The organism is Achromobacter sp. ACM03 (genome assembly GCF_014851665.1).
In the GTDB taxonomy this organism is placed as follows: Bacteria; Pseudomonadota; Gammaproteobacteria; order Burkholderiales; family Burkholderiaceae_B; genus Achromobacter; species Achromobacter aegrifaciens.
Genome location: NZ_JACVAD010000010.1, coordinates 111,106 through 168,776 on the forward strand (window position 1 = coordinate 111,106; position 57,671 = coordinate 168,776).

Sequence of the window (57,671 nt, forward strand, 5' to 3'; positions counted from 1 at the left end):
AGCACGCCGGCCACGCCGCCCAGGGCAGCCGCGGCGAACGAGGTGGTGACGAACAGTTTTTCGACGTTGATGCCCAGCAGCCACGCGGCCTTGGGCGATTCGGCGATGGCGCGCAGGGCGCGGCCGAACTGCGTGCGGCGCATGACGTACATCAGCACGGCCATCAGCGCGAAGGACAGGAAGATGATGCCCAGTTCAATGACGGTCAGGTGCAGGCCGGCGACCTCGATCACTTCCTCGGGCACGGTGCCGTGCGGGAAACGCAGGTTGCTTGCGCCGAAGATGCCCTGGGCGGTGTTGTTCAGGATGATGCCCACGCCGATGGTGGCGATCATGGGGATCAGGTGGGGCGCGTTGCGCTTGCGCAGCGGCTTGAGCACCAGGTAGTCGATGATGACTCCGGTGAAGCCGGCGACGAAGAACGCTGCCATCAGTCCCGCCCAAAGGGGCAGGCTGAATTGCTGCACGACGAACAGTGCCGCGTAGGCGCCAACCATGAAGACGGCGCCATGCGCCAGGTTGATCACCCCGAGCACGCCGAAGATCAGCGTGAAGCCCAGCGCGAACAGTGCATACACACAGCCCAGCGACAAGGCATTGACGAATTGTTGTTCGAACATGATGGGACTTTCCAAAGCTGTGAGGGCCCCATGCAGCGCCCACTGCATGGCCTTGAGCCTCCCGGCGGGGAGGCATTTCTTTTAGGGTGACGGCCCTGCGATAAAAAGCGCCTTGCGAGCGGCCGCGCCGCCCGCAAGGCGCATCCCCCCGCGCGGGGATGCGCAGCGCTTACTTTTCGATGACGTACTTGCCGTCCTTCGTCACGCTGACGATGGGAGCCTGGTCGGCATCGTAGCCGGCGGGCTTGCCGGCGCGGTCGTTGGCCTGACGGAACTTGAACGGGCCAGTGGCGCCGGTCCAGGTGACCGCGGGCAGCGCGTCGCGCAGGGCTGCGCGATCCTTGGGCAGGTCGCCCGAGATCTTGACGTTCTTCAGCGCCTGGGCGGCGATGTACATGGCGTCATACGACTGGGCCGCGAACTGGTCCGGCGCGCCATTGAACTTGGCCTTGTAGGCGTCGATGAACTTGACGTTCTCGGGAGCCTTGTTCTCGATCGACCAGGGGCTGCCGATCCACAGATTGTTCGACGCGCCGCCAGGGGCCAGGTCGAAAATCTTGACCGAGTTCATGCCGTTGCCGCCGATGACGGGAACGTTCAGGCCCAGTTGGCGGGCCTGCACCATGATCGGGGCGCCTTCGGCCAGCAGTGCGGACAGCACGATGGCGTCGGGGTTGGTGCCCTTGATCTTGGTCAGCTGGGCCTTGAAGTCCACGTCGCCCTTGGCGAACGTTTCGGTCGTCGTGACCGGGATCTTCTGGTCTTCCAGGGCCTTCTTGAAGTTGTCGTAGCCGCTCTTGGTGAAGACGTCGTCGTTACCGTAGAGCACCGCCACGTTCTTCAGGCCGGTCTTGGCCTTGACGGTGGCGATGGTGGCCGGCAGCACGTCGGCTTCGGTGACCGAGTTGCGGAACACGTAGTTGCCGATGGAGGTGATGCCGTCAGCGGTATTGGAGGTGCCGAAGGCGACCGTCTTGGCGGCCTGGGCGATCGGGTCGGCGGCCTGGGCCGAGTTGGACAGCGTCGGGCCGAAGACCATCAGGACGTTGTCCTTGAAGATCAGCTTCTTGAAGACGTTGATCGCTTCTTCTTTCTTGCCTTGTTCGTCCTCGACCACGAGCACGATCTTGTTGCCGTTGATGCCGCCGGCGGCGTTGATTTCATCAGCGGCCAGCTGGAAACCGTTGCGGATCGACACGCCGTACTGGGCGGCGCCGCCCGACAGGGCTTCGGCCACGCCGATCTTGATGTCGGCTGCATGGGCAGCCGGGACGATACCGGCAGCGATCAGCGCGGCCAGCAGCTTCTTGGTCTTGGATTGCATGGTTGTTACCACCTTAAAGTCTGTCTCGGAATATTGGTAATCCGGGCTGATGTAATCCTGCCGGATTGACGTCGGATGCCGCCTAAAGGCGCCATGTTTGCGCGTCAAGACCCGGGATATTACTCCTTTGTATCAGGCGGCTACTCGAACGCCATTCAACAAAAGCCTACAAACCGCCCATTTTTTTGTAAAAAACGTGTGGTTACTAGCAAAAACCCTAACGCTGGCCGAATGTTATTCGGCAGGCGTAAGTGTCCTACGTTCTGGCCGATAACGCTACGCCCAGGTATTGGTCGTAGGCGCTTTCGGTCAGGCGGAACCATGGCATTTCGCTGTCGCGAAAACCCATGTAACTATCATGCATCGCCTTGAATCTGGGGTCTTTGGCGCCCAAGTCCTTGTAGAGTTGCTGCGTGGCCTCGAACGCCAGGTCCATGATGGACCGCGGGAATGTACGGATTTGCGCGCCGTTTGCCGTCAATTGGGCCAGAGCGGCCGCGTTGCGGGCATCGTAGCGGGCGATGGCGGCGGCATGCGCGGCCTGTGCGGCGGCATCCACCACGGCCTGGTAGTTCTTGGGCAGCGCGTTCCAGGCCTCGTCGTTGATATACAGCGACAGCTGCTCGCCGGGCGCCCACCAGCCGGGTGCGTAGTAATACTTAGCAACCTTATTAAGACCGAGCTTGTCGTCATCGTAGGGACCCGCGCCCGCCACCGCCTGCAGGCCGTCTTTCTCGAAGGCTTCGGCAAGCTTGGCGGGATCGGCCTGCTGCGGCGCCACGCCCAGCTTGGCCAGCACGTCGCCGGCCAGGCCGCCGACGCGCATTTTCAGGTCTTTCAGGTCGCCGGCGCGCTTGATTTCCTTGGTGTACCAGCCGCCCATCTGGGCGCCGGTGTTGCCCAGCGGAAAGTTGATGATTTTTTCAGGTTTGAAGAGTTCGCGGGTCAGCCTCAGGCCGCCGCCTTCGCTCATCCAGGCGTTCATCTGCCTGGCGTTCAGGCCGAAGGGCACGCCAGCGTCGAAGCAGAAGACGGGGTTCTTGGCGTAGTAGGCGCGGGACGAGGCATGGCCGCATTCCACCTTCTTGGTGGAGACCGCTTCCATCAGGTCCGCGGCGGGCACGATCTCGCCCTCGGGGAAATGGCGGATGTTGAACTTTCCGCCCGTGGCTTCGGAGACGAACTTGCAGAAGCTTTCGCCGGCGCCGATGCGCAGATCCAGGGCGCTGGGGAAGCCGGAAGACAGGCGCCAGCTCAATGAGGGCATGTCCTGCGCGAACGCGGGCGCGCTGACGGCGGCTCCGGTGGCGACAGCGCCGAGACCGGCGTGCTTCAAGAACGAACGTCGTTGCATCTCTTTGCTCCTTTACCGCAACACCTGGGACATCACGCAATACCCGCTGGATATTACACGCCGATATGGGCCGACATTAACAGGACAGCGGGTAAAGGTTTGCAAATAGAGGGTGACGCGGGTCCGCGAATGGGCAGCGCGCAGGGGCTGCAAAGCAGTGCAAGGACCGGGGGCCGTGCAAGTCCGCGGCGGCCATGATGTGGCCGCCGCTCTAGCGACGTCAGATTCCGGCGATCGCCATCTGCTCGATCAGGATCGAGCCAGTGGTCTTGGTGCCGCGCGAAATCGTGTCGGCGCCGACCGCCACGATCTGCTTGAACATGTCGGCGAGATTGCCGGCGATGGTGATTTCCTGCACCGCGTGCTGGATCTGGCCGTTTTCCACCCAGTAGCCGAACGCGCCGCGCGAGTAGTCGCCGGTGACGTAGTTCACGCCCTGGCCGATCAGTTCGGTGACGAGAAAGCCCGTGCCCATCTTCTTGAGCATGGCTTCGAAGTCGTCGCCGCGGCGGGTCTGGGTGGAACTGAACACCAGGTTATGCGAACCGCCGGCGTTGCCGGTGGTCGTCATGCCCAGTTTGCGGGCGGTGTAGGACGACAGGAAATAGCCTTCCAGCACCCCGGCCGACACCACGCTGCGGCGGCGCGTGCGCACGCCTTCGTCGTCGAAGGGCGAGCTGCCCATGGCGCCGCGGATGTGCGGGTCTTCGGTCAGGTTGATGTGCTCGGGGAAGACGGGCTTGCCCAGCGCGTCCAGCAGGAAGCTGGCCTTGCGGTACAGCGCGCCGCCATTGGCAGCCTGGGTCAAGGCGCCCACCAGCCCCAGCGCCAGGGGCGCTTCGAACAGGACGGGGAACTTGCCGGTGCGGATGCGGCGGGCCGACAGGCGCGACAACGTGCGCTCGGCGGCGTAGCGGCCAATGGCCTCCGGCGAGGCCAGCTTGGCCGGATCGCGTTCGGAGCTGTACCAGTAGTCGCGCTGCATGCCATTGCCGCGTCCGGCGATGGGCGCGACCGACAGGCTGTGGCGCGAGTACGGATAGCCGCCCAGAAAGCCGCGCGTGTTGCCCATCACGAACTGGCCTTCGTAGGTGCCCACGGTGGCGCCATCGGTATTGGTGATGCGCGGATCGACCTCGCGGGCGGCGCGCTCGGCGCGCAGCGCCAGCTCGGCGGCCTCTTCGGTGGACACGCCCCAGGCGCGGTGCAGGTCCAGGTCGGGGAATTCGGTGGCCAGCTGATCGGCGTCGGGCAGGCCGGCGGCCGGATCGGCGGCGGTGTGGCGCGCAATGTGCCAGGCGGCTTCGACTGTCTGGCGCAGCGCCGCTTCGGAAAAGTCGGAGGTGGAGGCCGAACCGCGGCTCTGGCCGGCGTAGACCGTCAGGTCCAGCGAACGGTCGCGGGTCTGTTCGACGGTTTCGATGTCGTTCTTGCGTACGGAGACCGACAGGCCCAGGCTTTCCGAGACTTCCGCCGCCGCGTCGGAGGCGCCGATCTGGCGCGCATAGGCGAGGGTTTGTTCGACGAGTTCAGAAAAACGCGCGTGATTCGCCGCCAGCGGCAAGGATGAGGAGGTTTTAACCATTGCTGTCCAATTTGCAGAGACGGTTATCATAGCCAAGTCTGTCATTGCGCAGTTTTCCATGAATTCCCATATTGAAGAAGAATCCGTCGACGACGGTTACGACGAGAACGGCTACGACCGTCCCAGCAAGTCGCAGGTCAAGCGCGAAATGCACGCCTTGCTGGACCTGGGCAAGCAGCTGATCGAACTGTCCCCCGAACGCCTCAAGCAATTGCCGCTGGCGGAGCGCCTCTATGAAGCGATCCGCACCGCGCAGCGCACCACCGGGCGCGAGGGCAAGCGGCGCCAGGTTCACTTCGTGGGCAAGCTGATGCGCGACGCGCCCGCCGACGAGATCCGCGCCCAGCTCGACGTCTGGGAAAACGGCTCGCGCGAGGAAACCGCCGCCATGCACCGGCTGGAGACCTTGCGCGACCGCCTGCTGGACGACGACGAGGCCCTGACCCGGCTGCTCAATAACAATCCGCAGGCCGACGTGCAACAGCTGCGCGCGCTGATCCGCGCCGCCCGCAAGGAAAAACTGGCCAACGCCGCCCTGCTGCAAGGCCAGGAGCCGCAGAAGAAGCACTACCGCGCGCTGTTCCAGGCCCTGAAGACCCTTACCCTCTGATTTTCACCGTCCGCCGTCCATGAACGCTCCGACCGACCTGCTCGATTGCATCGAGATCGAAACCGCCCCCAATCCCACGCACGCCGTGATCTGGCTGCACGGCCTGGGCGCCGACGGCAACGACTTCGCGCCCATCGTGCCGGAGCTGGACCTGCCGGCCGGCGCGTCGGTGCGCTTCGTATTCCCCAACGCGCCGGTGCAACGCGTGACGATCAATAACGGCATGGCGATGCGCTCCTGGTACGACATCCTGGTCATGGACCTGGTGCGCGTCGAGGACGCCAGCGGCATCCGCGCCTCCGAGGCTGCGATCCACAAGCTGATCGCGCGCGAAAACGCGCGCGGCATCCCGACCTCGAAGATCGTGCTGGCGGGCTTTTCGCAGGGCTGCGCCATGACCCTGCACACCGGCATCCGCCTGCCGGAAAAGCTGGCGGGCATGATGGGCCTGTCGGGCTATCTGCCGCTGCTGGACACGGCGGAGGCCGAACGCCACAGCGCCAATCACGACACGCCCATCTTCCTGGCCCACGGCCAGTACGACCCGGTGGTGTCGCTGCCGCGCGCCCAGGCCTCGCTGGCCGAACTGCAGCGCCTGGGTTACGACGTGCAATGGCACACCTACCCCATGCCGCACTCGGTCTGCGCCGAGGAAGTGGCGGATATCTCCAAGTTCCTGAATCAAGTCCTGGTCTGAGGACCATGCAGGGCCGCGCCCGGCGGCCCTGATCGCGGCAGATAGGCGCCCGGCGCCCCTGCCCGCCCACTCGCAGGCCCTGGCGGCCTGCGATTTCATTTTGTATACCAAGTGGTATCCCAGCCTGGAATTTTCATAGGCTGGCTTTCTTGCGTCCATAGAGAAAAACGCCAACTGCAAAAAGCTTGTCGCCTATTTGTATTGAATATAGTATTCGATCCAAGCCTTACCGGCCCGAGCAAGCAGTTCGGGCTTCCCTGTTGTTGTTGTCGATCCATCCCATTGGCCGTGTCGCGCCGGGTTTCGGCGTGGCATTCAAGACGCAGGAGAAAGTCCCGTGAAATCCTTGCCATCGCCCCGTCTGGCGGTTGCGGCGCTGCTCGCGCTGTTCGCCCCCCTGGCCGCCCAGGCCGAAGCCCTCAATCCCCCCGTGAAGGTCCGCTACGAAGAAGTCGTGCGGTCCATTCTTTACGTGCCCAAGTACGTGGCCTTGTCGCAGGGCTACTTCAAGGACGCCGGCCTGGACGTGTCCATGAAGACCTCGCAAGGCACCGACAAGGGCATGACCGCCCTGCTGTCCGGCAGCGCCGACATCGTGCTGATCGGGCCCGAAGCGTCCATCTACGTCCACAACAGCGAATCCCCGGTCAAGCCCAAGATCTTCGCCGGGCTGACCGCCACTGACGGCTTCTTCCTCTTGGCGCGCAAGCCGGTAGAGAAGTTCGACTGGTCCATGCTCAAGGGCAAGGAAGTGATCGGCTTTCGCCCCGGCTCCAATCCCATCGTGTTCCTGGAAACGGCGCTGCGCAAGCATGGCGTGGATCCGCAAAAGGACGTGAAGCTGCTGAACAATATCGGCATTCCCGCGCGCGCGGGCGCCTGGATGGCCGGCCAGGGCGAATACGGCATCTTTCTTGAACCCGAGGCCGGCGAACTGGTGCGCAACGGCAAGGGCTATATCGTCGCCTCGGTGGGCCACGAAGTCGGCCAGGTGGACTACACCGTTTTCACCGCCACCGACAAGTACATCCGCGACAACCCCAAGGTCATCCAGGCCTGGACCGACGTGGTGGCGCGCGCCGAAAAATACGTGAAGGACACGCCCGCGGCCACGCTGACGCCGCAGATCATGACTTACTTCCCCGGCATGGACCAGGCCGCGGTGACCGAGGCCATCGAGCGCTACAAGAAGTACCAGATCTGGAAGACCACGCCGCTGGTGACGGCCGAAGCCATGAACCAGTTGCAGGACATGCTGATCGCCAGCGCGGTCATGAAGGATAACGCCCGCGTGAAGTACGAGGACGTGGTGGTGACCGACTTCGCGAAGAAGGCCCAATGATGGGCGCCGTTATCCACAACCTGAAGCCGGACACCGCCACGGCGAAGATCGAACTGCGCGAGGTCTGTCTTTCCTATTTCACCCAGGAAGGCGAGACGGAGGCGCTGTCGAATGTGTCGTTCACGCTGGCGGCGGGCGAATTCGTCAGCCTGATCGGGCAAAGCGGCTGCGGCAAGAGCACCCTGCTATCGCTGATCGCCGGCCTGATTCCGCCGACCTCGGGCGCCGTGATGATAGACGGCCAGGCCGTGACCAAGCCCAATCCGCGCATCGGCTACATGCTGCAGCAGGACTACCTGTTCGAGTGGCGCACCATCCTGGACAACGTCATGCTGGGCGCGGAGATCCAGGGCCGGCGCGATGCGCGCAGCGAGGCGCGCGCCGTGCATCTGCTGGAGAAATGCGGACTGGGCGCGTTCCTGTCGCACACGCCGCGCCAGTTGTCGGGCGGCATGCGGCAGCGCGCCGCGCTGGCCCGCACCCTGGTCACCGAGCCGGACGTGATCCTGCTGGACGAGCCTTTCTCGGCGCTGGATTCGCAGACCCGGCTGGCAATCTCCGACGAAGTGGTGGACATCCTGAGGCGCGAAGGCAAGACCGTGGTGCTGGTCACCCACGACATCGGCGAAGCCATCGCCATGACCGACCGTGTGATCGTGCTGTCGCGCCGTCCCGGCCGCCTGAAGAGCCAGTACCGCATCCATTACGGCGACGGCCAGGCGCGGCCGACGCCATTCCAGGCGCGCTCGCGGCCGGAATTCAATACCTACTTCAAACAGCTGTGGGACGAGCTCGATGTCCACGTGGAGGGTTGACCCATGAACGCGCCCGTCGCCAACACCGTTCCGCTGCGCGCCGTGCGCGCGCCCAGCGAGAAGTACCTGAACTACCTCCGGCGCGACCGCGCCCGCCGCCGGCATATCCGCGTCGCGCAGGCGCTGCTCTTGGCCGTGTTCCTGTGCGCCTGGGAAATCCTGCCGCGCATGCACATTCTCAACCCGCTCCTGACCAGCTACCCCAGCGCGCTGTGGCCGACGTTCATCGAACTCTGGAACAACGGCAACCTGGGCAAGCACATCATGACCACGCTGAGCGCCACGCTGGTGGGCTTCGGCCTGAGCATGGCGATCGGCATCGTGGTGGCGGCGGCGCTGTGGTGGTCGGACTTCCTGTACAAGGTGCTGGACCCCTTCCTGGTGGTGGCCAATGCCATGCCCAAGATCGCCTTCGTGCCGATCTTCTACCTGTGGCTGGGGTCGGACTACGCGGTGTACGGCATGGCCGTGGCGATCGCGGTGTTCGTGACCATCATGGTGGTGTATGCGGGCTTTCGCGGCATCGACCTGAACAAGGTGAAGCTGGCCCACACCTTCGGCGCCAGCCGCTGGCAGGTGCTGACCAAGGTGGTGCTGCCGGGCAGCGTGCCCACGTTGATCGCGGCGGTGAAGATGAACATCGGCCTGGCGCTGGTTGGGGTGATCGTGGGCGAGTTCCAGTCGGCGGATTCCGGCCTGGGCTTTCTCATCATGAACGGCAGCCAGGTGTTCAAGCTGAATATCGTCATGACCGCCATCGCCATCCTGGCCGTGATCTCCAGCGTGATGTACCTGATCGTCTACCGCATCGAAGCCGCCATCGCGCGGCGCTACGGATAAGGAGCCGCCATGGAATTCCCGCAATGGGTGCAGGACCGCGTGATCGCCCGCCAGGGCCGCCTGCATCCCTATGACGAACTGCCCGCCGCGCGCCTCGCGGTGGTGGTGGTGGACATGCAGCAGTACTTCACGCTGCCCGGCTATCAGGGCGAATGCGCGCCGGCGCGCGAGATCATCGCCCCCATCAACCGCCTGTGCGACGCGGTGCGCGCCGCCGGCGGCACCATCGTGTGGGTGCAGACCGCTTCTGATAACGCCGACTCGTTCTGGTCGCACCATCACGGCGTGATGTTGACGCCGGAGCGCAGCGCCAGGCGCCTGGCAACACTGCGCCGCGATGCTCCCGGATATGCCTTGCATCAGGACCTGCATGCGCACGACGCCGACCTGCGCGTGACCAAGCGCTTCTACAGCGCGATGGCGCCGGGCTCTTCCGAACTGGAGCCGCTGTTGCGCGGGCGCGGCGTGGACACGCTGCTGATCGCTGGCACGGTCACCAACGTGTGCTGCGAATCCACCGCCCGCGACGCGATGATGCGGGACTTCCGCACCATCATGGTGGACGACGCGCTGGCCGCCGTCACGCCCGCCGAGCACGAGCATGCGCTGCACGGCTGGATGCTGTTCTTCGGCGACGTGCTGTCGGTGGACGAATCGATCGCGCGGCTCAAGCCCGCCCAGGCGGCCAGAAAGACCGCCTGAACGGGCCTGGGATCAGGACAGGTTCAACCAGACCCGGCGCATCGTCGGATCTTCCGGATCCGCGTCGTTGGTGAAGCCCAGGCTGGTCATCAGCGACAGCATGGGCCGGTTGGTCGACAACACCAGGCCGTCGATGTATTCCAACCCCTGTTCGCGCGCCGCGTCGATCAGCGCCGACATCAGCTGGCGGCCCAGACCGCGGCGTTGCCAGTCGTCGCCGATCACCAGCGCGTACTCCGCCCCCCTGCCGTCAGGATTGCGCAGGTAGTGCGCGAAGCCCACGAGGACCTCGCGCGGATGCCCGCGGTTGGCCGGGTTGGGCACCTGCGTGGCGGCCACGAGCGCCAGCTCGCGGTGGTAGTCCACCTGCGTGTAGCGCGACACCATGCGCGGGGTCAGCTCGCGCATCATGGACACGAAGCGCATGTAGCGCGAACGCTCCGACAGGCCGCGGATGAATTCCTGCAGCGGCTCGCCGTCCTCGGGACGGATGGGACGCAGCACCCAGGGAATGCCGTCGGCGAAGCGGCGCACCTGGACCAGCCGGGCCGGATACGGGTGGATCGCCATATGCGGATAGCCTGCGGTCTGCGGCGTTTCGCAGCCGGGCTTCTCGGTCAGCGTCATGCGCAATCCGCCGGCGCGCAGATGGGTTTCTCCGGCGTATAGCGGATCGATGTCCAGGGACTCGATATCCGGCAATTCCGACACCAGCTCGGACACCAGCACCACCGCCTGTTGCAGCGCCTCGGCGGCCATGTGGCCGATGCGCGGCGCCAGCACCCGGCGCCACAGCCGGCTGCGTTCGATCAGCTGGCGGGCCAGGAAGCCGTTGAGCGGCGGCAGGTCGACGCCGCGGTCGGATTGCGACAGCACCGCGTCCGGACCGCCCGCGCCGAAGCGGATGACGGGTCCGAACTGCGGATCGCGCCGCACCCGGATCGCCATGGGGCGGGATTCCGGCTCGGCCGCCGCCACGTCCATCGGCGTGTCGCGCAGCGGCACGTAGAACAGGGCCAGCAGGCTGCGGATTTCAGAGGTATTCAGTTCGCGCCGGCATTCCGCGCGCACGCGCGCCAGGATCTCGCGCGCGGCGCCCAGGTCCGGCACATGGCTGGCCGGCTCCGGCGGCTGTGTCTGCAGCAGCAGTTGCTGGTTGTAGTGATGGGTCGCCAGCACGCCGAAGGCATCGGCGGCCGATTCCGGCGTGCGGAAAGCCGAGGTGCCCGCGTCGTCCAGCATGCGCCGCAGCGGCCGCATGCCGGCATCGCCCATGAAACAGGTGACGACCGGCTTTTTCGCCTTGGGTGCGATCTGCGCCAGCTCGCGCGCCACCGCCGGCATGTCGGCCAGCGCGTCGGGTGCCAGCAGCACCAGCACGCCGTCCACGCCGGCATCGTCGAGCACCGCGTCCAGCATGGCGCGGATGCGTTCGGGCGTCAGCGGCGTGAAGGTGATGACGGGATTGGCGGTGGCCGCGTCCGGCTCCAGCATGGCCGCCAGCGTCCGCTGGGTCGCGGGCGCGAGTTCGGCGCGCAGCACGGCGGCGTCGGGGCCGATCAGGTCCATGGCCAGCTGGGGCGGCCCGCTGCCGTTGGAGATCAGCGCCACGCGCCGGCCCTTGGGACGGCGCGTGTAGCCCAGCACCTTGACGGCCGAGAACAGCTGCACGAAATAGCGTACCCGCACCGCGCCCGCGCGGCGCAGCGCGGCGTCGAAGATGGCATCGGCGCTGTCGGTGTCCGCGCGGCCGGCCTTCAGCACGATCACGGGCTTGATCGAAGCCGCGGCGCGCAAGGTGCTCATGAATTCGCGGGCAGGGCCCACGTCTTCCAGATAGAGCACGATGCTGTCCGTGCGCGGATCGCTGGCCAGGTAGTCCAGCACCTTGGACAGGCCCACCACCGCCTCGTCGCCCAGCGACACGGCGGTGGAAAAGCCGATGTGCACATCTTCAGCCCAGTCCATGACCGCGGCCATGATGGAGCGCGACTGCGCCAACAGCGCCACGCGGCCGGCGCGCGCCAGCACCGGGTGCTGGCTCAGGTTCAGGCCGGCGTGCGGCCGCTGGGCGCCGAAAGAGCGCGGACCCAGCAATTCGCAGCGGTTTTCCTCGGCCCAGGCGCGGCACAGCGCCAGCGTGCCGCGCGGATACGGGTCGGGCAGTTCATGCGGCAACAGGATCACCGAGCGCGGCGCCAGCGGCGACAGCCTGCGCAGCGTTTCCGGCAGGACGGCGGGCGAAACGCAAACCAGGGCCAGATCAGGCCGTTCGCCCTGGACCAGGCCCTGCAACGTGTCCGGCAGGTCCGGCGCGGCGCCGACTTCGCAAGCCACCACAGTGGTCTTGCCCTTGAGCGCGGGCGGCAACGAGGCCGCCGCCGGCAGCGGCCGGTCGGCGACGATCACCAGCGAGGCGGGCTCGAACATCGGAGCGAGAGCATGTCGCAACATGGTGTTAGCAGGCCCTAATCTAAAATACCCCTCATCGTAACAAGACAACCCCGCCCTACGTTTGACATGGGCCCAGCCTGACGCCGATTTGTGGCGCCGCAGCCGCTATCATTGCCACCTATGACTTCCAACGCCTCTACCCCCATTCGTACCCGTTTCGCGCCCTCGCCCACGGGTTTCCTGCATCTGGGCGGCGCCCGCACGGCGCTGTTCTCCTGGGCCTTCGCGCGCCACCACCAAGGCACCTTCGTGCTGCGCATCGAAGACACGGACGTCGAACGCTCCACGCCGGAAGCGGTGCAGGCCATCCTGGACAGCATGGACTGGCTGGGCATGCAGCCCGATGAAGGCCCCTTCTACCAGATGCAGCGCATGGACCGCTACCGCGAGGTGGTCGCGCAGATGCTGGCCGCCGGCACCGCATACCACTGCTACAGCTCGCCCGAGGAAGTGGAAGCCATGCGCGAAGCCGCCCGCGCCCGCGGCGACAAGCCGCGCTACGACGGCACCTGGCGTCCCGAACCCGGCAAGACCCTGCCGGCCATCCCGGAAGGCCGCAAGCCCGTGGTGCGCTTCAAGAACCCGCAGGAAGGCGCGACCTCCTGGAACGACATGGTCAAGGGCACGATCAGCTTCGACAACACCGAACTCGACGACCTGATCATCGCGCGCCCGGACGGCACGCCCACCTACAACTTCTGCGTCGTGGTCGACGACTGGGACATGGGCATCACCCACGTGCTGCGCGGCGACGACCACGTCAATAACACCCCGCGCCAGATCAACATCCTGCGCGCGCTGGGCGCCACGCTGCCCGAATACGGCCACGTGCCCATGATCCTGGGTCCGGACGGCGAAAAGCTGTCCAAGCGCCACGGCGCCGTCAACGTCATGGAGTACGACAACGAAGGCTATCTGCCGGAAGCCATGGTCAACTACCTGGCGCGCCTGGGCTGGAGCCACGGCGACGACGAACTCTTCTCGCGCGACCAGCTGGTGTCGTGGTTCGACACCAAGCACCTGTCCAAGTCGGCCTCGCAGTGGGATCCGAAGAAGCTGAACTGGGTCAACGCCCACTACATCAAGCAGATGGACAACGCCGAACTGGCCGAGCGCGTGGCGCCGCGCGTGGCGAACCGCGGCGGCCATCCGGAAAAGATCGACCTGCCGGGCGTCATGGGCCTCTTGAAGGACCGCGCTGAAACGCTGGAGCAACTGGCCGACGGCGCCATGCTGTTCTGCGCGGAGTTCAAGGGCGCGCCCGCCGAGCTGGCCGAACAACACCTGACCGCCCCCGCGCGCGAAGCGCTGGCCGACTTCGCCCAGCGCGCCCAGGACGCGGACTGGACCCGCGAAGCCCTGTCCGCCCTGATCAAGGCCGTGCTGGCCGATCGCGGCATGAAGATGCCGCAACTGGCCATTCCCCTGCGCGTCGCCGTCACCGGCCAGACCCAGACCCCGGCCGTGGACGCCGTGCTGGCCCTGCTGGGCAAGCAGACGGTGCTCAAGCGCCTGGCTGCGATCTAAGCGCCTGTCCCAAAAACACCGCGGGCCTTGCTCATCCTGGAATGAGCAAGGCCCGCGGTGTTTCAGCCGTTCCTTCAGGCTTGCTGGATGGCCGCGCGCGCCTTCAATGCGCGCGCGAAGAACGCGCCCAGCAAGGGCAACAGCGCCGCCGAGCCGCCAAACAACGCGGCAGGCCCGATCTCATCGACCACCGCGCCCGCCAAGGCCACGCCCGCCGCCTGGCCCATGAACAGGCAGGACGCGAACCACGCGACGGCCGTGCCGCGCGCCGACGGCACCATCTGCGTCGCATTCGTCTGCAACGTGGCATGCAGCAGGTAGTAGCCGAAACCCGCCAGCACGCTGGCCAGCAAGCTCCACATCCAAACCGGACCTAGCAAATACGACAGGAACGCCACGCCCAGCACCAGTCCGCCGGCGATCGCCAGCCCGCGTTCCCCCAGGCGTTTCAGGATGCGGCCGGCAACCACCGTATAAAGCAAGCCGCCGACGGCATACACGGCCACCAGCGCGCCCGCGGCGGTCAGAGAGATACCGAAGCGTTCATGCAGGTAGGAAGGCGCAAAGGCCAGGGCGCCGAACACCAGCAGGCCTTCGACGAATACCGTCGCCAGCACGATGCGCGCCCAGGGCGTACTCAACACCAGCCGCGCCTGCGCCACGAAGCCCTGGCGCGCCGCGCCGGGATCCACCTGGCCCAGGCCCGAGACCTGCTGGCGCCGCACTTCCAGCAACAGCAGCACGCCCACTATCAGGTAGCCGCAGACCAGCGCGGCGAACGCCCAGCGCCAGCCCACGGTGTCGGCAAACAGGCCGCCAGCCAGTTGGCCGGCCGACATGCCGAGGATGGTGCCGGTCAGGAAACGCGCCAGGGTGGCCTGGCGGCGTTCGTAGGGCACGTTGTCACCGATCCAGGCCATCGACAACGGCACGATGCCCGCCCCTGCGGCGCCCGAAAGGACGCGGCAGAACACCAGCACGTCCAGCGACCCGGCAACCACGGCGCCGGCGCTGCCCAGCGCGCAGGCAAAGGTCGCGATGCTGACGACGCGGTACTTGCCGTAGCGGTCGCCCAGGGGGCCGAAGAACATCTGCAACACGCCGTAGGCCACGGCGAACGCGGTCACGGCGCGCGCGGCCTGGCCTGTAGTGGTGCCGAATTCCGCCGCCAGCTGCGGCAACATGGGATCACAAATGCGGAAGGCGCTGGCGCTGACGAAAGCGGCCAGGGCAAGCAGCGCGATGGCGCGCGCTTCGGAGGACAAGGCAGGCATGGATGACCGGCTGCGGGCGATGGGTGAAGACCGCACCTTACCGCAGCCCGGCCATCTTGGCTTTGCCGCGGGGCGGAATGTCCGTCCCGCGCAACGCTCAATAAGGCAGGCGGTAGCCCGTGGGCATGCGGCGCGCGGTCATGACCTGGCCGCCGTTTTTCAGCTCGCGCATCGTCAGGCGGGTCTTCTCGACCTTTTCGACGCGGTAGCGGTTCAGGTAGATCGGATCGTTGGCGTCCACCAGTTCGCCAGCGGACTTGGTGGTCTGCATCGTGTAGATGCCGTCCGCCACGCTCCAGCAGCCGGTCTCGCGCAACGCGGGACGCGTCTTGCGGCCGATCTTCAGCAGGGATTCATAGGCCATGGTGCCATCGGCGGACAGCACGATCAGCGATTGCAGATCGCCGCTGACATCGCGCGGGCGGCTGTTCGACAGCCAGGTGCCTATCATGGGATCGCCGGCCTTGGCGGGCACGCAGGCCACCGGCTTGGGCGGTTCCGCGGGCTGGGCCTCGGTGATGGTGGCGGGCTTTCTGGCGGCGCAGCCGGCCAGGATCAGAACGGCGCAGGCGACGCCCGCCGTACGCAAATACACACTGCTCATGACTTCCTCAACACGTCTGTCGACGCGCCGCACCGAGCACCCCGGCGCGTCCCTCGCGCAGCAAACATCACGCACTCTAAAGAGCCGTTTGCGAAGAATCAACGGCGATCCGCGACCAGTGCAATTGCGCAACAGTAGGCCCCGGAATTGGCCTGTTTTATGGCCGCAAATCGCAAAAATGCGTTGGTTTCAAGCGACAGTGCGGCCGCGTTTCGCGGCCTTCGCGCGCAGCATTTCCTCCATGCGCGCGGCAGCCGGAGACAGGCTGCGGCCGGCCAGCCGGGTGATGCCCAGTTCACGCTCGATGCGCGGGGCGGATAGCGGCACGAAGGCGAGTCCGCGCGAGTCCGGCGGCACGCCCAGCCGCGCCAGCACCGTGACGCCGACGCCGCGTTCCAGCATGGCCAGAAGCGACATCATGTTGGACACGAAGACCTGCCGGTCCAGCATGAAGGCCGCCTGTGGATAGCCGGCAAGCTGGCGATGGGCGATGGTGCCGACCAGAGGCAGGTCCTCGATCTCGCGCCAGGTCACCGATTTGCGCCTGGCCAGCGGATGGCCGCGATGGCAGACCAGGCCGAAGGCGTCACGCAGCAAAGGCTCGAACGACAGTCGCCGGTCCTGCGACACCGGACTGCACACGCCCAGCTCCGCCTCCCCTGCCAGCACCATGCGCTCCACGCCTTCCGAGTTGTCGTCGAACAGGCGCAACGCCACCGCCGGATAGCGTTCGCGGTACGTCGCCACCAGTTCCGGCAACCAGTGCGTGGCCACGGTGGCAACGGACGCCATGGTCAAGGTGCCGGCCTCGTTGCTTGCCAGCCCCGACAGCGCGCCCGCCACGCGGTCGTGGTGCTGCACCAGTTCACGCGCCAGCGGCAGGCAATCCTGCCCGAATCGCGTAAGCGTGCCACGGTTGCCCGGCTCGAACAGCGGCTGCCCCAGGCGCTGCTCCATCTCGCGGATGGACAGCGACAACGCCGGCTGTGAGCGGAAGGCCCGCGCCGCGGCCGCGCGGAAGCTGCGCAGCTCGGCCACCAGCAGGAAGTGGCGGTAGTGCGTGATGGAAATCTCGGGCAAGGGGCGCATGGCTGGCCTCGATTAGTGAAACTTATCCAATCATATGAAAAATAAAGTTTTCTGATAGTTCGGCCGCACCTAAGATGGCCGCACCATGAATGCCGACTCGCTGCTCCCGCCTCTTTCCACCCGCGCCGACCCGCTGGATTTCAACCGCGTCGACCAATTGCCCGCGCATCCCGCCGGCCAGGGCCGCCTGATAGTCGGCGCCGATCCTCGGGACGACAGGCCAGGCCTGCTGTTCGTGCCCGGCGCTTACCACGGCGCCTGGTGCTATGCGCACTATCTGGATTTCTTCGCCCGCGCCGGCCTCGCCTGCGCGGCGCTGGATCTGCGCGGCCACGGCGCCCTGCCCCAGGACGCGGCGTTTGCGTCGGTTGGCATCGCCGACCTGGGCCAGGATGTCGTCAGCGCGCTGGACGCGCTGGCTCGTCCCACGGTCGTCATCGGCCACAGCATGGGCGCGCTGCCCGCGCTGCTGGGCGCCAGCCAGCGGACGGTGGCGGGCGTGGTCTTGCTGGCGCCGTCGCCGCCCGGCGACCTGCCCGGCGCGCAAGCGCTGCCCCCTGTCCCCGAAGGCCTGCCGCGCAGCGCGCCGAACGACGCCGAAATCCGCGCGCGCTTTCTGGCGACCTCGCCAGACCGCAACGTCGCCTCGGTATCGCGGCGCCTGTGCCCCGAAAGTCCGGAAGTGCTCAACGACCGTTATCTGCTGCGCGTGCCCGTCGACGCCGCCGCCATCCACGCTCCCGGCCTGTGCCTGGAAGCCGGCCTGGACACGCATGACCGCCATCCGCCAGGCCAGGATCTGGCGATCGCGCGCCGCTTCGGTTTTTCACACGCCGTGCTTGCCGGCCAACCGCATTGCATGATGTACGCGGACCAGTGGCAAGTCAGCGCCGCCGCCATCCTGGATTGGCACCGCAGCCAATTCGGCTGATCGCCCCCCCCAATACCAACGACAACAACGACAACGACGCGCAATCGCGCCATCAGGAGACAAGCATGTCCATTCCCCGTTCCCTCCGTCCGGCCCTGATCGGCGCCGGCCTGCTGCTGGCCGCGGCCTCGCACGCCGCCGGCTGGCCCGAGAAACCCGTGACCCTCATCGTGCCGTCCGCCGCCGGCGGCGCGGCCGACCTCACCGCGCGCACCCTGGCGCAATACCTGGGCGAAAAGACCGGCCAGACCGTGGTGGTCGAGGACCGTCCCGGCGCCGGCGGCATCGTCGGCACCAACGCCGCAAAGAACGCCGCGGCGGACGGCTATACCTTCCTGCTGTCCACCAACTCCACCCACTCGGCCAACCAGTTCCTCTACAAGAGCCTGCCCTACGACGCGCAGAAGGACTTCCGCCAGGTCGGCATGCTGGGCACCTTCGGCACGGTCGGCGTGGTGTCGCCCGACAGCCCGTACCGCACGGTGCCCGACCTGGTCGCCTATGCCAAGCAGCATCCCGGACAGGTCTTCTTCGGCTACTACAGCTCGTCCTCGCAAGTGCCGTCCGAACTGTTGAAGCAGCGCGCCGGCATCGAGATCACCGGCGCTGCCTACAAGAACATCACGCAGATCATCACCGACCTGCGCGGCAAGCAGATCAACTTCGCCTTCGTCGACTACCTGACCGCAATGGGCCAGATCGACGGCAAGGGGCTCATCCCCATTGCCGTCACCGGCGCCCAGCCGCATGCGGCCTGGCCCAGCGTGCCGACCATGGCCACCTACTATCCGGATTTCGTCGTTGCCGGCTGGCTCGGCCTGTCGGCCCCGGCAGGCACGCCGCAGGACATCGTGGAAAAGATGAACGCCCACATGCAGGCGGCGGTGAAGGACGAAGCGACTGCGAAGAAGCTGCGCGCCCTGGGCCTGACGCCGGAATCGATGGACGTGGCGCGCTTCGATGCCTTTGTGAAGGAAGACACCGCGCGCTGGAAGGAATGGATCCGGATCTCGGGCATCCAACCCCAATAAATTCGCGGCCCTCCCTATATCTATATAGAGAGGGCCCGTTTTATCTACAGCGGCAGGCGCTGCTCGTGCTTGATTTCGCGCAGCGCGACGATGGTGCGCGTCTGCCGTATGCCCGGCATGTTGAACAGGAACCGGTGCAGGAAACGGTCATAGGCCTCCGGGCTTTCGACCAGGATCTTCAGCAGGAAGTCCGAATCCCCCGTCACCGCGTAGCACTCCAGGATTTCGGGCGCGTCGCGCACCGAGCGCTCGAAGTTTTCGACCGTATTGGCGGAGTGCCGTTCCAGGCTGATCTGCGCGAACATGCAGCCCAGCCCCACCTTGCTGCGGTCCACCTGGGCGCTATAGCCCTGGATCACCCCGCTGGCCTCCATCGCCTTCACCCGCCGCCATACCGGCGCGGCCGACAGCCCCACCTTCTCTGAAAGCTGCTGCGCCGAGGCCCGGCCGTCCTCCTGCAAGGCCTTGAGGATGCCGATATCGGTCTTGTCCATCGCTTAGTCTCCTGGTTTTTATCGAACACGAAACGTTCATTGCGAATTATAGGGATAGCACGATCCAAAAACGCAATAAACCTGATGGCTCGCGAACCTATCATGGTGCCGAAACCAGGAGTATTCACCATGGACGGTACCCCCGCCGCCGAACCCCAGCTGGACCTCGAGTACCAGCTCGCCGACAACCTCACCCGCAGCTCCGGCCGCATCTTCATGACCGGCACCCAGGCGCTGGTGCGCATCATGCTCACCCAAGCCCGGATGGACCGCGAACGCGGCCTGAACACGGCCGGCTTCGTCTCGGGCTACCGCGGCTCGCCGCTGGGCGGCGTGGACATGGCCATGTGGAAGGCGCAAAAGGCGCTGGACGCCAACCAGATCACCTTCCTGCCCGCCATCAACGAAGACATGGCGGCCACCGCGGTCATGGGCACCCAGCAGGCCGGCGTGCGCGCCGACCGCAACGTCGATGGCGTCTATGCCATGTGGTACGGCAAGGGCCCCGGCGTGGATCGCGCCGGCGACGCGCTGCATCATGGCAACGCCGCGGGCGCATCGCGCAACGGCGGCGTGCTGGTGGTGGTGGGCGACGACCACACCGCCGTCTCGTCCTCCATCCCGCACTCCAGCGAGGCCTCGCTGATCGGCTGGCAGATGCCCATCGTGCATCCCGCCTCCATCGACGAATACGAAACCTTCGCGCTGTGGGGCTGGGCCCTGTCACGCTACTCGGGCACCTGGGTCGCCTTCAAGGCCGTGTCCGAAACCATCGAATGCGGGCATTCCTTCGTTCCCGCCCCTGCCCAGCGCTACGACATGCCGGCGGATCCGGACATGCCGCCCGAATCGCTGGAATATTCCGCGCGCGACTTCCTGTCGCTGGCGATCGAAACGCGCATGAACCTGCGCATGAAGGCCGTGGCCGCATTCGCGCGCCGCCACAGCATCGACCGCCTGACCTGTCCGGCGCCCAAGGCCACTGTCGGCATCGTCACGGTGGGCAAGGCGCACCTGGACACCATGGAAGCGCTGTCGCGCCTGGGCGTGGACACCGTCACCGCCAACGCGCCGGTGCGCATCTACAAGCCCGGCCTGACCTGGCCGCTGGATAGCGAACGTCTGCTGGAATTCGCGCGCGGCCTCTCGCACATCCTGGTGATCGAGGAAAAGGGCGCCGTGGTCGAAAGCCAGATCAAGGACCTGCTGTTCAACCTGCCGGACCGCCCCACCGTCATCGGCAAGAAAGGCTTCGACGGCGAAGCGCTGGTGCCCTCGGCCGGCCAGCTGCGCCCTTCCCTGCTGGCGCAGCCGCTGGCCAGCTGGCTCAGCCGCGCCGCCGGCCTGCCGCTGGCGGCGGACCTGTCCGCATTCGCGTGCCAGGCGCCGTTGTCCAACGATGCCGACGGCATGCGCCGCCGCCCCTATTTCTGTTCGGGCTGCCCGCACAGCACCTCGACCAAGGTGCCCGAAGGCAGCCAGGCCCTGTCGGGCGTGGGCTGCCACTACATGGCCGCCTGGATGGACCGCGACACCGGCGGCCTGACGCAGATGGGCGGCGAAGGCGTGGACTGGATCGGCCTGTCGCGCTACACCAAGATGCCGCACATCTTCCAGAACATGGGAGAAGGCACCTATTACCACTCCGGCTATCTCGCCATCCGCCAGGCCGTGGCCGCCAAGGCCAACATCACCTACAAGATCCTGTTCAACGACGCCACGGCCATGACGGGCGGCCAACCCATCGACGGCCCGATCTCGGTGCCCAGCATCTGCCAGCAACTGCGCGGCGAGAACGTGGCCCGCATCGTCGTCACCACCGACGAACCCGAAAAGTACCAAGGCGTGGACCTGGGCGCCGGCATCAAGGTGCACCACCGCCGCGAACTGGACGCGCTGCAGCGCGAGCTGCGCGAGATCCCCGGCGTGACCGTGCTGATCCATGACCAGACCTGCGCCGCTGAAAAGCGCCGCCGCCGCAAGAAGAACCAATTTCCCGACCCGGCGCGCCGCATGCTGATCAACAGCGCCGTCTGCGAAGGCTGCGGCGACTGCGGCGTGCAATCGAACTGCCTGTCGGTGGTGCCGCTGGAAACGCCCTATGGCCGCAAGCGCGCCATCGACCAGTCCAGCTGCAACAAGGACTATTCCTGCGCCGAAGGCTTCTGCCCCAGCTTCGTCTCCGTGATGGGCGGCAAGCCCAAGAAGAGCGCGGCGCCCAAGGCCGACCAGGAACGCCTGCAGAAATTGATCGCGCAATTGCCCCTGCCGGCCATGCCCGCGCTGGACCATCCCTATCGCCTGCTGGTCGCCGGCATGGGCGGCACCGGCGTCATCACCATCGGCGCCATCGTGTCGATGGCGGCGCATCTGGAAGGCCTGTCCGCCGCGGTGCTGGACCTGACCGGCCTGGCGCAGAAAGGCGGCACGGTCGTCAGCCACATCCGCCTGGCGCCTGCCGGCGCGCCTGCCGGCCCGGTACGCCTGGACTGGCAGCAGGCCGACGCCGCGATCCTGTGCGACCCGGTCGCCTCCGTGGCGCCGGACTCGCTGGGCGCGCTGCGCCGCGGCCACACCCAGGTCACGGTCAACAGCTACGTGGCCCCGGTCTCCGACTTCACCCGCAACCCGGACGCGGCCATGCGGCCCGAAGCGCTGCTGGCCAAGATCCGCCACGCCGCGGGCGAATCCAACACCGTCGCGATCGACGCGCACGAGGCCGCGCTGGCGCTGTTCGGCGACAGCATCCTGTCCAATATGTTCATGCTGGGCTATGCCTGGCAGCGCGGCGGCGTGCCGCTGTCGCAGGCCGCCATCAACCGCGCCATCGAACTCAACGGCGTGGCCGTGGCCGCCAACCGGGCTGCCTTCGACAGCGGCCGTCTGGCAGCGCACCAGCCCGACGCGCTGGAAGGCGCGTTGCGCCCGCGCGCCCAGGTCGTGCAACTGCACGTGCCCGAATCGTTCGAACGCGCCGTCGCCCGCCGCATCGAAGACCTGACCGCCTATCAAAACGCCGACTACGCCCGCCAGTTCCAGGACGTGGTCGAGGCCGTCGCGGCGCGCGAACGCGAATTGGCGCCCGACGCCAAGACGCCGCGCCTGGCGCTCGCTGTCGCGCGCGGCCTCTTCAAGCTCATGGCCTACAAGGACGAGTACGAAGTCGCGCGGCTCTACACGGGCGCCTCCTTCCAGGCGCAGTTGCAGGGCCAGTTCGAAGGCGACTACAGCCTGCGCTTTCACATGGCCCCGCCCATCTTCGCCCGCAAGGACCCGCGCACCGGCGTGCCGCGCAAGATGACGCTGGGCCCGCGCACCATGACCGCGCTGAAAATGCTGACGCGCCTGAAGGGCCTGCGCGGCACCTGGTTCGATCCCTTCGGCCACACCGCCGAACGCAAGATGGAACGGGCGCTGGTGCGCGAGTACCGCCAGACCATAGACCAGTTGCTCGCAGGGTTGACCCGCGACAAGCTGGCTCAAGCGGCTACAATCGCCGGCCTTGCAGAAACCATCCGCGGCTTCGGTCACGTGAAGGCTGCAAACGTCGAGAAGTATCGGACGGAGTTGGGCCGCTTGATGCAAACCTATACGGCGCCTGCCCCGCGCGATATGCCCCTGCGGAAGACCGCATAAACATTCGCTCCGAGCGGCACCTTCCTGGGCGCGCCTTGCTGGGCGCGCCTAGTGCATTTGGTAACAACCTTTTGTGAACTTCGTCTTATTTTTTTCTTGTCCCTGTCGTACTCGATCACTAGAATTAGTGTCCAACGAGGGGTGCTACACTATATGTTGTGGTCGCTTAAGAGCTGATTCCCGTCGGCCACGCCTTTTGGACTAAGCCGTCCTAGCGTTACGACCCCCTCAAAAGATCCGATTTTGTACCTGACATGACGCCGTCATGTCGCTATCTACGCGCTTTTCGCACAGGAGCTTCCATGCAGACTACGATCGCCTCTGTGACCCGGCCCTCGGCCGTGCCGCCCTCCCAAACCGATTCCCCTGCCGACCCCAATGGCGGGCAATGGGCCAGCTACAACATCATTCGCCGCAATGGCTCGGTGGTCGGGTTCGAACCCAACAAGATCGCCATCGCCATGACCAAGGCCTTCCTGGCCGTCAACGGCGGCCAGGGCGCGGCCTCCGCGCGCGTGCGTGAGCTGGTCGAGAACCTGACCGGCCAGGCCGTCAACGCGCTGGTGCGCAACCGCCCCAACGGCGGCACCTTCCATATTGAAGACATCCAGGACCAGGTCGAACTGGCCCTGATGCGCTCGGGCGAACACGACGTCGCCCGCGCCTACGTGCTGTACCGCGAAAAGCGCACGCAGGAACGCGCGGCCGCCGCTGCCGCCGCCGCCGACAACCAGGAAAAGGCCGCCGCCCCGCAGGAACACGTGTTGAACGTGACCGACGCCGGCGTGCGCCGCCCGCTGGATCTGGCTGAGCTGCGCGCCACCATCGAAGCCGCCGGCGAAGGCCTGGCCGAATTCATCGACACGGAAGCGATCCTGAAGGAAACGGTCAAGAACCTTTACGACGGCATCCCCGTCGACGAAGTGTTCAAGTCCGCCATCCTGTCCGCGCGCGCGCTGGTCGAAAAGGACCCGGCCTACAGCCAGGTCACCGCCCGTCTGCTGCTGCACACGATCCGCAAGGAAGTGCTGGGCGAAGAAGTCTCGCAGGACGGCATGGCCGCCCGCTACGCCGAATACTTCCCCACCTTCATCGCCCGCGGCATCGAAGGCGGCCTGCTGTCGCCCGATCTGGCCAGCTATGACCTGACCAAGCTGGGCCACGCCCTGAACGCCAAGCGCGACCTGCAATTCGGCTACCTCGGCCTGCAGACCCTGTACGACCGCTACTTCCTGCACATCCGCGGCACGCGCATCGAACTGCCGCAGGTGTTCTTCATGCGCGTGGCCATGGGCCTGGCGCTGCGCGAGACCGACCGCGAAGCCCGCGCCATCGAGTTCTACGAGATCCTGTCCTCGTTCGACTTCATGAGCTCGACGCCGACGCTGTTCAACTCGGGCACGCTGCACTCGCAGCTGTCGTCGTGCTACCTGACCACCGTCTCCGACGACCTGGAAGGCATCTACGACGCCATCAAGGAAAACGCGCTGCTGGCCAAGTACGCCGGCGGCCTGGGCAACGACTGGACCCCGGTGCGCGCGCTGCGCAGCCACATCAAGGGCACCAACGGCGAAAGCCAGGGCGTCGTGCCGTTCCTGAAGGTCGTCAACGACACCGCCGTCGCGGTCAACCAGGGCGGCAAGCGCAAGGGCGCTGTCTGCACGTACCTGGAATCGTGGCACCTGGACATCGAAGAATTCCTGGAACTGCGCAAGAACACCGGCGACGAGCGCCGCCGCACGCACGACATGAACACGGCGAACTGGATTCCCGACCTGTTCATGAAGCGCGTCATGGAAGGCGGCGAGTGGACGCTGTTCTCGCCGTCCGACTGCCCCGACCTGCACGACAAGTACGGCCGCGCCTTTGAAGAAGCCTACGTGGGCTACGAAGCGCGCGTCGCCAGCGGCGAGCTCAAGCTCTTCAAGAAGATGCCGGCGCTGAACCTGTGGCGCAAGATGCTGTCGATGCTGTTCGAAACCGGCCACCCCTGGATCACGTTCAAGGATCCTTGCAACATCCGTTCGCCGCAGCAGCACGTCGGCGTCGTGCACAGCTCGAACCTGTGCACCGAGATCACGCTGAACACCAACGAATCCGAAATCGCGGTGTGCAACCTGGGTTCTGTGAACCTGGTCGCGCACATGAAGCCGGCTGCCGGCGGCGGTTTCGAACTCGACCACGACAAGATCAAGCGCACGGTCAGCATCGCCATGCGCATGCTCGACAACGTGATCGACATCAACTACTACGCCGTCGACAAGGCCCGCAATTCCAACGCGCGTCATCGTCCGGTGGGCATGGGCATCATGGGCTTCCAGGACTGCCTGCAGATGATGCGCGTGCCTTACGCATCGCAGTCGGCCGTCGAATTCGCCGACCGTTCGATGGAAGCCGTGTGCTATCACGCGTACTGGGCCTCGAGCCTGCTCGCTGAAGAGCGCGGCCGTTATCAATCGTATGAAGGCTCGCTGTGGTCGCGTGGCATCTTGCCGCAAGACACGTTGAAGATGCTGCGCGATGAACGCGGTGGTCACGTTGAAGTTGATGAGTCGAGCACGCTCGATTGGGATACGTTGCGCGCGCGCATCAAACAACATGGCATGCGCAACTCCAATTGCATCGCAATCGCCCCAACCGCGACTATTTCCAATATCATTGGTGTATCTGCGTGCATCGAACCCACTTTCCAGAACTTGTACGTCAAATCGAATCTCTCCGGCGAGTTCACGGTCGTTAACGATTACCTCGTGCGTGACCTGAAGAAACTCGGTCTCTGGGACGAAGTCATGGTCGCCGACCTCAAGTACTTCGACGGCAGCCTGTCCCGCATCGATCGCGTACCTTCCGAACTCCGCGACCTCTACGCCACCGCGTTCGAAGTCGAACCGAGCTGGCTGGTTGAATGCGCGTCGCGCCGCCAGAAGTGGATCGATCAAGCACAGTCGCTGAACATCTACATGTCGGGCGCGTCGGGCAAGAAGCTGGACGACACCTACAAGCTGGCCTGGAAGCGCGGCCTGAAGACGACCTACTACCTGCGTACGCTTGGCGCCACCAGCGCCGAGAAGTCCACGGGACGCGGCGGCGAATTGAACGCCGTCTCGGCGGGCGCACCGTCCGCTGGTCCTGCTGTCGCTGCTGCACCTGTTTTGCCGGAACCCGAAGTTCTCGGGGCGGTTTGCACCATGCGGCCGGGCGACCCCGGCTTCGAAGAGTGCGAAGCCTGCCAATAACCGCCTCCGGAGAATGAATCATGATTAATTGGGAAGACGACACCATCGCCACGCAACCTGCACAATCGCCCGCACCCGCGGCGGGCGGGCAGGCTGCGCCCGCAGTCCGGGCGGCGACCGGTGTTTTCGGCGACACCGCCATGCCGACGCCTGCCGCGCCTGAACACGCGGCTGGCCTGGCCGCCAGCGGCTCCGCCACCTCGCAACGCGTGAAGGTTGCCGACAAGCGCATCATCAACGGCCAGACCGACGTCAATCAGCTCGTGCCCTTCAAGTACAAGTGGGCATGGGAGAAGTACCTGGCGACTTGCGCCAACCACTGGATGCCGCAAGAGATCAACATGTCGCGCGACATCGCCCTCTGGAAGAACCCGAACGGGCTCACCGAGGACGAGCGCCGCATCGTCAAGCGCAACCTGGGTTTCTTCGTCACCGCCGACTCGCTGGCCGCGAACAACATCGTGCTGGGCACCTACCGCCACATCACGGCGCCCGAGTGCCGCCAGTTCCTGCTGCGCCAGGCGTTTGAAGAAGCGATCCACACGCACGCCTATCAATACATCGTCGAAAGCCTGGACCTGGACGAAGCGGAGATCTTCAACGCTTACAACGAAGTGCCGTCCATCCGCGCCAAGGACGAGTTCCTGATCCCGTTCATCGACGCGATCGCGGACCCCAACTTCAAGACGGGCACCCCCGAAGCCGACCAGACGCTGCTGAAGTCGCTGATCGTCTTCGCTTGCCTGATGGAAGGCCTGTTCTTCTACGTTGGCTTCACGCAGATCCTGGCGCTGGGCCGCCAGAACAAGATGACCGGCGCCGCCGAGCAGTACATGTACATCCTGCGCGATGAATCCATGCACTGCAATTTCGGCATCGACCTGATCAACACCGTCAAACTGGAAAATCCGCATCTGTGGACGCCGGAATTCCGCGAAGAAATTCGAGAACTCTTCCGCAAAGCGGTCGAACTCGAATACGCTTACGCCGAAGACACGATGCCGCGCGGCGTGTTGGGCTTGAACGCACCTATGTTCAAATCCTACCTGCGCTTCATCGCCAACCGTCGTTGCCAGCAAATCGGTATCGAACCGCTGTACCCGCAGGAAGAAAATCCCTTCCCGTGGATGGCGGAAATGATCGATCTTAAAAAGGAACGCAACTTTTTTGAAACTCGCGTGATCGAATACCAAACCGGTGGCACGCTGAGCTGGGAGTAAAAGCAGTACGTCATCAGGCCCGGCGCGGGCACGCTCCAGATGCAAGGAGCGTCGCGTTCGCGACAGGCTTGATGATGTTCTCCCTGGTCAGGGTGTTTTGCCGCCGGGCCGCCCCAAGGCAAAACGCGCCCCCTCGGGGGGCAGCAAGCCGAAGGCGCGGCGTGGGGGCAATCGAACACACGTAGAACAAGCGGTCGGCGGCCTGTGATCAGGTCGTCTACCGGCGCCATTTGAAATGGCTCGCGCCAAAGGAGCGGGGGCCATATCAAATGGCTGTGCCGAATTCATTAGCGCAAACCGTAGTAGCTGTTGCTCGCACAGAACAGCGGCTTGCGCCGATGAATAGCCCGGGCACGATGCGCCTTGTTGGCGGATCGGGGCACGGGTTTAAGTTCTGGGACCCCTGAACCTAAGGAGCATGACCATGGCAACAGCCAAGAAAGCCGTAAAGAAAGCGGTGAAGAAGCCCGCCGCCAAGAAGGCAGTAGCGAAGAAGGCCGCACCGGCCAAGAAAGCTGCCGTCAAGAAGGTAGCCGTCAAGAAAGTCGCTGCCAAGAAGCCGGCAGTGAAGAAGGTTGCCGCCAAGAAGCCGGCAGTCAAGAAGGTCGCCGCCAAGAAAGCGGTAGCCAAGAAGGCCGTCGCCAAGAAGGCAGTCGCCAAGAAAGCGGTAGCCAAGAAGGTTGTCGCCAAGAAGGCCGTGGCCAAGAAAGCTGTCGCCAAGAAGGCGGTTGCCAAGAAAGCCGTAGCCAAGAAGGTCGTCGCCAAGAAGGCCGTCGCCAAGAAAGCGGTAGCCAAGAAGGCCGTCGCCAAAAAGGCTCCTGCTGCCAAGAAGGCGGTTGCCAAGAAGGCCGTAGCCAAGAAGGCGCCTGCCGCCAAGAAGGCTGTTGCCAAGAAGGCCCCCGCTGCCAAGAAGGCTCCTGCTGCAGCCAAGCCTGCTGCTGCCAAGAAGCCTGCTGCCGCCAAGAAGCCCGCTGCGAAGAAAGCCGCTCCGAAGAAGCCCGCAACGCCGCCGTCCACGGCTGCTGCTCCGGGCGCGAAGACCGCGCTGAACCCCGCCGCGTCGTGGCCGTTCCCGACGGGTGGCCGTCCTTAATCCGGACGGTTCGAAGCACTAGCTTCGCAGAGCCGCCTGGCTTAAGCCGGGCGGCTTTTTCGTGCCCGCGCGGCCCGGCATCGGCCAGCATCCTCCAGAACGGCGAGCGCGCGCGGCCTGCAGGCGATTTTTCGCCTGGGCATGCGACAATTGACTCCTCTTTTTCAGGGTGACCGTGTCCATGCTCGATGAAATCTTGCGTTTCCTTCTCGAAATCGTGTTCACGCTGTTTGGCGCGGCGCTGATTGCGCGCGCCTGGATGCACGCGATACGGCTGCACCCCTTCAACCCGTTGTCGCGCTTCATCTACCAAGTCACCAACTGGCTGGTGATGCCGCTGCGCAAGATCATTCCCGCCGGCAACAAGATCGACTGGACCAGCCTCGTCGCCGTGTGGTTGTCCGCGTTGGTCTATCTGGTGCTGATCTGGCTGGTGGTGATCGGTGCGCTGATTCCGCTGGATTACCTGCCCAGGGTCATGGGCTCGGCGCTGATCATGGCCGTCAAATGGGCGCTGAACCTGGTGGTATGGCTGACGCTGATCCAGGCCGTGCTGTCGTGGGTGAATCCGATGGCGCCCATGATGCCGCTGCTGCAGGCGCTGACCGCGCCCATGCTGGACCCCATCCGCCGCCTGCTGCCGCGCACCGCGATCGACTTTTCGCCGCTGGTGCTGCTGATCGTCGCACAGGTGCTGTTGATGGTGCTGTCCAACATCAGCCAGCGCATGGTGGGTCTGTAAAGCGGCGGGGCCACGCCCCGCCGGCCCTTACGCCGGAATGCCGGCGTAGATCTCGACCAGCTTCTTGCGGTCGATCTTATGATTGTTCGACATCGGTAGCGCCGCGCAGGCCACCAGCTCGGACGGCACCATGTAAGGCGGCAGGCGCTGCGCCAGCCGCTCTTTCCAGCCCGCCAGCGCCTCAGGCGCCAAAATGCGCGGCGCCTGCTCCTCCACCCCCGCCACGAATCCGATCAAGCGCACCGCCGTGCCGTCGGGCCTGCGCAGCACTGCGCAGGCGCCGCCCTCCACGCCCGGCAGGCCATGCAGCGCCTCGTCGATCTCGGCAAGCTCGATGCGATAGCCGTTCAACTTGATCTGGTCGTCCATGCGGCCGCGGCAGAACAGCAGGCCGTCGCTCTCCATCTGGCCCAGGTCGCCCGTGCGGAAGGCGCGGCGGCCGTCGGCGTAGGTGTAGAGCTTGGCTTCGTTCAGGTCCGGGCGATTCAGATAACCGCGCATGACGTGGTCGCCCACGATGCAGATCTCGCCTTCGTCCACGATCAGCACGCTATCCGGCTTGGCATGCCCCACGGGCAGCGGGTCGTGCGCGGCCAGGACGGCGTCCGTGACTTCGATCCAGGTGGTCGCCACGGTGGCTTCCGTGGGGCCGTAGGTATTGAGGATGACGGCGTCCGGGAAACGCTGGCGCAGCTTCTTGGCCAGCGCCGCGGGCAGCGGCTCGCCGCAAAACAGGAAGGTGCGCAACCCAGGCAATGCAGCCGGCGAGAAATCGCGGTTGGCCAGTTGCTGATGCGCGAACGACGGCGTGGACACCCAGACCGTCACACCGTGCTCCGCCAGGCGGGCCATCCAGGCAGCAGGCGCGGCAATCTGTTCGCGTGCATTCAGCACGCAGCAACCGCCCGCGGCCAAGGTGGCGAACACTTCGTACATGGACAGGTCAAAGCTGAATGGCGCCTGGTTCATGAACACGGGCGCTTCGCCCAGACCGAAGCTGCCCAGCATCCAGTCGCCCAGCAGGCCCACGCTTTCGCGGCCGATCTGCACGCCCTTCGGGTCACCCGTGCTGCCGGACGTGAACATGACGTAGGCCAGGCCGCGCTCGGCCAGCATGGCGCCCTCGCCCGACGTGAAGCTGCCGCTGGCGGCATCGAACACGGCGGCGGCGCGCACGATCTCGACGATGCGGCGCAAACGCTCTTGCGGATAGATGGTATCCACCGGCACGAACGGCGCCCCGATCAGCAAGGCGCCGACCATGGCGACGAAGAATGCAGCTTCCTTGTGACCATAGATGGCCACCGGCACGTCCGGCGCCACGCCCTGCCTGCGCGCCTCGTCGGCCCAGGCACCTGCCTCGGCGCGCAATTGCGACCAGCTCAGGCTGCGGTCGGCGGCGACGACCGCAGGCGCGTCGGGCGCATATCCGGTATCTGTGAACTGGAAAGACTTCAGATCGAAACGCATGCCGAAACTCCCGGCGTCAGATGGGACTGCGGCCGCTGAACACGTACAGCGCCAGCGCAGCAAGAATCAGGGTGAGCACGCGCCCGAGAAAGCGCATGACGGGCTGCGCCAGCGCAGCCTGCAAGGCCGGGCGGGTGCGCGCCGCGTTGATCAGCAGGTTGTGGCCCACCGAGTACGCGCCGAACATCAGGCCGCTGACGATGTAGTGCAGCGACAGGCCATTCCAGACGCCCATGGCCAGCAAGGTCGCGAAGATGCCGATGTTCTGCGCCGCCATGCGGTGGCGTCCAAAGAACTTGGTCTTGCTCAGCGCCTTGTAGATGGGCATGAACACCACGTCGCGCAACCACTCCGACAGGCTGATGTGCCAGCGGCGCCAGAAATCCTGCGGGTTCAGTGTGGCCAGCGGATTGCGGAAGTTGATCGGCAACGTGAATCCGAACAGCATGCCGATACCGATCGCCATGGTGGAATAGCCGGCGAAGTCGAAGAACAGATAGGCGCTGTAGAGCGTAGCGTTGAGCGCCACGCCAGTGAACGAATAGTCATGCGCGTCCAGCGTCGCAAGGCCGTAGCGCCAGATCAGTTCGGCCACGCCGAACTTCTGGATTACGCCCAGCATGATGAGCTCCAGGCCGCTGAGCCAGGTGTTCAGGTTCACGCCTTCGTAGCCGCGCTTCAGGTCCGCCTGGAAATTACGCCAGCGGTACATGGGACCGGCCAGCAACGTCAGCGGGAAAAACAGGTAGATGAAGTAGTCCAGCGGCGACACGCGTTCGTTGCGCTGCGCGAACAGCAGCACGTCGATGGCGCGGAACGTGGCGAAGGACAGCCCCAGCATGGCGCCCAGGTGCGACACGCCCGTCTTCACCAGCAGCAGCGGCGTCATGGTGATGATCACGGCCAGCCAGGTGGGGATGTAGTTGCGCCGCACCGCCCACAGCGCGGTGCCGGAAATGGCCAGCAAGGCGATGGGTTGATACGGACGCGCCCAGAACACCGCCATCCACACGCCCAGGCAGATCACGCCGATGATGTGGCGGTAGCCGATACGGAACGGCATGCCGAAGGAACGGTAGGCCAACAGGCCCAGGCCGCCGCACAAGGCGCCGCCGAAAAAGCTCAAGCTTGCGAACAATTCCATGGCGGGCTCAGAACTGTTGGTATTGGAATTCGACCTTGATCGGCCCGCCGCTGCCCGTGGTGGGCTGCGCCTGCAGCACGAACACCAGGATCACGCCGATATACAGGCATAGGTGCCAGAGAAATCGGCGGCCCCAGGCGACGGCCGCCTTGCGGGTTTCCTGCCCTTCAACAGCGCGGCCGGCCTCGGGCGCGGCCGCGGGAAGAATCTTGCTCATCGGGAAAAGTACTCCGCAATGCCTTGATCGGCCATGGCCCAGCCAAGTTCGGCGAGGTGCATGTCGTCGCGCAGCATGCCCGGTTCAAAGGGGATGCTGTAGAGATCCAGGCAGCCCATCTGGTAGCGCTCGCACATACCCGTGATGGCGGCCACCACCGGGTCGAAGCGTTCCACGTCCAGGATGAGCTTGGGATTGAAGGGCTGGATGACGAAGTAGGCGTGGACCTTGCGCTTCTGCAGCAAGGCCATCACGCGCGACAGGTCGCCGAGTTCCGTGCGGGTGATCGGATCGATGTCGGCGAACTCGTTGCGGGCTGGCGAATACAGCGCCGCCAGGTACTGCTTGTAGTAATCGTCGCGCACGTCGTAGGGGTTATGGCCGCCCAGGTCCTGTTCGACCACGCGCGCCTGATGCGTCAGCCGGCCCCACTGGCCCTGGTCCAGGCGTGCGGCCGACGGCCACGACACGTAGCGGTGCGCCGGCACGGATAGCTTGGTGCGCGGACGATCGGGTGCAGGTTCCTTGCGCGCATGCCACCACAGCGCCAGCTTGTCCTTCAGCTCGGCAACCTGGCCATTGGCGATGAGCCACAGCAGGCCCCAGTTGGCGTTGTCGCTGATCCAGTTCTGCATCTGTTCGCGCGTGTTGGGCTGGTCCCAGAGCCGGTCCCAGACCGGTCCCGTGACGTGCTCCGCGAACGCGCTGCGCGGCAACTGCCCGCCCGAGGCAAACCAGGCCGGCGACAGCATGATCACCAACCGTGTATTGGGCGTGAGCGAATCCGCCACCGACTCCAGCACGCTGACGATGCCATAGGACTGGAACATGGCGTGGCCATAGGCCAGCGTCGGCACTTTCAGCTCTTCGGGGAAGAAGCGGTAAGGCACGAAGCGCAAGTCGTGGCTGGACAGTTCGGACGAGCCGAGCACGACCAGCGTGCCATCGCTCAGGGCGTTGCCCAGGCGGTTCAGGTTGACGTGCTGCGTACCCCAGTCCGGCCCCAGGTTGGGCAGGTAGTTGCTCTTGGCGGAGCCCGCGGCCGAGGGCGCCGACATGGGATTCACGACGCGGCTGAGCAGATCGTCCGCGCCGCAATACGTACCCACCGCCAGAGCCACCGCCGTCGCGGCTGCCGCGACGTGAGACAACAGCCGGGTATTACGAAGTATGGGCAGCGACATAGCCGGCAAGCGTGCGGACCGACTGTAGGTGCTCCGCGATCTCGGGAGCCGGAATGCTGCAGCCGTACTCCGACTCGACCGCCAGCGTGATGTCCACGGCGGCGAGCGAATCGACCAGGCCTGTGGCAATCAACTGCGTATCGGGGGTGACTTTCTTCATGACGATCGACTCGACGATCTCGCCGATCTTGGTGTGGAGTTCTTGCTCGGTATGCATAGATAGTGCGGCGTTACAGGCCTGATCGGCCAACAATCCCCCGCCCCGGGATTCAGGACGACGAGATTACAGAGAAACTGCTGAAACCAGGCTGAATATCCAGCCCCCCGGCAATCGACGTTCCGATGCACTCAGTTACATGATTTTCGCAATGCGACGTCGATCGCAGGCGCAATCATGGCACCACGTTCGTCAAATCGCCATGACGCTTTTGGAGGAAATCGCGAGAAAACGCTGGCAAACGTAACGTTCGCGGGTAAGTCCCTGGGCGCCGCGTTGCGGCCGAGCGACAGATTTTTACGCTTATCCAGCTTTTGCCGCCTTGCCCCCCTTTTCGCCCCATGCGCCGGCAATAAAAAAGCCCCCTGACGGGGGCTTTTGCGTGGCCGCGCCGCAAGCGGCGCTGGACTGGTCATTACATCGGCGTAACGCGGGTCGGGCCGGAGCCGCTGATCACCTGCACGCGCTGTCCCACGCTGATGGGCACATCGGCTTCCTGCGCGACCACGCGGGTTTCGCCGTTGTCCAGGCGCACGGTGATTTCGTAGCCGGAATTCTTGCCGGTCTGGTTCTCGATGGCGTTACCCGCCAGCGCGCCCAGGATGACACCGCCCACAGTGGCGATGGTGCGGCCGGTGCCGCCGCCGATGGCGTTACCCGCCACGCCGCCCAGCGCGCCGCCGGCCACCATGCCGACGCCGCTGGACTTGTCGTTCTGGATCACGATAGGACGCACGCCGGTGACCGTGCCAGTACGGACGATCTGCTCGCGCTGCGCCTGGTCATAGCTGTAGACGCCGCTGGACGCGCTGCGGTTGGCGCAGCCGCCCAGGACCGCCATCGAGGTCACGACGGCGGCGATCGCCAACCAGCGCCCCGCGCGCGGCGTCACCAGGGAAAAAGTTTTGCTTTGATTCATTTGGACTCCTCGATCGGCCGTTGCCGACGATGTACTCATCATACCCTGGCCCCGAATTGGGGCCAGCGATGCTGCAACACACTGAAACGCACCGCCAGAAGCTGAAAAACACAGCCGCAAAAGACGCCGGAACACGGCGTCTTCAACCCTCGCCAACGCTTCGACCGCAGCGCAACTGCAGGGTTCCCGAGGGGTTTAGAGCGGCAGATGAATACCGTAGGTCGCGTGCAGCACGGCGTCGATCTCGGCGCGCGATGGCGCATGGTTTTGCGGGCCGCGCGAAGCGATCTTGATGGCGCCCATGACGTTGCCCAGACGGCAGCTGTCTTCCCAGTTCCAGCCGCTGGTCAGGCCGTAAAGCAGGCCGCCGCGCTGCGCGTCGCCGCAGCCGGTCGGGTCGACCACCTGGGCCGCGCGCACCGGCGGAATCTGGATGGTCTTGCCTTCGGTCAGCAACGTGGCGCCTTCCGCGCCGCGCGTCACCACCACGGCCTGCAAGCTGCGGGCGATGTCGTCCATGCTGCGGCCCGTGCGCTGTTCCACCACGCCGGCTTCATAGTCGTTCACCGTCAGCGCCTGCGCCAGCTTGAGCATGCGCTCCAGGTCCGCCCCGTCGAACAGCGGCATGGCCTGGCCCAGGTCGAAAATGAACGGAATGCCGCGCTTATGCAGGCGCTCGGCATGGGCGAACATGCCTTCCTTGGCGTCGGGCGCAACGATGGCCCAGGCCGCGTCGGCGTCGCTCAGATCATTTTCCGCCGCGTGCGACATGGCGCCCGGGTGGAAGGCAGTGATCTGGTTGTCGTCCAGATCGGTGGTGATGAAGCACTGCGCGGTGAACGTTTCCGGAATCACCTTCACGCGGCTGACGTCGATGCCCAGGCCAGCCATGCGCTCCATGTACTCGCCCGCGTCTTCACCCACGGTCGCGACAGGCACTGGCTTGCCGCCCAGGAGGTTCATGTTGTAGGCGATGTTGCCCGAGCAGCCGCCGTATTCCTTGCGCATGCTGGGCACCAGGAACGACACGCTCAGCGACTGGATGCGGTCGGCCAGAATGTGTTCCTTGAAACGTCCTTCAAACACCGCGATGGTGTCGAACGCCATCGAACCGCAAACCAGAACTGGGGTAGCCATGCGAGTCATCCCTTAAGGAAAGAATTTATTGATTTGAAAGCCATTGACCTGGACGCCAGTCACTTCAATCGGCACGGAAATCTTCAATTCGCCCTGAGGCGCGAAAGGACCGCGCAGTTGCTCGGGCGTCAGATAATCTTCGGGCTTGAGCGCGCGGCGCACCACCACCGTGTCCGACAGGTCGTTCAGGTCCAGCATCAGAGCGGGCCAGTGCTGCGGCTTGTCGTGACGGTTGCGCATCACCACCGTCAGCACCAGGCGGCTGCGGCCGTCATCGATCGCTGCCGCGCCGGTCGGCGGCTGCAGCGACGAGGAGGTGATGTGTATGAGTTCCAGGCGACGCGCGTACCCCACGGTGCAGCCCAGCGGCTGGCACGCCATCTCCAGCGCCGGCCGCAGAATGGGCACGGAATTGGCGATATCGGTGCGGTACACGTATGCCAGTTGCAGGCCCAGCGCGATCAGGCCGATCAGGCAGGCGTAGCCCCATAGCTTGCGCAGCAGGCCTTGCCGCTCCTCGCGGTCCTGGTCGAGGAATTCGGGCGGCGCGCGGCCCACGTCGGTGGCGCTGGAATAACGCGTGCGGGTGTCGCCCAGCACGGGCTCGCCAGCGTCTTCGCGATCGGGGCCGTGATCGTCGCGGTAGTGTTCCCGGTAATCGTCGGGGTCGTCGTCGCGATGCTCGTCGGCGTACTCGTTGTCGTACTCGTCGTCGCGCGCTTCGTCACGCACGTCGGCGCGAGCGCGCCCTATGGTGAAGGACGGCTCCGCATGCTGGCCGCGCACGGCCGTGTCGGCATGATGCCCCGCCCTCGAAGCCGCGGGCGCAGTCCAGCGCAGCGGATCCTCGTCATCGCCTACGTCGTCGTCGGCCAGGTCGTCCGATTCATGACGGCTTGCATCTTCCTCGCCTGGGATCGGTTCGGCGCGCCGGCGGATATCGTCGCGGCCGCGCAGCACGGCAGGCGGCACCGCGGGCGGACTGTAGGGCGCCGCCACGGGTGCGCGCGGCGGTTCGGGCTCGTCGTCCCAGGGCGCGATCTGTGAAAAATCCACCGCGGGCGCGGGACGCTCCGGCGGCGGTGCGGCGGGAGGCAGAGGCGCAATGGGGGCAACCGGCACCTGCGGCGCAACGGGCGTCGCCGGCGTCGCCAGGACTGGTGCGGCCTGGCTGGCGGCGGGCGTCACCGGCATCGGCGGTGCGGCCGGCGGCACGGATTGCGGCGCCGCGCCCGCGGCCGGCAGCAGGCAGGCGCGCCCGTCAAACACGGTCGAGCAGGCGCCGCAGCGCACCAGGCCATTACGGACCCGCAGCTGGTCAGGCACCACCTTGAAGGTGGTGCCGCACTGCGGGCAACGGGTGGTCAGGGCCATGGCGCGATCCAGCGGTGGCAGCGCTCAGGCCTTCTGGCCGTGCAAGCACACCCAGCCGTCGCGCGCGCGCCAGACCGACATGGCGATCCAGGGCGCGTAGGCGGCGGCCACTTCCTCGGCCTGCCGTTCCAGCACGCCGGACAAGACCAGATGGCCGCCCGCGGCAACGCGTCCGGCCAGCATGGGCGCCAGCACCTTCAGGGGGTTGGACAGGATGTTGGCAACCACCACTTCGAACGTGCCATCCGCCAGCCCGTCAGGCAGCATGGCCCGCAGCTCGACGTGGTTGACCTCGGCATTGAAGATGGTGCTCTGCACTGCCTGGGCGTCGATATCCACCGCCTGAGTCGGACCCGCGCCCAGCTTGCGCGCGGCGATCGCCAGGATGCCCGAGCCGCAGCCGTAGTCCAGCAGCGTGGCGGCGGCCGGCAACTCGGCTTCCAGCCAGGCCAGGCACAGATGCGTCGTGGGATGGCTGCCGGTGCCGAAGGCCAGGCCCGGATCCAGCTCGATGTGGATTGCGCCTTCCTGGGTGGCGGCGTCCGGCTCGAAGGCCGGCACATCGGGATTGTCGCGGTGCCAGCTGGGCACGATCCACAGGCGTTCGGCGATATGGATGGGGCCGAACTGCGACTGTGTCAGGCGCACCCAGTCGGCGTCGGGCACGTCACGCAGGCTCCAGCCCTCGAACACGGCGGGATCGAGTTCGCCCGCTGCGGCGGCTTCTTCCATGATCTGCGCGGGATCGGCTCCGTCGGGCAGCAGGGCGACGACGCGGTTGCGGTCCCAGGCCTGCACGTCGGGCTCGGTGCCCGGTTCGCCGAACAAGGGACGCTCGTCGTCGGTGCCCAGGTCGGCATCTTCGACGGATACCGACAGCACGCCAGCTTCCAGCAGGGCATCCGAGAGGGCTTCGGCCTGCGCCTCCAGGCAATGGAGCACGAGTTCACGCATGATGATTCTTCCATCTGGTCAACGGGCCGCGGCTTGCGCCGCGGCCCGTTGACCGTAAAACAAAACAGGAGCGGCCCGGGAGCGGAAAGCCCCCGGATCGCGGTCAGGGACGCTGAGCCAACTTGTGTTCCAGGTAATGGATGCTGGTGCCGCCTTCGATGAAGCGGGCGTCCTGCAGCATTTCGCGATGCAGCGGGATGTTGGTGGAAATGCCTTCCACCACCATTTCCGACAGCGCGGTGCGCATGCGGGCCAGCGCCTGGTCGCGCGTGTCGCCGTAGGTGATGACCTTGGCGATCATCGAATCGTAGTTCGGCGGCACGAAATAACCGTTGAACGCATGCGAATCGATACGCACGCCCGGACCGCCCGGCGTATGCCAGTTGGTGATGCGGCCGGGGCTGGGCACGAAGCGGAACGGATCTTCCGCGTTGATGCGGCATTCGATCGCGTGGCCCTTGAAGGTGATGTCGCGCTGGCGCAGCGTGAACTTTTCGCCGGCGGCGATCAGGATCTGCTGCTGGACCAGGTCCACGCCGGTGATCAGCTCGGTAACCGGGTGTTCGACCTGGATGCGGGTGTTCATTTCAATGAAATAGAACTCGCCGTTTTCATACAGGAACTCGAACGTGCCCGCGCCGCGGTAGCCCATCTTGCGGCAGGCATCGGCGCAACGGTCGCCGATGCGCTCGATCAGGCGGCGCGCGATGCCGGGCGCCGGCGCTTCCTCGATGACCTTCTGGTGACGGCGCTGCATGGAGCAGTCGCGCTCGCCCAGCCAGACCGCGTTGCGGCCGCCGTCGGCAAGCACCTGGATTTCCACGTGGCGCGGATTCTCCAGGAACTTCTCCATATAGACTTCGGGGTTGTTGAACGCGGCGCCCGCTTCGGAACGCGTCATGGTGACGGCGTTCAGCAGCGCAGCCTCGGTGTACACCACGCGCATGCCGCGGCCACCGCCGCCGCCTGCCGCCTTGATGATGACCGGATACCCGACTTCGCGCGCAATGCGGACGATTTCCTGCGGATCGTCGGGCAAAGCGCCTTCCGAACCCGGCACCACCGGCACGCCGGCTTCGATCATGGCGCGCTTGGCGCTGACCTTGTCGCCCATCAGGCGGATGGTGTCGGGACGCGGACCGATGAAGACGAAGCCACTCTTTTCGACGCGATCGGCGAAGTCGGCATTTTCGGACAAGAACCCGTAACCCGGGTGGATTGCCTCGGAATCCGTGACTTCGGCCGCCGAAATGATGGCCGGCATGTTCAGGTAGCTTTCACGCGACGGCGCGGGCCCGATGCACACCGATTCATCGGCCAGGCGCACGTACTTGGCTTCGCGGTCGGCTTCGGAGTGCACCACCACGGTCTTGATGCCCAGCTCGCGGCAAGCGCGCTGAATGCGCAGGGCGATTTCGCCCCGATTGGCGATCAGGATTTTTTCGAACATTTTCAGCTATCAGCCAATGACGAACAGGGGTTGACCGTACTCGACGGGCTCGCCGTTTTCGACCAGGATTTCTTTGATGACGCCGGACTTGTCGGCTTCGATTTCATTGAGCAGCTTCATGGCTTCAATGATGCACAGCGGATCGCCTTCCTTGACGGTGGCGCCGACGTCGATGAACGGCGCGGCGCCCGGGTTCGGCGCGCGATAGAACGTGCCGACCATCGGAGCCTTCACGACATGGCCCTGGATCACCGGCGCAGCTTCGGCGGCGGCGGGCGCGGCCGGAGCGACGGCCTGGGCCACCGGCGCCGCCGGCACGCCGGCTTCGGGGTGGTGGTAGGCGACCGGTTGCAAGGTCTGCGAGAACTTGACGATCCTCACCTTGCCTTCGCCTTCGGTGATTTCCAGCTCGGCGATGCCCGATTCAGCCACCAGGTCGATCAGGGTTTTGAGTTTTCGGAGGTCCATAGAAGCTGCTTCCCGAGATAGTGTCGGCGACGTCCCAGCGTCGGGTCCGCGCCGTATAAGATGTAAATGCTGTGGTTTGGTGCGAGATCAGTGCCGCACTGCGTAACGCAGAGCCGCCTCGTAGCCATCCGCGCCCAGGCCGCTGATGAGGCCTACCGCCAAGTCGGACAGATAAGAGTGATGCCTGAAGGGCTCTCGCTTATACAGATTGGACAAATGTACTTCAATAAATGGGATCGCGACCCCAGCCAGCGCATCGCGAATTGCGACGCTGGTGTGCGTATATGCCGCCGCGTTGATGATGATGAAGTCGGTGCCGTCTTGCCGGGCCGCCTGGATGCGGTCAACCAGCGCGCCTTCGTGATTGCCTTGCCACGCTGTCAGCGTGGCGCCCAGTTCGCCTGCGAGCAGCTCAAGTCCCTCGTTGATCTGTTGCAGCGTAAGGCTGCCGTAGATGTGAGGTTCTCGGGTGCCGAGCAGGTTCAGGTTCGGGCCATGCAATACCAGTATGTTTTGCGCCATGCGCTTGCCAATGAGTGGTTTGCCAATTGTTGGCAAAACAGCCGATAAACCAGCTTTTTACGCCAATTCCTACTATTTGTCCAACAGACTTACGCCTTTAAACCAGATAGGGTGCGATCCAAGTCGTCGGGCTGGATTTCACCCAATATCTTCCGGTTAATTCCGCCATCTGCATTGAAAACAATAGTAAAAGGCAGGCCGCCGCTGGGATTTCCCAGCTTACGCAATGTATCGATGGCGCCGGCCCCTATCACCCACAAGGGGTAGGAAACCTGTACTTTCTCGACAAATTTTTGCATATTCGCAGCCGAATCGACACCAATGCCGACAAATCGTACATGCGGGTACTTTTTCTGCAAAACGTCGAGTTCGGGCATTTCTCGGACGCACGGCGCGCACCAGGTTGCCCAGAAATTGACCACGATGGGCTGGCCTTTCCAGCCCGCCAGCGTATGGGACGCCCCGTTCAGGTCGGGCAGCGGCATCTGCATCAGGGCGGCGACGGGATCGCCGGCATCGGCTGCGGCCGAGGGCGTCGAGGTCTTGCGGCCCATCAGGGTGTAGCCGCCCGCAACCGTGGCGGCTATGGCCACGCCGGCGGAAAGAAGTAGGCGTCGATTCATGGCGCGATCATAACCGCTGCCGCAGGTTTGCGCCGCGCGGGCCGCGGCTGGCCGCCACTCTATATATATACAATGCAGGACAGGAGAGTTTTCAATGCACCTGCATATTCTTGGCATCTGCGGTACGTTCATGGGCGGTCTGGCGCTGATCGCGCGCGCCGCCGGCCACAAGGTCACTGGTTGCGATGCGGGCGTGTACCCGCCCATGAGCACGCAACTGTCCGAACAAGGCATCGAGTTGATCGAAGGCTTCGGCGCCGAACAGCTGGCGCTCAAGCCCGATCTCTTCGTGATCGGCAACGTGGTCAGCCGCGGCAATCCTTTGATGGAGGCCATCCTGGATTCGGGCGCGCGCTACGTGTCCGGCCCGCAATGGTTGGGCGACAACATCCTGCCCGGCCAGCACGTGCTGGCTGTGGCGGGCACCCACGGCAAGACCACCACCAGCTCGATGCTGGCCTGGGTGCTGGAAGCTGCGGGGCTCGCGCCCAATTTCCTGATCGGCGGCGTAGCACAGGACCTGCACGTGTCCGCGCGCTTCGATCCGTCGCGCCGCCCCTTCGTGATCGAGGCGGACGAGTACGACACCGCCTTCTTCGACAAGCGCTCGAAGTTCGTGCACTACCGTCCGCGCACGGCCATCCTGAACAATCTTGAATACGATCACGCCGACATCTTCCCCGATCTGGCAGCGATCGAGACCCAGTTCCATCATCTGGTGCGCACCATCCCTGGATCGGGCCGCATCGTGCGCCCGGCCCACTGCGCGGCGCTGGACCGCGTGATTGCGCGCGGATGCTGGTCCGAAACCGTCACGTTCGGCGCCGATGGCGCCTGGCAGGCGACGGCTCCGGATGCCGAGGGCGCATTCAGCGTGCTGCGCGGCGGCGTGACTGCCGGCACCGTGCGCTGGAACCTGACGGGCGAGCACAACCGCATGAACGCGCTGGCGGCTCTGGCCGCCGCCGAACACGTGGGCGTGCCGGCAGCCCAGGGCATCGAGGCCCTGAGTCGCTTCGCGGGGGTGAAGCGCCGCATGGAACTGCGCGGCACGGTCAACGGCATCAAGGTCTACGACGATTTCGCGCATCATCCCACCGCCATCGCCGCCACCCTGGAAGGCCTGCGCCGCCAGGTCGGGCCGGCCCGTATCCTGGCCGTGCTGGAACCGCGCTCCAACACCATGAAACTGGGCACCATGGCCGCCCGCCTGCCCGAGGCCCTGACCGACGCCGATCTGGTGTTCTGCTTCGGCGCCCATTCCGGCAAGCACGCCCTGGGCTGGAATCCGGCCGAAGTGCTGGCGCCCCTGGGCGACCGCGCTTCCAGCTACGATGACATCGGCGCGCTGGTCGCCGCCGTGGCGGGCGCGGCGCGTCCGGGCGACCAGGTGCTGGTCATGAGCAACGGCGGCTTCGGCGGCGTGCACGGCAAGCTGCTGGACGCCTTGCAGGCGCGCGGCTGATTCCGGCAAAGACACCGCAAAGGCGAGCCATGATTCTTTATCTGCACGGTTTCCGTTCCTCGCCGACCTCCTTCAAGGCCCGGATGATGGCCGACGCCATGGCCGAACGCGGCCTGTCGGCGGCCTGGGCCTGCCCGCAACTGCCCGCCAGCCCGCGCGAAGCCGTCGCGCAGGCGTTGGACATCGCCCGGCGCCAGCTGGCAGGCGCGGACTCGCCCCGTGCGCTGACCATCATCGGCTCGTCGCTGGGCGGCTTCTATGCCACCTGGCTGGCCGAACAGCTGGGCTGCAAGGCGGTGCTGCTGAATCCGGCGGTCGAGGCCGCCCGCGACCTCGCCACCCAGATCGGCGAGCACCGCATGTATCATTCCGACGCGCCGTTCGTCTTCCTGCCCGAATACGTGGACGAACTGGCCGCCATCCATGTCCCCCGCATCTCCCAGCCCGACCGCTACCTCCTGGTAGCGGCCACCGGCGACGAGGTGCTGGATTGGCGCGAGATGCGCGACCGCTACGCGGGCTGCCGCCAGCGCATCGTGCAAGGCAGCGACCACGGTTTGTCCGATTTTGCGGACTGGATGCCCGAAGTGCTTGAATTCGCCCTTGGCGACAAGCAGGTTCGCCCCCAATAATCAGTATCAGACTTCTACACTCTATAAGCAGCGCAAGGCGGCGCGTGCGCGCCGCCCAGGACGATCCCCACCATGTATGTGTTTTACGAAGACGACGGCAGCTTCAAGGCCGGCAATATCCTGTCCGAGACCGACGCCAGCCTGCAGGTGGAATCGGAATCCGGCAAGCGCAGCAAGATCAAGCGCGCCAACACCTTGTTCAACTTCGCCGCGCCCGAACCGGCCGCGCTGATGAGCCAGGCGGCCGCGACCGCCGAAACGCTGGACCTGCAATTCCTGTGGGAATGCGCGCCGCAGGATGAATTCGACTCCCCCGCGCTGGCCGCCGACTACTTCGGCCACGCGCCCACGCCGGTGGAACAGGCCGCGCTGCTGATGCGCCTGCACGGCGCGCCGGCGTACTTCCACCGTCGCGGCAAGGGCCGCTACCGCCCCGCCCCGCCGGACATTCTGGCCGCCGCCCTGGCCGCGCTGGAGAAAAAGCAGCGCCAGGCCGAGCAGCAGCAGGAATGGGTGGATGAAATGGCTGCCGGACGCCTGCCCGAGCCCATCGCCCAGGCCGCGGAGTCGCTGCTGATCCGCCCGGACAAGAATTCGCAGCAATGGAAGGCGCTGGACGCCGCCTGCGCCAAGCTGGGCAAGAGCCCCGACCGCCTGCTGCTGGAACTGGGCGCCTGGCCGCATGCGCTGGCGCTGCACAAGCGCCGCTTCCTGGCGGTGAATTTCCCGCGCGGACTGGCGTTCCCGGACCTGGAACTGCCTGCCATCGACCGCGAGCTGCCGTTGTCCGACGCCGAAATCTATTCGGTGGACGACGTCACGACCACGGAAATCGACGATGCGCTGTCCGTCTCCACCTTGCCCGACGGCCGCCTGCGCGTCGGCGTGCACGTGGCGGCCCCGGGCATTACCGTGACCCGCGACAGCGATTTCGACAAGCTGGCGCGCGCGCGCCTGTCCACCGTCTACATGCCGGGCGACAAGATCCCCATGCAGCCGGACAGCATCATCCAGGCGTTCTCGCTGGACGCCGGCCGCGAAGTGCCGGCGCTGTCCCTGTACGTGGTGGCCGATCCGGAAACCGGCGAAATCATCGAATCGGAAACCCGCCTGGAACGTATCGTGGTGCGCGAGAATCTGCGCCACAACATGCTGGACGCCCAGGTCACGGAAGCCAGCCTGTCCGATCCGTCGGCCGACCTGCCCTACGGCCATTGGCTGCGCCCGCTGTGGAAGCTGGCCCAGGCCCTGTCGGCGCAGCGCGAGAACGTGCGCGGCAAGCCTGAGAACAATTCGCGGGTGGAGTACAGCTTCTACCTGGACGGCAACCCCGACGATCCCGACACGCCGGTACGCCTGGTGCCGCGCCAGCGCAACGCGCCGCTGGACCGCATGGTGGCGGAATACATGATCCTGGCGAACAACCTCTGGGGCGGCCTGCTGCACCAGCATGGCGTGCCGGGCATCTACCGCTCGCAACAGGCGGGCCGCGTGCGCATGAGCACCCAGGCCCTGCCGCACGAGGCCATTGGCGTGCCGCAGTACGCCTGGAGCACTTCACCGCTGCGCCGCTATGTGGACTTGGTGAACCAGTGGCAGTTGATCGCTGCGGTCGAGCACGGCGTGTCCGCCCGCCTGGTCGCCCCTTTCAAGCCGCGCGACGCGGACCTGTTCGCCATCATCGGCGCCTTCGATGCGCAATACGCGGCCTGGGCGGAGTTCCAGAGCGCGATGGAACGCTACTGGTGCCTGCGCTGGCTGAAGCAGCACAACGTGACCCGCACGGTGGCGCACGTGCTGCGCGAGGATCTGGTGCGGTTCGCGAATGCGCCGCTGGTGACTCGGGTGGGGGGAATGCCGGAGCTGGAGCGGGGGACTGCGGTGGAGATTGATATTCTGGGGATGGATGAGTTGTCTCTGGAGCTGGATTGCCGGTATATCGGGGAGATCAGTCCTGCTGTGGGTGGGCAGGAGTAGGTTTCTTTTGCTCCGGCGTCTTTGGGCGATGCGCTGCGATTTCTTCGTAGGCCGCCCGTCGGCGCGGGCGCCTGAGTGGCGGGCGCCCACGATTGCGGTCCGGAGCCTTCGCTCCGGACTGCCCCTTCGTCATCTTCGTCCAGGCCTTCGGCCTTCCCTTCAGATTCCCTCGGGCGCATCGAGGTTGCCCACCCCTCAGGCGCCCGCGCCGACGGGCTACGTGCGTCTTGGACTCATGCGCTGCTAGAGCCGTGGTCAGGGGCGATTCTTGTGCTGCCCGTCATTCTCGGCCGCGCGGGCGGCCGTGAATGACATACGTGATTTTCTGAATTTCGATTGTGTTCGCTTGCGCGAATGCGACGAATCGTTTGCTATTGGTTCCCCAGCTCTGGGGGGATGGGCGGTGATGGGTGGCGCGCGACGGACAGCCGCTTGCGCATGCAGATCCGGACGCGCGCCACCCATCCGGCATCCGCGTTGAAGTGACGATTACGGGCCGACCCGAGCGCGTGGCCATCGTCCCGACACAGCCCCCTACCAAACCCGGACCCGGTTCTCACTTGCCATGCGTGTCACCACGCGAACGCCCCCCTCCACCAGCGCGCAGCGCCATCGCGCGACGCAAGACGCCGCGTAAGCCCCAAAAGGCCGCCCGCGCGGCCGGCCTGGGGCGGGCCCCGCAAGACACGCCCCCACCCACTATCCGTGGCAAGGATGCCAAGCACACCGACCGCCCCAAGCGCCCGTGAAGATTCAACTGACAGAGCCTGTCGCGTCGGCGGCCTGCGGGGCGCGGGGCGTCGATAAGCCCGAGGGAATCTGAAGGGAAGGCCGAAGGCCTGGACGAAGATGACGACGGGGGGGCCGCCGAGGCAAGTCCGGAGCGAACGCTCCGGACCGCAATCGTTGCCCCGCGCCCCGCAGGCCGCCGACGCGACAGGCGTCTTAAGAACCAAGCCCGCGCCCGCATCAAGACCCACAGAACCCTCACACCCCTATAAACTCCCCCGAAAGCCACAAAAGACACGGAGACAACACATGCGCATTTTGCTGGTCGAGGACAATCTCGATCTCGGCGATGCCGTGGAAAGCAAGCTGCGTTTCGCCGGCCATAGCGTGCAATGGGTACGCGACGGCGTGGCGGCGTTGCGCTGGGGCCTGGACGAGACCTGGGATGCCCTGGTGCTGGACATCAACCTGCCCGGCAAAGATGGTTTCACCGTCATCCGGGAACTGCGCGCCGCCGGTCTGGAAGCCCCCGTGCTGGTCATGACCGCGCGTTCCGAAATCGAAGACAAGATCGACATGCTGGACCTGGGCGCCGACGACTATCTGGTCAAGCCCTTCGACCTGCGCGAACTCGAAGCCCGGCTGCGCGCGCTGATGCGCCGCCCCGCCGGCCAGACCAGCAGCGTCACCGTCTATGGCAATCTCAGCCTGGACCTTGCCAACCGCGATGTCAGCGTGGCCGGCGCGCCGCTGGAGCTGGGCCGGCGCGAATTTCGTCTGCTGGAGATACTGCTCGGCAAGCTGGGCCAGACCGTCGCCAAGGAACGGCTGATGAACCAGCTCTTCGACCTGGACGACGGCACGCTCAATGCGCTGGAGCTGCTGATATCGCGGCTGCGCAAGAAGCTGACGGGCGCCTCGATCGATATCGTCACCGTGCGCGGCGTCGGCTATCAGGCCCGCAGCCATGAAGAACCCTGAAAACTTTTCCATCCGCCGCCGTGTCTTCGCGCTGGGCGTGCTGCTGCTGGCCTGCGCGCTGATCGGGCTGGTGTTCTTCCTGCGCGGCTACGCGCAGCGCGCGGCGGAACAGGCGTTTGACCGGCTGCTGGCGGCGTCGGCGCTGACCATCGCCGGCTCGGTGCAGATCGAAGACAACAACGTCACCGTCGAACCGCCGGTGTCCTCATTGGCCATGCTGTCCGGCGGCGAGCGCGTGTTCTACGAGGCCCGCACCTCGAACGGCCGCCTCATCACGGGCTACGACGACCTGGCGCCCGGCATGCCGCTGGCGCAGTCGGCCACGCCGGTGTTCGCCTATCTGCGCTATCACGACGAACCCGTGCGCGTCGCCACCGTAGGCCGGCTGGTGTCCGCCAGCCAGCATGCTGGTTGGGTGACGGTGCGAGTGGCCGAGACGCTGGGCTCGCGCGAGGCCTTGGCCGACGAGATCCTGGGGCGCACCGCACTGCCGCTGGTAGTGGTGTCCCTGGTGGCGCTGGGCCTGCTGTGGTTCGGCGTGCAGCGGGCCTTCGCGCCGCTGGCCGTGGTGGAGCGCGAATTGCGCAGCCGCGCGCCCGACGACCTGGCGCCGCTGGTGACGCCTGTGCCGCAAGAAGTGCGACGGCTGGTCGAAGCGCTGAACGCCTTCATGCAGCGCCTGTCCGGCGTCATGGGCACGCTCAACACCCTGGTGGCGGATGCCGCCCACCAGGTCCGTACGCCGCTGGCCTCGCTGCGCGCCCAAGCCGAAGTCGCCCTGGAAGAAACCGATCAGCAAAGGCTGCACGCGCGCCTCGAACGCATCCATCTGAACGCCACCCATGCCAGCCAGTTGATCAATCAGCTGCTGATGGATGCCACCATCACGCACCGCCTGGGCAAGGGATCGCGCACGCTGGTGGGCGTAGCCGAGACCGTCAACGAAACGCGCCGCCGCATCGGCCCGCTGGAAGCGCAGCGCCTGCGCATCGAGATCGCGCCCGAGGTCCGCCGCGCCCGCATCGCCGGCGACCGGGTCGCCTTGCGCGAAATGCTGCGCAACCTGGTGGACAACGCCTTGCGCTATGCGCCCGACGGCCCCGTGGACATCCAGGCCACGCCCGTGGCGGGTTTTCGCGTGGCGCTCACCGTGTCGGACCGCGGGCCGGGCGTGGCCGACGACGAAAAGGACGCCGTGCAGCAGCGCTTCACCCGCGGCCGCGCCGGCGAAACGCAGCCCGGGTCGGGACTGGGGCTTTCCATCGTGCGCTCGGTGGCGGCCGCCCACGGCGGTTCGCTCTGGCTGCAGGACCGTCCGGGCGGCGGCCTGACGGCGCGCGTGATCCTGCCGCTGGCGCGTTCCGCGCCGGGGCGCGCAGCAGCCGCCTGCCTGGGCGCGCTGTGCATGGCGGGCCTGCTGCTGGGCTCGGCCCCCGCCGAGGTACGTGCCGCCGACATCGCGGAAGTCGTCACCCGCTACCCCGCGCCGCAGCCCACGTCCCGGGTCCTGACCATCGCCGGACCCACGGACACGCCGGTGGTCGCGCCGCTGATCCAGGGCTTCCAGTCGCAACGGCCGGACGTCACCGTGGTGTACCGCGAGATGGGCAGCCGCGAGCTCTACGAAGCGGCCGTCGCCGGGCAGTTGAAGGACGTGGACGTGCTGATGAGTTCGGCCTCCGACCTGCAGATCCGGCTGGCCAACGACGGCTATGCGCTGAGCTATTCCTCGCCCTACGCCGCCAAGCTGCCCTCCTGGGCCATCTGGCGCCACGAGGTCTATGGCTTCACCTTCGAGCCGGCCGTCATCGTCTACAACCCCAAGCGCTATACCGAAGCCACCGTGCCGCGCTCGCGCCAGGACTTGTTGCGCCTGCTGGAACGCGACGCCGCGAAGCTGCGCGGCCGCATCGGCACCTATGACATCGCAGCCAGCAGCGTGGGCTATCTGCTGGCCGAGCAGGACGAGCTGGTGTCGTCGAACTTCTGGGGACTGGCCAACGCCATGGGCCAGGCCGGCGTGCGCCTGTCGGCCACCAGCGCCGAGATCCTGGACGCCATCGAGAACGACCAGATCGACATCGGCTACAACATCCTCGGCTCCTACGCGCTGTCGCGGCAGGCCGCGGGCGCGCCCATCGGCGTGGTCTTTCCGCAGGATTACGTGCTGGTGCTGGCGCGCTCGGTGCTGATCGCGCGCACCGCGCCCAGCCCGGAGCTGGGCCGGGCGCTGGTGGATTGGCTGCTGTCGCCGGCCGGACAACAGGTGGCGTCCAGCCATGCGGCGCTCGGCTCCATCATGGAAGACACGCCAGGCCGCTGGACCTCCGAAGCGGTGCTGGCGCGTTCCCAGGGCATCGTGCAGCCGGTGGTGCTGAGCCCGGCCCTGCTGGTCGGCCTGGACCAGCGCCGCCATTCGCGCTTCGTGCAGAACTGGATCCGGCTGGTGACGGACACGCCCGCGCGGCCGTAAGGATCGAACGCGCTCGCGCCCACGCCGCCCAGGGATTTCCCCTAGACGCATCCTGCCGCCATGACAGGACGACGACAGACGCCGGCTCCTAAGATGCCCGCAAGCTGGACACGGATCCCGCTCCAACCACAAGACTCATCGGAGACACACCCATGCTTGCCAAGTCCCAACTGGCGGCCGCCTGCGCCGCTGCATTCGCCCTTGCCGCCGGCAGCGCCTTTGCGCAGCAAGTGCCGGCCGGCTACCCGGCCGACTACCAGAAGATCCTGGACGGCGCCAAGAAGGAAGGCAAGGTCGTCATCTATTCGACCACCGATACCAAGGCCGCTGGCCCCGTCATCAAGGGCTTCGAAGCGCTGTATCCGGGCATCAAGGTCGAATACAACGACATGAACAGCACCGAGCTCTACAACCGCTACATCAGCGAGCAGGCGGCGGGCGGCACCAGCGGCGACGTCGTCTGGAGCTCGTCGATGGACTCGGCCCTGAAACTGGCCAGCGACTACGCGCTGCAGTACAAGTCACCGGAAGTCGGCAAGCTGCCGGCCTGGGCGGTGTGGAAGGATTCGGCCTACGGCACGACCTACGAACCGGCCGTGTTCATCTACAACAAGCGCCTGATCCCCGCCGCCGAAGTGCCCACCACGCACGGCGCCCTGGCCAAGCTGATCGCCAGCCAGCCGGACAAGTTCAAGAACAAGGTCACCACCTACGACATCGAGAAGTCGGCCGTGGGCTTCATGCTGGCGGTGCAGGACAAGGTCAACGACCCCAAGTACTTTGAAACGCTCAAGGGCATCGCCGCGGGCGGCCTGATCGTGCAGTCGTCCACCGGCACCATGATGGAACGCGTGTCCTCCGGCGAAAACCTGATCGGCTACAACATCCTGGGCTCCTACGCCGAAACGCGCGCCAAGAGCGACCCGTCGCTGGGCGTGGCCTACCCGACCGACTACGCGCTGGTCCTGTCGCGCGTGGCCTTCATCAGCAAGAAGGCCAAGAACCGCAACGCCGCCAAGCTGTGGATGGACTACATGCTGTCGCAGAAAGGCCAGACCATCCTGGCGAACCAGGCCGACCTGGCCTCCGTGCGCGACGACATCGAAGGCGACAACGATGTGGACGGCATGACCAAGAAGCTGGGCGCCTCGCTCAAGCCGATTCCGGTCAACGAAACGCTGCTGGACTACCTGGAACAGAACAAGCGCCTGCAGTTCATCAAGGACTGGCGCGCCGCGGCTGGCAAGTAATGCCGCGCAGCCCGGAGCCACGGTTCCGGGCCGCCTCGCGCGTAGGGGACGGCGGCGCGCCGCCGTCCGCCTGACCGCCGCCGGGGCGGTCGCCCCCGACCCGGCCGCGCGACCTTCGCGCCATTCAAGAACACAGGATTCCCCATGCAGTCATTGCGCTCGAAATGGCAGTCCCTGCCCCGCGGCGTGGTGGTGCTGATCACGGCGTTGGCCATCTACGTGCCACTGTCGTTCATCATCATCCAGAGCTTTCTGTCCGCGCCCTTTTTCACGCCGTCCAAGACCTTCAGCCTGGACGCGTTCCGCTTCATCTTCGCGGACCCCGATTTCTACAAGGCCCTGAAAAGCGGCTTCATCCTGGCCTTCGGCCTGGCCGTCATCGCCATCCCGCTGGGCGGCATGCTGGCCTTCCTGATGATACGCACGGACCTGCCCGGCCGCCGCTGGATCGAGCCGCTGATCCTGGTGCCGGTGTTCGTGTCTCCCATGGTGCTGGGCTTCGGCTATGTGGTGGCCGCGGGCCCGGTGGGCTTTTTCTCGACCTGGGCGCAAAACATCCTGGGCTTCGTGCCCTGGAACGTCTATTCGCTGACCAGCATCGTCATCATCGCCGGCCTGACTCACGTGCCGCACGCCTACCTGTATATCTCGTCGGCGCTGCGCAGCATGGGTTCCGATGTCGAGGAAGCCGCGCGCGTGTCCGGCGCCTCGCCGCTGCGCGTGATGGTGTCGGTCAGCCTGCCCATGGTGCGTCCGGCCATGCTGTACGCCACCGTGCTGCTGTTCTTCCTGGGGCTGGAGGTGTTCGGCCTGGTGCTGGTGCTGGGCGATCCCGAAGGCAACCTGGTGCTGGCGACCTATCTGTACAAGCTCACCAACAAGCTGGGCATCCCGTCCTATCACCTGATGGCCGCCGTGGCCGTGGTGCTGATCTGCATGACGATCCCCCTGGTGATGCTGCAGCGCCGCCTGATGCGCACCGCCAACCGCTTCGTCACGGTCAAGGGCAAGGCCTCGCGCGCCCGCGCGCTGCCGCTGGGCAAGTGGCGCTGGGTGGCCGGCGGCGTGGTGGCGTTCTGGCTGCTGGTGACCATCGTGGTGCCGCTGCTGGGCGTGCTGCTGCGCGCCTTCGTGTCCAACTGGGGCATGGGCGTGTCGTTGTTCGACGTGCTGTCGCTGGACGCGTTCCGCACCGTGTTCTCGCAGCCCAACCTGATGCGCGCCATCGTCAACTCGGTGGCCATCGGCGTGTTCGGCGGCGCCCTGGCCGTGTTCTGCTACATGTTCGTGGGCCTGGCCATGCACCGCAAGCCGGACAACGTCACGCGCTTCATGGACTACAGCGTGCTGGTGCCGCGCGCGGTGCCGGGCCTCTTGGCCGGCCTGGCGTTCCTGTGGGTGTTCCTGTTCGTGCCGATGTGGCTGGACAACGCCCTGGACGAAGGCGGCTGGCTGTCGGCCCTGCCCTTCGCGGAATGGCTGCGCGAGAACTTCATCGAATGGCTGCGCGCCATGCGCAGCACCATCTTCAGCGTGTGGCTGGCCTACACGGTGGTGTGGATGGCCTATGGCCTGCGGCTGATCTCCTCGACCCTGCTGCAAGTGGGCCCCGAGCTGGAAGAAGCCGCCCGCAGCGCCGGCGCGCGCCGCGGCCAGGTCACCCGCCACGTCACGGTGCCGCTGGCCAAGTACGGCCTGATCGGTTCCTGGCTGCTGATGTTCCTGATCTTCGAGCGCGAATACTCCACCGGCGTCTACCTGCTGTCGCCCGGCACCGAAACCATCGGCTCCATGCTGGTGTCGTTGTGGGCCTCGGGCGCCATCGACATCGTGGCCGCGCTTTCCTTCATCAATATCGTTCTGGTCGTGATCGGCCTGGGCGTCGCCCTGCGATTCGGAGTCAAACTTCATGATTGAGCTTTCTGTAGAAGACCTGCACCTGGATTACGGCGACAACCCGGTGCTCAAGGGCGTGTCGATGCAGCTGCGCCAAGGCGAAGTGGTGTCGCTGCTGGGCCCTTCGGGCAGCGGCAAGACCACGCTGCTGCGCGCCGTGGCCGGCCTGGAAGGCCCCAAGCGCGGCCGCATCACCATCGGCGAACGCGTCGTCTATGACGGCGCGGCAAAGAAAGAGGTCCCGGCCGAGGAGCGCAACCTGGGCCTGGTGTTCCAGTCCTACGCGCTGTGGCCGCACAAGACCGTGTTCGAGAACGTGGCCTACCCGCTCAAGCTGCGCAAGGTGCCCGGCGCCGAGGTGCGCGAACGCGTGCAGGCCGTGCTGGACCAACTGGGCCTGGGCAAGCTGGGCCAGCGCCATCCGCACGCCCTGTCCGGCGGCCAGCAGCAGCGCGTGGCCATCGGCCGGGCGCTGGTGTACAGCCCGCCCGTCATCCTGCTGGACGAACCGCTGTCCAACCTGGACGCCAAGCTGCGCGAGGAGGCCCGCGCCTTCCTGCGCGAGCTGATCATCCGACTCGGCCTGTCGGCCTTGATGGTGACCCACGACCAGAGCGAAGCGATGGCGATTTCGGACCGCATCCTGCTGCTGAACAACGGCAAGATCGAACAGCAGGGTACGCCGCAGGAAATGTACGGCTCCCCGTCCACCCTGTTCACCGCCGAATTCATGGGCAGCAACAACCGGCTGGACGGCAAGGTCACCGAGGTGCGCGATGGCCAGGCCCGCATCGAAGGGCGCGGCTGGTCGCTGTGGGGCAAGGCCAGCCCGGGGGTGGCCCAAGGCCAGGACGGCACCGCCGTGATTCGGGTGGAGCAGGTACGGCTGGCGGACGACCCCGACGGCAACCACGTCGACATGCCGCTCCTGACCAGCATGTATCTGGGCGACCGCTGGGAGTACCTGTTCCGCACCCCCGACGCCGACCCGGCCCATACCCTGGCCCTGCGCGCCTACGGCCCCGAAGGGCGCGAGCCCGGCCCTTGCCGGCTGTCGCTGCCCGCCAGCAAAGTCTGGGTCTTCCCCCGCACGGTCGCCTGAGGCGCCTGCTGGCTTGCGCCCCGGTCTGTTACAGACCCGGGGCCCAGGGCTTACGCGCGCCAGGCCTAGGCTTTCCGTGTGAGCCGCTACTGGCGCCCGGCAGACCTGGACTCGCTCTACAATGCGCAGGTGCAACGCCTCGCTGATTCCCCCTCCTCGCTGAGCCGTTACCTGCGGTGGCTGGGCGCACCCGCCCAGCATTACCTGCGCATCGGCATCGCGATATCGCTGTTGGTGCACGCCGGCGCCCTGGCGTGGCGCTTCGGCGCGCCCGCGCTCTCGCGCCCGCCGGCCACCAGCCTGGAAGTCGTGCTGCTCAATGCCCGCAGCGAGACGCCCCCGGAAACCCCGCGCGCGCAAGCCCAGAACCAGATGACCGGCGGCGGCAACGCCGAACGCGGCATGTCCACCACCCCGCTGCCCCGCACCGGCGAATCGGCCGAAACCATCGTGCTGGAGGCCATGCGGCGCCGCCAAGTGCAGCTGGAAGCCGAACAGACCCGCCTGATGACCCAGCTGCGCGCCGCTGACAAGGCTGGCGCCGAGCGCCAGGCCGTCAACCCCTGGCCCGACGGCGCCGACCTCGGCCGCGACGCCGAGGACCAGGCCAGCATCATCCAGAGCGCCCAGGTGGCCGCCCTGGCGGCGCGGGTCCAGCAATACAGCGCCGAACCGCGCAAGCAATTCGTCGCGCCTTCCGCCGAGGCCTCGCGCTACGCCGCCTACCTCGACGCCTGGCGCACCCGCATCGAAACGGTCGGCACCCAGCATTACCCGGACGAGGCCCGCGGCCGCATCTACGGATCCCTGCGTATCACGGTGTCGGTGCGCGCCGACGGCAGCATCGCCAACGTCGAGATCGACCAGCCTTCGCCGCATGCCGTGCTGAACCAGGCGGCCCGCCGCATCGTCCAGCTGGCCGCCCCCTTCCCGCCGTTCCCGCCCGATATCGCGCGCGACACGGACGTGCTGGTCATCACCCGCACCTGGCATTTCGTCAACGACACCCTGGAAACACAAGCCCCATGACCGAGGCGCTCCCTCTCGCCAGATACGCCGTCATCGGCAACCCCATCGCGCACAGCCGCTCGCCCCAGATCCACGCCATGTTTGCCGAACAGACCGGCAAGCCACTGCGCTACGAGCGCCTGCTGGCTCCGGTGGACGGCTTCGCCCAGGCGGTCGCCGCCTTCGTCGCCGAAGGCGGGCTGGGCCTGAACGTAACCGTGCCCTTCAAGCTGGACGCCTATGCCCTGGCTGCCGGCCGCCTGTCCAGCCGCGCCCGCCTCGCCGGCGCGGTCAACACCCTGTCCTGGCGCGACGGCGCCTGGCATGGCTGCAATACCGATGGCGTGGGCCTGGTGTCCGACCTGCTGCGCCTGGGCGTGCGCCTGACCGGGGCGTCCGTGCTGCTGGTCGGCGCGGGCGGCGCCGCCCGCGGCGTGCTGCAGCCGCTGGCCGAAGCCGGCTGCGCCCGCATCCATATCGTCAACCGCACCGCATCCAAGGCGGAAGAACTGGCCGCTTCCTGGCGCGAGAGCGGCGTGTCGCCGCAGACGGCGGTCACGGGCGGCAGCCTGGCGGACGCCGCCCTTGCCGGCGGCTGGAACCTGGTCATCAACGCCACCGCCAGCGGCCTGCAGAACGCCGCCCCGGACCTGCCCCCGGGCCTCTATGCGCCCGGCGCGGCCGCCTACGACATGATGTACGGCGCCCAGCCCACCGCCTTCATGCAACAGGCCCAAGCCGACGGCGCCGCACTTGCGGCCGACGGCCTGGGCATGCTGGTGGGTCAGGCGGCCGAGAGCTTCTACATCTGGCATGGCGTGCGTCCTGACCCCGCCCCCGTGCTGGCCGCGCTGCGCGAGGCGCTCAAGGCCGGGCAATAGACGGCATGGCGACGCGCAAGGGCCGCTCCTGGTTCCGGATCATCAGCGGCGCGCTGATGGCGCTGGTGTGCCTGGTGCTGCTCTATCAGTTCTGGCTGTTCGCCCAGGTGGTCTGGTACAACTACCGCCCCCCGGGCAGCAGCGCCATCATGCGCGAGGAACGATCCCGCCTGAGCGACGGCAACCCCGATTTCGAGCTGAAGTACGAATGGGTGCCCTACGACAAGATCAACCGCAACCTCAAGCGCGCGGTCGTGGCGTCCGAGGACTCCAACTTCACTGAACATGACGGCGTCGAATGGGACGCCATCCGCAAGGCCTGGGAATACAACCAGAAGCAACAGGAAGCCGGTCGCAGCAAGATGCGCGGCGGCTCCACCATCACACAGCAGCTGGCCAAGAACCTGTTCCTGTCCAGCTCCCGCAGCTACATCCGCAAGGGCCAGGAACTCGTACTCACCTACATGATCGAACACGTCATGAGCAAGGAACGGATCCTGGAGCTGTATCTGAACGTGGCGGAATGGGGCGAAGGCGTGTTCGGCGCCCAGGCCGCCGCCAAGCACTATTTCAATACCTCCGCCGCCAACCTCGGGGCCAGCCAGTCGGCCCGGCTGGCGGCCATGCTGCCCAACCCGCGCTTCTATGACGCCCACCGCAATACCCGGTACCTGAACTCCCGGGTCGGCGTCCTGACGCGGCGGATGCAGATGGTCGACATCCCCTGACACGGATCCGGCCCTCCGGCCCCACCCTGAGCGGCGGGATTTGTTAAGCTTTCGGGTTTAGGCGTTCCTCCTTTTCTTCATGCGTACCGCACGTCGCTACCTGGCCCGCGAGATCTATCGCTCTTGCGCAGTGGTCCTCATGGCCCTGCTGGGCCTTTTCACGTTCTTCGCGCTGGTGGACGATCTGGACAACGTCGGCGACAAGTTCTCCATGATGGCCCTGCTGTACATGCAGGCCCTGGCGATCCCGACCCGTCTCTACGACCTGTTGCCCATCGGCCTGCTGATCGGCGCCATCCTGGCGCTGGCGGGGCTGGCCCAGCGCAACGAACTGGTCATCCTGCGGGTATCCGGCGTCAGCGGCATGAAGCTGCTGCGCATGCTCTGGATCGTCACGATCCCGCTGATGATAGGAGCGGGCCTGCTGTCCGAGTACGTCACGCCCTGGGCCGAAATCAAATCCGGCGAGGCCAACCTGCTGTTCCGCGGCAAGGCCGGCGGCGACCGCCTCAAGAGCGGTTACTGGTTCAAGGAACCCACCGCCAACGGCGGCACCCGCATCATCAACATCGGCGAACTCAAGGGCGACGGGCAGGTCAACTCCGTGATCCTCTACGAATTCAAGAAAGACCAGACGCTGTCCGCCCTGTCAACCGCGCCGACCGGCCTGTTCACGCAGGGCGACCTGCTGCTCAAGGACGTCACCGAAACCCGGCTGGACGACGACGCCGCCGAGGCGCTGGCCAACGCGCGTCCGCCCAAGAACCCGCCCGCCACCGTGGTCAAGGTGCCCGAGCGCAATATCGACACCACGCTCAGCGCCGAGCGCCTGCTGGCCCGCGTGCTGACCCCTGAACGCATGTCCATCGCCACGCTGCTGGACTATGTGGACTATTTGCGCAACAACCAGCTGCAATATGGTCGACAGGTCGTCGCCTTGTGGCGCAAACTGGCGTATCCGTTCACCCTGCTGGTCATGATCACCATTGCCGCTCCCATCGGCTTGATGCAGACACGCCGCGGCGGCGTAGGCGCCAAGGTTTTCATCGGCATCCTGTTGGGCGTAGGCTTCTTCATGCTGAACCAGTTGGCCCTGAACGTGGGCATGCTGGGCAAATGGCCGGCCTGGCTGACCGCCCTGGGTCCGAACATCGGCGCCATGATCGTGGCGTTGGGCGCCATGGGCTACATGGAGTACCGCCACACCATCACGCGGATCGCGCAACAACGTTGGCCTTGGAGCAAAAGTCCCGCATGAACGGCAGTATCTGGATGATCGGCGACGTGCAGGGCTGCTGCTCGCCGCTGGATCGCTTGCTGTCCCACCCCGAACTGGTCGGCGACCCCCAGTCGCGCTTCTGGTTCGCCGGAGACCTGGTCAACCGCGGTCCCGAATCGCTGGAAACCCTGCGCCGCATCATCGACCTGGGCGACCGCGCGACCTCGGTGCTGGGCAACCATGACCTGCACCTGCTGGCCACCGCCGCGGGGGTACGCAAGCCGTCCAAATCGGACACGCTCGAGGACGTCCTGCGCGCGCCGGACGCGGCCGACCTGATCAACTGGCTGCGCTTTCGCCCGCTGGCCCACTTCGAACAGAACCACCTGCTGGTCCATGCCGGCACGCTGGCCAAATGGGACGTGGCCAAG

General features: G+C 66.0%; 49 protein-coding genes (2 of these 49 only partly in view). 27 read left to right on the forward strand and 22 right to left on the reverse strand.

All coding sequences use genetic code 11. From position 1 onward, the window contains the following. From IB257_RS29150 to pmbA, 4 genes are all read right to left on the reverse strand, one after another. Positions 1-620 carry the 5' portion of a branched-chain amino acid ABC transporter permease gene (locus IB257_RS29150; RefSeq protein ID WP_054458379.1) on the reverse strand. 262 nt of this gene lie to the left of the window's left edge, so the window shows 620 of its 882 coding nt (coding positions 1-620); its start codon is at positions 618-620; its stop codon lies beyond the left edge, outside the window. A gap of 169 nt (positions 621-789) precedes the next feature. Beyond that, complete coding sequence (locus IB257_RS29155; protein ID WP_054458376.1) at positions 790-1,944, reverse strand: ABC transporter substrate-binding protein; 1,155 nt, start codon at positions 1,942-1,944, stop codon at positions 790-792. A 256-nt stretch (positions 1,945-2,200) separates the two neighbouring features. Beyond that, a complete protein-coding gene (locus IB257_RS29160; RefSeq protein ID WP_054458374.1) occupies positions 2,201-3,298 on the reverse strand; it encodes a TRAP transporter substrate-binding protein in 1,098 nt (365 codons plus the stop codon). Between the two features lie 220 nt (positions 3,299-3,518). Next, complete coding sequence (pmbA, locus tag IB257_RS29165; protein ID WP_054458372.1) at positions 3,519-4,883, reverse strand: metalloprotease PmbA; 1,365 nt, start codon at positions 4,881-4,883, stop codon at positions 3,519-3,521. A 58-nt stretch (positions 4,884-4,941) separates the two neighbouring features. Here pmbA and yjgA point away from each other — a divergent pair, with 58 nt between their 5' ends. From yjgA to IB257_RS29195, 6 genes are all read left to right on the forward strand, one after another. Then, on the forward strand, positions 4,942-5,493 hold the full coding sequence (gene yjgA / locus IB257_RS29170; protein WP_054458370.1) for a ribosome biogenesis factor YjgA: 552 nt from the start codon (positions 4,942-4,944) through the stop codon (positions 5,491-5,493). A 19-nt stretch (positions 5,494-5,512) separates the two neighbouring features. Beyond that, positions 5,513-6,190, forward strand: coding sequence for an alpha/beta hydrolase (locus IB257_RS29175; RefSeq protein WP_054458369.1), 678 nt, complete (start codon positions 5,513-5,515; stop codon positions 6,188-6,190). A gap of 337 nt (positions 6,191-6,527) precedes the next feature. Further along, complete coding sequence (locus IB257_RS29180) at positions 6,528-7,532, forward strand: ABC transporter substrate-binding protein (RefSeq protein ID WP_054458367.1); 1,005 nt, start codon at positions 6,528-6,530, stop codon at positions 7,530-7,532. Further along, positions 7,532-8,347, forward strand: coding sequence for an ABC transporter ATP-binding protein (locus IB257_RS29185; RefSeq protein ID WP_042797538.1), 816 nt, complete (start codon positions 7,532-7,534; stop codon positions 8,345-8,347). Before IB257_RS29180 ends, IB257_RS29185 begins: the two co-directional genes overlap by 1 nt. A gap of 3 nt (positions 8,348-8,350) precedes the next feature. After that, positions 8,351-9,187, forward strand: coding sequence for an ABC transporter permease (locus IB257_RS29190; protein WP_054458365.1), 837 nt, complete (start codon positions 8,351-8,353; stop codon positions 9,185-9,187). 9 nt (positions 9,188-9,196) lie between these two features. Further along, entirely contained in the window at positions 9,197-9,889 is a 693-nt protein-coding gene (locus IB257_RS29195) for an isochorismatase family cysteine hydrolase (RefSeq protein WP_192353471.1), read from the forward strand. 12 nt (positions 9,890-9,901) lie between these two features. Here the strand turns inward: IB257_RS29195 and IB257_RS29200 are convergent, their stop codons facing one another. Next, positions 9,902-12,343, reverse strand: coding sequence for a GNAT family N-acetyltransferase (locus IB257_RS29200; RefSeq protein WP_192493198.1), 2,442 nt, complete (start codon positions 12,341-12,343; stop codon positions 9,902-9,904). A 120-nt stretch (positions 12,344-12,463) separates the two neighbouring features. Here IB257_RS29200 and gltX point away from each other — a divergent pair, with 120 nt between their 5' ends. Next, the gene (gene gltX / locus IB257_RS29205) at positions 12,464-13,870 is read left to right on the forward strand and encodes a glutamate--tRNA ligase (RefSeq protein WP_054458359.1); all 1,407 of its coding nucleotides are present in this window, start codon (positions 12,464-12,466) and stop codon (positions 13,868-13,870) included. 74 nt (positions 13,871-13,944) lie between these two features. On the opposite strand, the gene IB257_RS29210 is transcribed toward gltX, so the two are convergent. The 3 genes from IB257_RS29210 to IB257_RS29220 form a co-directional block, all read right to left on the reverse strand. Continuing rightward, positions 13,945-15,144 (reverse strand): MFS transporter, encoded by a 1,200-nt coding sequence (locus IB257_RS29210; protein WP_192353469.1) that lies wholly within the window; start codon positions 15,142-15,144, stop codon positions 13,945-13,947. 97 nt (positions 15,145-15,241) lie between these two features. Beyond that, positions 15,242-15,748 (reverse strand): hypothetical protein, encoded by a 507-nt coding sequence (locus IB257_RS29215; protein WP_054458355.1) that lies wholly within the window; start codon positions 15,746-15,748, stop codon positions 15,242-15,244. Between the two features lie 189 nt (positions 15,749-15,937). Then, entirely contained in the window at positions 15,938-16,837 is a 900-nt protein-coding gene (locus IB257_RS29220) for a LysR family transcriptional regulator (RefSeq protein WP_054458353.1), read from the reverse strand. An 85-nt stretch (positions 16,838-16,922) separates the two neighbouring features. Between IB257_RS29220 and IB257_RS29225 the strand changes: the two genes are divergently transcribed. Further along, complete coding sequence (locus IB257_RS29225) at positions 16,923-17,768, forward strand: alpha/beta hydrolase (protein WP_054458351.1); 846 nt, start codon at positions 16,923-16,925, stop codon at positions 17,766-17,768. A gap of 65 nt (positions 17,769-17,833) precedes the next feature. Further along, positions 17,834-18,799 carry a tripartite tricarboxylate transporter substrate binding protein gene (locus IB257_RS29230; RefSeq protein ID WP_054458547.1) on the forward strand — a complete coding sequence of 322 codons (966 nt, stop codon included), beginning with the start codon at positions 17,834-17,836 and terminating at the stop codon, positions 18,797-18,799. A 44-nt stretch (positions 18,800-18,843) separates the two neighbouring features. Here IB257_RS29230 and IB257_RS29235 read toward each other — a convergent pair whose 3' ends face one another. Further along, the gene (locus IB257_RS29235) at positions 18,844-19,293 is read right to left on the reverse strand and encodes an Lrp/AsnC family transcriptional regulator (protein ID WP_008159001.1); all 450 of its coding nucleotides are present in this window, start codon (positions 19,291-19,293) and stop codon (positions 18,844-18,846) included. Positions 19,294-19,422: 129 nt separating this feature from the next. Between IB257_RS29235 and IB257_RS29240 the strand changes: the two genes are divergently transcribed. From IB257_RS29240 to IB257_RS29260, 5 genes are all read left to right on the forward strand, one after another. After that, positions 19,423-22,929 (forward strand): indolepyruvate ferredoxin oxidoreductase family protein, encoded by a 3,507-nt coding sequence (locus tag IB257_RS29240; RefSeq protein ID WP_119450712.1) that lies wholly within the window; start codon positions 19,423-19,425, stop codon positions 22,927-22,929. Positions 22,930-23,231: 302 nt separating this feature from the next. After that, positions 23,232-26,165 carry a ribonucleoside-diphosphate reductase subunit alpha gene (locus IB257_RS29245; protein ID WP_054458348.1) on the forward strand — a complete coding sequence of 978 codons (2,934 nt, stop codon included), beginning with the start codon at positions 23,232-23,234 and terminating at the stop codon, positions 26,163-26,165. A 20-nt stretch (positions 26,166-26,185) separates the two neighbouring features. Further along, on the forward strand, positions 26,186-27,385 hold the full coding sequence (locus IB257_RS29250) for a ribonucleotide-diphosphate reductase subunit beta (protein WP_054458346.1): 1,200 nt from the start codon (positions 26,186-26,188) through the stop codon (positions 27,383-27,385). A 424-nt stretch (positions 27,386-27,809) separates the two neighbouring features. Next, entirely contained in the window at positions 27,810-28,478 is a 669-nt protein-coding gene (locus IB257_RS29255) for a histone H1-like DNA-binding protein (protein WP_054458344.1), read from the forward strand. Positions 28,479-28,659: 181 nt separating this feature from the next. Continuing rightward, positions 28,660-29,220: a YggT family protein gene (locus tag IB257_RS29260; RefSeq protein WP_054458342.1), complete on the forward strand. Its 561-nt coding sequence runs from the start codon at positions 28,660-28,662 to the stop codon at positions 29,218-29,220. 27 nt (positions 29,221-29,247) lie between these two features. On the opposite strand, the gene IB257_RS29265 is transcribed toward IB257_RS29260, so the two are convergent. The 13 genes from IB257_RS29265 to IB257_RS29325 form a co-directional block, all read right to left on the reverse strand. Beyond that, the gene (locus IB257_RS29265; protein ID WP_175161244.1) at positions 29,248-30,690 is read right to left on the reverse strand and encodes a D-alanine--poly(phosphoribitol) ligase; all 1,443 of its coding nucleotides are present in this window, start codon (positions 30,688-30,690) and stop codon (positions 29,248-29,250) included. A gap of 16 nt (positions 30,691-30,706) precedes the next feature. Next, the gene (locus IB257_RS29270; protein WP_054458338.1) at positions 30,707-31,834 is read right to left on the reverse strand and encodes an MBOAT family O-acyltransferase; all 1,128 of its coding nucleotides are present in this window, start codon (positions 31,832-31,834) and stop codon (positions 30,707-30,709) included. A 7-nt stretch (positions 31,835-31,841) separates the two neighbouring features. Further along, complete coding sequence (locus IB257_RS29275; RefSeq protein WP_054458336.1) at positions 31,842-32,051, reverse strand: hypothetical protein; 210 nt, start codon at positions 32,049-32,051, stop codon at positions 31,842-31,844. Next, positions 32,048-33,235, reverse strand: coding sequence for a D-alanyl-lipoteichoic acid biosynthesis protein DltD (locus IB257_RS29280; RefSeq protein ID WP_054458333.1), 1,188 nt, complete (start codon positions 33,233-33,235; stop codon positions 32,048-32,050). Before IB257_RS29280 ends, IB257_RS29275 begins: the two co-directional genes overlap by 4 nt. Then, positions 33,213-33,452 carry an acyl carrier protein gene (locus tag IB257_RS29285; RefSeq protein ID WP_006226661.1) on the reverse strand — a complete coding sequence of 80 codons (240 nt, stop codon included), beginning with the start codon at positions 33,450-33,452 and terminating at the stop codon, positions 33,213-33,215. Before IB257_RS29285 ends, IB257_RS29280 begins: the two co-directional genes overlap by 23 nt. 415 nt (positions 33,453-33,867) lie before the next feature. Further along, the gene (locus tag IB257_RS29290) at positions 33,868-34,371 is read right to left on the reverse strand and encodes a glycine zipper 2TM domain-containing protein (protein WP_013391382.1); all 504 of its coding nucleotides are present in this window, start codon (positions 34,369-34,371) and stop codon (positions 33,868-33,870) included. 195 nt (positions 34,372-34,566) lie between these two features. Beyond that, positions 34,567-35,508, reverse strand: coding sequence for a carbohydrate kinase family protein (locus tag IB257_RS29295; protein ID WP_054458332.1), 942 nt, complete (start codon positions 35,506-35,508; stop codon positions 34,567-34,569). Between the two features lie 12 nt (positions 35,509-35,520). Then, positions 35,521-36,882 (reverse strand): DUF3426 domain-containing protein, encoded by a 1,362-nt coding sequence (locus tag IB257_RS29300; protein ID WP_192493199.1) that lies wholly within the window; start codon positions 36,880-36,882, stop codon positions 35,521-35,523. A gap of 24 nt (positions 36,883-36,906) precedes the next feature. Beyond that, positions 36,907-37,836 carry a 50S ribosomal protein L11 methyltransferase gene (gene prmA, locus IB257_RS29305; protein WP_192493200.1) on the reverse strand — a complete coding sequence of 310 codons (930 nt, stop codon included), beginning with the start codon at positions 37,834-37,836 and terminating at the stop codon, positions 36,907-36,909. A 103-nt stretch (positions 37,837-37,939) separates the two neighbouring features. Continuing rightward, the gene (accC, locus tag IB257_RS29310) at positions 37,940-39,286 is read right to left on the reverse strand and encodes an acetyl-CoA carboxylase biotin carboxylase subunit (RefSeq protein WP_054458326.1); all 1,347 of its coding nucleotides are present in this window, start codon (positions 39,284-39,286) and stop codon (positions 37,940-37,942) included. 9 nt (positions 39,287-39,295) lie between these two features. Then, entirely contained in the window at positions 39,296-39,754 is a 459-nt protein-coding gene (accB, locus tag IB257_RS29315; RefSeq protein ID WP_054458324.1) for an acetyl-CoA carboxylase biotin carboxyl carrier protein, read from the reverse strand. Between the two features lie 87 nt (positions 39,755-39,841). Then, a complete protein-coding gene (gene aroQ / locus IB257_RS29320; protein WP_013391376.1) occupies positions 39,842-40,276 on the reverse strand; it encodes a type II 3-dehydroquinate dehydratase in 435 nt (144 codons plus the stop codon). Positions 40,277-40,365: 89 nt separating this feature from the next. Then, positions 40,366-40,899 carry a TlpA disulfide reductase family protein gene (locus IB257_RS29325; protein ID WP_054458322.1) on the reverse strand — a complete coding sequence of 178 codons (534 nt, stop codon included), beginning with the start codon at positions 40,897-40,899 and terminating at the stop codon, positions 40,366-40,368. A gap of 94 nt (positions 40,900-40,993) precedes the next feature. Between IB257_RS29325 and mpl the strand changes: the two genes are divergently transcribed. The 13 genes from mpl to IB257_RS29390 form a co-directional block, all read left to right on the forward strand. After that, on the forward strand, positions 40,994-42,364 hold the full coding sequence (gene mpl, locus IB257_RS29330) for a UDP-N-acetylmuramate:L-alanyl-gamma-D-glutamyl-meso-diaminopimelate ligase (RefSeq protein WP_192493201.1): 1,371 nt from the start codon (positions 40,994-40,996) through the stop codon (positions 42,362-42,364). A gap of 29 nt (positions 42,365-42,393) precedes the next feature. Next, complete coding sequence (locus IB257_RS29335) at positions 42,394-42,996, forward strand: YqiA/YcfP family alpha/beta fold hydrolase (RefSeq protein WP_054458319.1); 603 nt, start codon at positions 42,394-42,396, stop codon at positions 42,994-42,996. Between the two features lie 72 nt (positions 42,997-43,068). Then, positions 43,069-44,973: a ribonuclease catalytic domain-containing protein gene (locus IB257_RS29340; RefSeq protein ID WP_054458317.1), complete on the forward strand. Its 1,905-nt coding sequence runs from the start codon at positions 43,069-43,071 to the stop codon at positions 44,971-44,973. Between the two features lie 1,038 nt (positions 44,974-46,011). Then, on the forward strand, positions 46,012-46,683 hold the full coding sequence (locus IB257_RS29345) for a response regulator transcription factor (RefSeq protein WP_192493202.1): 672 nt from the start codon (positions 46,012-46,014) through the stop codon (positions 46,681-46,683). Then, a complete protein-coding gene (locus tag IB257_RS29350; RefSeq protein WP_119450717.1) occupies positions 46,670-49,156 on the forward strand; it encodes an extracellular solute-binding protein in 2,487 nt (828 codons plus the stop codon). Before IB257_RS29345 ends, IB257_RS29350 begins: the two co-directional genes overlap by 14 nt. Positions 49,157-49,308: 152 nt before the next feature. Then, a complete protein-coding gene (locus IB257_RS29355; RefSeq protein ID WP_192330157.1) occupies positions 49,309-50,406 on the forward strand; it encodes an ABC transporter substrate-binding protein in 1,098 nt (365 codons plus the stop codon). Positions 50,407-50,550: 144 nt separating this feature from the next. Then, positions 50,551-52,323 (forward strand): iron ABC transporter permease, encoded by a 1,773-nt coding sequence (locus IB257_RS29360; RefSeq protein ID WP_054459000.1) that lies wholly within the window; start codon positions 50,551-50,553, stop codon positions 52,321-52,323. Next, positions 52,316-53,404: an ABC transporter ATP-binding protein gene (locus tag IB257_RS29365; protein ID WP_125471209.1), complete on the forward strand. Its 1,089-nt coding sequence runs from the start codon at positions 52,316-52,318 to the stop codon at positions 53,402-53,404. The genes IB257_RS29360 and IB257_RS29365 overlap by 8 nt, the downstream gene beginning before the upstream one ends. A gap of 129 nt (positions 53,405-53,533) precedes the next feature. After that, positions 53,534-54,433: a TonB family protein gene (locus tag IB257_RS29370; protein WP_119450721.1), complete on the forward strand. Its 900-nt coding sequence runs from the start codon at positions 53,534-53,536 to the stop codon at positions 54,431-54,433. After that, the gene (gene aroE / locus IB257_RS29375; RefSeq protein ID WP_192330159.1) at positions 54,430-55,293 is read left to right on the forward strand and encodes a shikimate dehydrogenase; all 864 of its coding nucleotides are present in this window, start codon (positions 54,430-54,432) and stop codon (positions 55,291-55,293) included. Before IB257_RS29370 ends, aroE begins: the two co-directional genes overlap by 4 nt. A 5-nt stretch (positions 55,294-55,298) precedes the next feature. Continuing rightward, entirely contained in the window at positions 55,299-56,021 is a 723-nt protein-coding gene (mtgA, locus tag IB257_RS29380) for a monofunctional biosynthetic peptidoglycan transglycosylase (RefSeq protein ID WP_054458994.1), read from the forward strand. A gap of 79 nt (positions 56,022-56,100) precedes the next feature. After that, a complete protein-coding gene (gene lptG, locus IB257_RS29385) occupies positions 56,101-57,279 on the forward strand; it encodes an LPS export ABC transporter permease LptG (protein ID WP_054458992.1) in 1,179 nt (392 codons plus the stop codon). Further along, positions 57,276-57,671 carry the 5' end (the start) of a symmetrical bis(5'-nucleosyl)-tetraphosphatase gene (locus IB257_RS29390; RefSeq protein ID WP_054458990.1) on the forward strand. It continues 438 nt past the right edge of the window, so only the first 396 of its 834 coding nucleotides appear in the window; the start codon lies at positions 57,276-57,278; its stop codon lies beyond the right edge, outside the window. Before lptG ends, IB257_RS29390 begins: the two co-directional genes overlap by 4 nt.

Coding starts and splice junctions, on each gene's coding strand:
- IB257_RS29155 (WP_054458376.1), bottom strand. CDS start 1,944: ATGCAATCCAAGACCAAGAAGCTGCTGGCCGCGCTGATCGCTGCCGGT.
- IB257_RS29160 (WP_054458374.1), bottom strand. CDS start 3,298: ATGCAACGACGTTCGTTCTTGAAGCACGCCGGTCTCGGCGCTGTCGCC.
- pmbA (WP_054458372.1), bottom strand. CDS start 4,883: ATGGTTAAAACCTCCTCATCCTTGCCGCTGGCGGCGAATCACGCGCGT.
- yjgA (WP_054458370.1), top strand. CDS start 4,942: ATGAATTCCCATATTGAAGAAGAATCCGTCGACGACGGTTACGACGAG.
- IB257_RS29175 (WP_054458369.1), top strand. CDS start 5,513: ATGAACGCTCCGACCGACCTGCTCGATTGCATCGAGATCGAAACCGCC.
- IB257_RS29185 (WP_042797538.1), top strand. CDS start 7,532: ATGGGCGCCGTTATCCACAACCTGAAGCCGGACACCGCCACGGCGAAG.
- IB257_RS29190 (WP_054458365.1), top strand. CDS start 8,351: ATGAACGCGCCCGTCGCCAACACCGTTCCGCTGCGCGCCGTGCGCGCG.
- IB257_RS29195 (WP_192353471.1), top strand. CDS start 9,197: ATGGAATTCCCGCAATGGGTGCAGGACCGCGTGATCGCCCGCCAGGGC.
- IB257_RS29200 (WP_192493198.1), bottom strand. CDS start 12,343: ATGTTGCGACATGCTCTCGCTCCGATGTTCGAGCCCGCCTCGCTGGTG.
- gltX (WP_054458359.1), top strand. CDS start 12,464: ATGACTTCCAACGCCTCTACCCCCATTCGTACCCGTTTCGCGCCCTCG.
- IB257_RS29210 (WP_192353469.1), bottom strand. CDS start 15,144: ATGCCTGCCTTGTCCTCCGAAGCGCGCGCCATCGCGCTGCTTGCCCTG.
- IB257_RS29215 (WP_054458355.1), bottom strand. CDS start 15,748: ATGAGCAGTGTGTATTTGCGTACGGCGGGCGTCGCCTGCGCCGTTCTG.
- IB257_RS29220 (WP_054458353.1), bottom strand. CDS start 16,837: ATGCGCCCCTTGCCCGAGATTTCCATCACGCACTACCGCCACTTCCTG.
- IB257_RS29225 (WP_054458351.1), top strand. CDS start 16,923: ATGAATGCCGACTCGCTGCTCCCGCCTCTTTCCACCCGCGCCGACCCG.
- IB257_RS29230 (WP_054458547.1), top strand. CDS start 17,834: ATGTCCATTCCCCGTTCCCTCCGTCCGGCCCTGATCGGCGCCGGCCTG.
- IB257_RS29235 (WP_008159001.1), bottom strand. CDS start 19,293: ATGGACAAGACCGATATCGGCATCCTCAAGGCCTTGCAGGAGGACGGC.
- IB257_RS29240 (WP_119450712.1), top strand. CDS start 19,423: ATGGACGGTACCCCCGCCGCCGAACCCCAGCTGGACCTCGAGTACCAG.
- IB257_RS29245 (WP_054458348.1), top strand. CDS start 23,232: ATGCAGACTACGATCGCCTCTGTGACCCGGCCCTCGGCCGTGCCGCCC.
- IB257_RS29250 (WP_054458346.1), top strand. CDS start 26,186: ATGATTAATTGGGAAGACGACACCATCGCCACGCAACCTGCACAATCG.
- IB257_RS29255 (WP_054458344.1), top strand. CDS start 27,810: ATGGCAACAGCCAAGAAAGCCGTAAAGAAAGCGGTGAAGAAGCCCGCC.
- IB257_RS29260 (WP_054458342.1), top strand. CDS start 28,660: ATGCTCGATGAAATCTTGCGTTTCCTTCTCGAAATCGTGTTCACGCTG.
- IB257_RS29265 (WP_175161244.1), bottom strand. CDS start 30,690: ATGCGTTTCGATCTGAAGTCTTTCCAGTTCACAGATACCGGATATGCG.
- IB257_RS29270 (WP_054458338.1), bottom strand. CDS start 31,834: ATGGAATTGTTCGCAAGCTTGAGCTTTTTCGGCGGCGCCTTGTGCGGC.
- IB257_RS29275 (WP_054458336.1), bottom strand. CDS start 32,051: ATGAGCAAGATTCTTCCCGCGGCCGCGCCCGAGGCCGGCCGCGCTGTT.
- IB257_RS29280 (WP_054458333.1), bottom strand. CDS start 33,235: ATGTCGCTGCCCATACTTCGTAATACCCGGCTGTTGTCTCACGTCGCG.
- IB257_RS29285 (WP_006226661.1), bottom strand. CDS start 33,452: ATGCATACCGAGCAAGAACTCCACACCAAGATCGGCGAGATCGTCGAG.
- IB257_RS29290 (WP_013391382.1), bottom strand. CDS start 34,371: ATGAATCAAAGCAAAACTTTTTCCCTGGTGACGCCGCGCGCGGGGCGC.
- IB257_RS29295 (WP_054458332.1), bottom strand. CDS start 35,508: ATGGCTACCCCAGTTCTGGTTTGCGGTTCGATGGCGTTCGACACCATC.
- IB257_RS29300 (WP_192493199.1), bottom strand. CDS start 36,882: ATGGCCCTGACCACCCGTTGCCCGCAGTGCGGCACCACCTTCAAGGTG.
- prmA (WP_192493200.1), bottom strand. CDS start 37,836: ATGCGTGAACTCGTGCTCCATTGCCTGGAGGCGCAGGCCGAAGCCCTC.
- accC (WP_054458326.1), bottom strand. CDS start 39,286: ATGTTCGAAAAAATCCTGATCGCCAATCGGGGCGAAATCGCCCTGCGC.
- accB (WP_054458324.1), bottom strand. CDS start 39,754: ATGGACCTCCGAAAACTCAAAACCCTGATCGACCTGGTGGCTGAATCG.
- aroQ (WP_013391376.1), bottom strand. CDS start 40,276: ATGGCGCAAAACATACTGGTATTGCATGGCCCGAACCTGAACCTGCTC.
- IB257_RS29325 (WP_054458322.1), bottom strand. CDS start 40,899: ATGAATCGACGCCTACTTCTTTCCGCCGGCGTGGCCATAGCCGCCACG.
- mpl (WP_192493201.1), top strand. CDS start 40,994: ATGCACCTGCATATTCTTGGCATCTGCGGTACGTTCATGGGCGGTCTG.
- IB257_RS29335 (WP_054458319.1), top strand. CDS start 42,394: ATGATTCTTTATCTGCACGGTTTCCGTTCCTCGCCGACCTCCTTCAAG.
- IB257_RS29340 (WP_054458317.1), top strand. CDS start 43,069: ATGTATGTGTTTTACGAAGACGACGGCAGCTTCAAGGCCGGCAATATC.
- IB257_RS29345 (WP_192493202.1), top strand. CDS start 46,012: ATGCGCATTTTGCTGGTCGAGGACAATCTCGATCTCGGCGATGCCGTG.
- IB257_RS29350 (WP_119450717.1), top strand. CDS start 46,670: ATGAAGAACCCTGAAAACTTTTCCATCCGCCGCCGTGTCTTCGCGCTG.
- IB257_RS29355 (WP_192330157.1), top strand. CDS start 49,309: ATGCTTGCCAAGTCCCAACTGGCGGCCGCCTGCGCCGCTGCATTCGCC.
- IB257_RS29360 (WP_054459000.1), top strand. CDS start 50,551: ATGCAGTCATTGCGCTCGAAATGGCAGTCCCTGCCCCGCGGCGTGGTG.
- IB257_RS29365 (WP_125471209.1), top strand. CDS start 52,316: ATGATTGAGCTTTCTGTAGAAGACCTGCACCTGGATTACGGCGACAAC.
- aroE (WP_192330159.1), top strand. CDS start 54,430: ATGACCGAGGCGCTCCCTCTCGCCAGATACGCCGTCATCGGCAACCCC.
- mtgA (WP_054458994.1), top strand. CDS start 55,299: ATGGCGACGCGCAAGGGCCGCTCCTGGTTCCGGATCATCAGCGGCGCG.
- lptG (WP_054458992.1), top strand. CDS start 56,101: ATGCGTACCGCACGTCGCTACCTGGCCCGCGAGATCTATCGCTCTTGC.